The sequence below is a fragment of the Euzebya sp. genome, from assembly GCF_964222135.1.
Taxonomy (GTDB): Bacteria; Actinomycetota; Nitriliruptoria; order Euzebyales; family Euzebyaceae; genus Euzebya.
Map to the genome: position 1 here is coordinate 1 of NZ_CAXQBR010000045.1, position 56295 is coordinate 56295.

Here is a 56295-nt window from a genome sequence, read left to right on the forward strand (position 1 = left end):
CCGCGCCCGGGGCCCCGCCGCCCGCTGCCGCGCCGCCCGCCGCGCCCCCGCCGCCGCCGCAGGCTGCCGCGCCCCCCGCCGCGCCCCCCGCGCCGCCGCCGCAGACCGCGCCCCCCCCCGCGTCGCCTCCCGCCCGATGACCCCCCAGCTGCGCGCCTGCGCGCGCCAGGCGGCCGTGTCAGCGCGGAGCGCGGCGTTCTCGGCCTCGGCGCGGATCCGTCGGAACCCTTCGAAGCGGTCGGCGTCGAGGCCTCCGTCGTCGAGGGCCGCGAGGACCGCGCAGCCGGGCTCGGACTCGTGCCGGCAGTCGCCGAACCGGCAGGCCGCGGCCAGCGCCTCCACCTCGGGGAAGGCCCGGTCGATCCCGTCGGCGACCTGACCGAGGCTGAGGGTCCGCAGGCCGGGGGTGTCGAGGACGGCCCCGCCGATCGGCAGGGTGACGAGCTCGCGGTGGGCGGTGGTGTGACGGCCCTTCCGGTCGCCGTGGCGCACGTGGCCGACGGCCAGGGCGTCGTGGCCCACGAGGGCGTTGGTGAGCGTCGACTTGCCGGCACCGGAGGCGCCCAGCACCGCCAGGGTGCGGTCGGGGGCCAGGCGGTCCGCCAGCTCGGCGATCCCGTCTCCCGTCGTGCCGGACACGACCAGCACGTCGACGCCGGTGGTGGCCGCCTCGAGCTGGCGGACGGTCAGGTCGAGGTCCTCGCACAGGTCGGCCTTGGTCGCGATGACCAGGGGGATGGCGCCGGACTCGTACGCCATGACGATGCCGCGCTCGACGCGGCGCACCGGGAGGTCGTCGCCGTCGATCGCCACGACCACGCCGACCAGGTCGGGGTTGGCGGCGAGCACCTGGTCGGGGGTGCCGTCGGTGCGGTACCCGACGTGCTTGGCGGGCCGGGTGATCGCGGTCCGCCGCTCGGCGATGCCGACCAGGGCGCCGTCGTCGTCGACGGCGACCCAGTCGCCGGTGACGGGTGGATCGGTGGTGGGGGTCCAGGTGGCGCGGACGGAGCCGTCCGCGGTGGCGACGGTCGCCGCGCCGCGGTCGGCGCGGGTCACCCGTCCGTGCCGGGCGGTGGGGTCGATGGCGGCCAGCAGCGCCGGCCAGGGGCCGGAGTCGTAGCCGAGGGCGGTCAGGGTCGAGGGTGCATCAGGGGATGCGGGCAGGGTCAACGCAGGTGCTCCTGTGGGCGCGTGGGGCCGCACGCGATGAGCGGGCGGGGCAGCGCCTGCGGAGCGGACCTCCGGTCCGGCGCTGCAGATGTCGTCGGGGGCGGGGGGGACGGGCCGCGCGCCGTCGATGGCAGCCAGCAGGTCCTCACCTCCTCAGACGTCGCGCCCGGGCAGGAGACCCGGGTCGGTGGGTGCAGGGTACGCCGGCCGGGCGGGCGTGACCAGCCCCGTCGGGTGCTACGCGAGCCCCTCCTGGGCGGCGAGCCGCGCGAGGCCGTCGGCGTCGAAGCCGCGTGCCAGCACCAGCCCCACGCCGGCGGGCAGGCTGCGCGCGATCGTGAACACCGTCTCGGCGGTCGTGCGATCGCCGGCGTGGAGGATGCGGGTGCCCGACGCCCCGAGCGGCTCGGCCAGCAGCGTCGCCTGGGTCCGCCCGCCGATGGCCCACGCCCCGTCGTCCTGCGGGTCGTCGACGAACTCGTCGGGCTGGGCGAGGACGTCGGTCACGGTCAGGGCGTCGTCGATCTCGTCGGACGCCGGCCGGCCGCCCATGCCGATGCCGATGAGCAGGTCCGCCTCCAGGTCCGGGTCGTCCAGCTCGTGTCCGACGACTGCATCCCCGCCGGGCTGCAGGCGGACCGCGGCGCCGGTCGCCCAGGTGCCGAGCGCGACGACCGGCACCAGCCAGTGGAGGGGGACGTCCAGGCGCACCTCGCTGCCGAGCTGCACGTCGATGCTGTCGAGCAGGAGGTTCGCGGTCTTCGACACCCAGTTGTGCAGGGTCGCGAAGCTGAGCTCGGTCCGCTCGCCGGTGCCGGCGTCGACGAAGGTCACGGCGGGGCGGTCGCCGAGCTGGCGGGTCTGGTCGGTCAGCGCCGCGAAGATCGTGGTCATCGCCTCCCGACCCTATCCGGCGGCCTCGGGTGGCCCGTGCGGACACCGTCCGGTGCCCGTGGGGCGACGATACGCTGGCTCCGCCGGTGTGCCCGTGCGCGTGCGTCGCGGGGTGTGCCGACGGCTCCTCGTCCCCCTCCGGAGGCACATCCCCCACATGGCTGCGTCCGCATCCGACCCCTCCGTGCGCGGAGGGCTGGAGCCTGGCGTCTTCGGGCCGAGCGTCACCCACGGGAAGCCCCGGAGCGGCGGCCCGGACTGGCGGCGCGTCGGGCTGCTCGCGGTGTCGATCGTCGTGGCCTTCGCGGTCGTGACCAGTGCGACCTACGCGGGGCTGGTGTGGTGGGAGTTCCGCCAGATCGGCAGGAACGCCGTCGACATCGGTGCGCCCGAGGTCACGTTCGCGCCCGAGACCGAGGGCGGTGAGGCGCTGGTGGTGCCGGAGGTCGAGCCGGTCGAGGAGCGCACCACGATCCTGCTGGTCGGCTCGGACTCCCGCGAGGGTCTGACCGAGGAGCAGCTCCAGCGCATCGGGACCGACCCGACCGACACCGACCTGACCGACACGATCATCCTGCTGCAGATCGATCCGCAGACCGACACCGCGGCGATGCTGTCGTTCCCCCGCGACCTGGTCGTCGAGCGGTGCGACGGGTCGCGCGGCCGGATCAACCAGGCCTACGCGATCGGCGAGGAGCAGCGGGAGGGCTACGGCCCGGAGTGCCTCGTCCGCACCATCCAGGCGCTCACCCTGATCGAGGTCGACCACTACGTGCGGGTCAACTTCGCCGGCTTCGTGTCCGCGGTCGACGCGCTCGGCGGGGTCGAGTTCTACGTCGAGGAGCCGATCCAGGACCGGTACTCGGGCATCGACATCGACCAGGCCGGGTGCGTCGCCTTCGACGGCGTGCGGGCCCTGCAGTTCGTGCGGGCCCGCCGGGTCGACAACGACTTCGGCCGCATCGCCCGCCAGCAGCGCTTCGCCCGCGAGATGCTGAACAAGGCGACGAGCCTGGGCACCCTCGCCCGCCCGGACCGCGTGGCGTCGCTGATCGGGTCGATCTCCGACGTGCTCGAGACCGACCGGGCGTTCGGTGCCAGCGAGATGGTCGACCTGATCTCGAGCATCCAGGACATCTCGTCGGGCCGGATCGACGCGCGGACCGTGCCGGCGACGCCGGGCAACCTCGGGGAGGCGTCGGTCGTCTACGCGATCGAGGAGGACGCCGAGGCCCTGTACCGGGCGTTCCGCAACGGCGACCTGCTGCCCGAGGGCGTCGGCACCGACGCCGGCCCGGTCGAGCTCGGCCCCTCCAACACCATCCCGGTCAGCATCCAGAACGGGTCGGACGTCGAGGGGCTGGCCGAGGAGACCGCCGCGGTGCTCGAGGCCCTCGAGTTCCGCGTCGGGGAGGTCGGCACCGCGGAGAACTACCGGTTCGAGGCCTCGGTCATCCTGTACCCCGAGGGCCGTCGGCCGCACGCCGAGGTGCTGAGCGAGGCGCTCGGCGGGATCTCGATCAACGAGGGCAACACCAGCGAGCTGACCCTCATCCTCGGGTCGGGCTTCGATCCCGACGCCCACGCGCCGGAGGGGTTCGACGCCTCCGAGACCCCCTCGCCGAGCGCCAGCCCCGAGCCGACGGCCTCGGAGACGGAGTTCGTCGGCGCCCAGGAGAGCGACGTCGCCTGCTAGGCCCGGCGGTGCTCGGGCTACCGTCGTCTGTGACCACCCTCTGAACGCAACCCCCAAGGGAGACCCGTGAAGGCCCTCGTCCTGGCCGGCGGATCCGGAACCCGCCTGCGCCCGATCACCCACACCTCCGCCAAGCAGCTCGTGCCCGTCGGCAACAAGCCGGTGATCGACTTCGGGCTCGAGGCCATCGCCGCGGCGGGCATCACCGACGTCGGGATCATCGTCGGCCACACCGGGCCGGAGATCGAGGCGTACGTCGGCGACGGCTCCCGCTACGGGATCTCGGTGACCTACGTCCACCAGCCGGACCCGCTCGGGCTGGCCCACGCGGTGCTGACCGCCGAGGACTTCCTCGGCCGCGACGACTTCGTGATGTACCTGGGCGACAACCTGATCGCCGGCGGGATCACCGAGTTCGTCGAGCAGTTCGAGGCCAACCGCCCCGACGCCCAGATCCTGCTCGCGAAGGTCCGCGACCCCGAGCGCTTCGGCGTCGCCGAGCTCGGCCCCGACGGGCACGTCTCGCAGCTGGTGGAGAAGCCGAGCGAGCCGAAGAGCGACCTCGCCCTCGTCGGCGTGTACCTGTTCAGCGGCTCGATCATGGACGCCTGTCACGCCATCGAGCCGTCCGACCGCGGTGAGCTCGAGATCACCGACGCGATCCAGTGGATGATCGACGACGGGCAGAAGGTCGCCGAGCGCACGATCACGGGGTGGTGGAAGGACACCGGGAAGCTCTACGACATGCTCGAGGCCAACCGGATCGTGCTGGACACCTACGAGCCCCGGATGGAGGGGTCGATGGACGAGGCGTCGGAGATCCAGGGGCGGGTCGTGATCGAGGAGGGGGCGGAGCTGGTCAACTCGACGGTCCGCGGCCCGGCGATCATCGGCAAGCGCACGCGGCTCGAGAACACCTTCGTCGGCCCCTACACCGCGATCTACCACGACTGCGTGGTGACCGATTCGGAGATCGAGCACTCCATCGTGCTCGAGGAGACCACGATCACCGACGTGGGGCGGATGGAGGACTCCCTGATCGGCAAGCAGGTCGAGGTCGGCCGGTCCAGGCGTCGTCCGGCGGCCATGCGCCTGATGCTGGGCGACCACTCGAGGGTCGGGCTGGTCTAGGGACGTCGTTCGGTCGAGGCCGCGTGGTGGTCGCGGGTCCCATCGCCGTGGTCCCGTCGCCGTGGTCCCATCGCCGTGGGTGCGCCGCCCGCCGGGGGGAGCGGCGGGCGCACCCGGTGGTCGTGGGTCCGTTCGCGGTGGGTGTGGGGCCCGTCCGTGGGGGCGGCGGACGCACCCGGTGATCATGGGTCCGCTCGCCGTGGGTGCGGGGCCCGCCGGTGGGAGCGGCGGGCGCACCCGGTGGCCGTGGGTCCGCTACGCGTGCGGCTGCTTGCGGAGGGTGATGCCCTGCGCCGCCGCCGCCTGCAGGATGTCCTGCTCCACGCAGCGCTGGAACCCGACCGGATCCTCACTCACGAACTCCGCGTCATAGCGTCGGACGATCCAGTCGATCTGTCGGAACCGCGCATCGCGTCGACGGTCCTTCGCGCGTTGGCCGGGCTCCCGGTGGTGCGGGCCGTCGATCTCGATGTCCAGGCGGAGCAACGGGATCGCGATGTCGGCCTCGCCGGCCGCCACGCCGTCGGCCGCGATGTCGGTCGGCCGCGGTTCGACGTGCAGGCCGTAGCGCGCCGCCACCTCGTCCACCAGCTCCCGTGCGTCGTGCTCCGTCCCGGAGTGCGAGTGGCCGTCCTTCAAGCTGAGCGCGGCGATGCGGAAGGGGACCGGGACCTGGCCGGGCAACCCGTGCTCGCGGGGGTGCAGCGCGGCGAGGTGGAGCGTCTCCGCCTCCACCAGTCGGACGCCGTCGGCGAGGGACATCAGCCGCCGGAGCCGTGCCGGCGCGTCCCGCTCGTGCCGCAGCACCCACCCGCAGTCCCACAGCATGCGCACGGCTGGGACGGTCGGCACGTCGTCGACCAGCTCGAGGTGCTCGGGGTAGACGCGCGTCCGGATCGTCCGCACGTCCGCCAGGCGCTTGACCAGGTGGTGGGGGATGAGGACCTGCGATCGCGTGGGGGCGTTCGGGACGAGACCCCGCAGGGTCGCGCCGGTGAAGCCCGTGGCTCCGATCGTCCTTCGCGCGACGTCCCGGATGACCTCCGGGTCGAGCGGACCAGCCGGTCGCGTCAGGTCGACCATCAGCAGGCTCATCGTCGCCAACAGCGCCGCCCAGGTAGATCCCGCCGTCGAGGTCCTGTGACCCGGCAGCAGGCTCACCCCACGACTGAGCGCGGTCCACCCCAGGCGGGCGGGCAGCTTGTCGGCCGCGTCCTCGCTCAGGCCCAGTGCGAGGAGCTGCCACCGGGCGACGTGCCCGTGCTGGCTCGCCGCCAGCAGATCGATCGCGGTGCGCAGGTCGTCCGACATCGCCATGTCGGGATCGTGGCCGGCGGAGCGGTCGCCGCGGGCCGGAGATTCCCGTGCCCTGTGGACAGAGGGTCGCCACGGCCCGTGGCAGTTGGTGCGGGTGCGGAGGCCGCTCGAGGGGGCGGGCCGTGCACCCGCCGTGATCGGTCCGCGACCGCCTGGGTGCGGAGGCCGCTCGAGGAGGCGGGCCGTGCACCCACTGTGATCGGTCCGCGACCGCCTGGGTGCGGATGCCGCTCGAGGGGGCGGGCCGTGCACCCACTGTGATAGGCCCCCTGAGCGCACACGCGCCGGTCACCCGACCGGTAGCTGCTCCCCGGCCTCCACCCGGACCCCCACGACGTTGGACGGCGGTGCCAGCGGGCAGGACCACGACGGGTCCCAGGCGCAGGAGGGGTGGTAGGCGTAGTTGAAGTCCATGACGACCCGCCCCTCGGCGTCCACCCCGAGGTCAGCCCCCTTCACCGTGTCGAGCAGGTACCGGCCGCCGCCGTACGTCTCGGCTCCGCAGGTCCCGTCCCGGAACGGCACGAAGATCCCGCCGCCGTAGGCGTCCAGCCAGAAGGCGGTCAACTCGATCGCCACGCCGCCCCGCACCGCGCGCAGGACCCCGGCCTCGACGAACCGGGTGGCGCCGGACCCCGAGTGCGGGATGTCGAAGCCGACCGGGTCCGCCACCGGCTCGAGGACCCCGGCGAGCCGCCAGGTCGGGTCGTGCTCGAAGAACGGGGTCCGCCACGAGGGCGACCGGCGGTCCGCGGGCAGCGGCGACTCCGCCGAGGTCCCGATCAGACGGTCACGGCGGGTCCGCCACGCCCGCCACCCCTCCACCTCCGCCCCAGCGGCGCGCGCCGCGGCGTACGCCTCGGCCACCTCCCGGCGGTACGCCGCCAGCTCCAGCACGTCCATCCCGAGCACCTCCACCCCGCAACCGTACGCAGGAACCGTCGGGCTGGACACGCGCAGAACCCGGCGAGGGCGGTTACCGTTCAGCGGTCCCCCTGCTCTCGACACAGAACGCGACCAATGCGCATCTTCGTGACCGGCGGTGCCGGCTTCATCGGCTCGAACTTCATCCGCTACGTGCTCAGCCACACCGATGACGTCCGCATCACCAACTTCGACAAGCTCACCTACGCCGGGAACCCGGCCAACCTCGCCGACCTGGCAGACGACGCGCGCTACGACTTCGTCAAGGGCGACATCTGCGACGGCGACCACGTCGCGGAGGCGATCGCCGGCCATGACGCGGTGGTGAACTTCGCGGCGGAGTCCCACGTCGACCGCTCGATCACCGGCGGCGCGGAGTTCATGGTCGCCAACGTCGTCGGGGCGCAGACGATCTTCGACGTGGCGCGCAAGGCCGAGATCCCCAAGTTCCTCCACATCTCCACCGATGAGGTGTACGGGTCGGTCGACGAGCCGGACAGCTTCGTCGAGGGCGACGCGCTCGAGCCGAACAGCCCCTACAGCGTCTCGAAGGCGGCCGCGGACCTGCTCGCGCGCGCCTACCGGGTGACCTACGACTACCCCGTCACCGTGACGCGGACGGCGAACAACTTCGGGCCGTACCACTTCCCCGAGAAGGTCATCCCCCTGTTCGTCACCAACCTCATCGACGGCCAGCAGGTGCCCCTCTACGGGGAGGGGAAGAACGTCCGCGACTGGACCTACGTGATCGACAACGCCGCCGCCCAGTGGCTGGTACTCACCGAGGGGACCCCAGGCGAGGTCTACAACGTCGGCGCCGGCAACGAGATCACCAACGCCGAGCTGACCTACGCCATCCTCGAGCGGTTCGGCCTGACCGGTGACGAGGCAGAGGAGAGGATCCGGCGCGTGCAGGACCGGCCCGGGCACGACCTGCGGTACTCCGTCGACACGACGAAGATCCGCGCGCTCGGGTGGGAGCCGGCGCACAGCTTCGACGAGGCGCTCGACGCCACCATCGAGTGGTACCGCGCCAACGAGGGGTGGTGGCGTCCGCTGAAGGAGGGCGGCGCGAGCGACCGCCGCGGGCTGGTCAGCGCCGACTCCACCCGCGCCTGAGACCGTGAAGGTCCTCATCACCGGCGCGAGCGGCCAGCTCGGCCACGACCTCCAGCGCGCCTTCACCGCCGTCGGGGACGACGTCGTAGCCACCGACCGGGACGCCCTCGACGTGACCGACGCGAAGGCCGTCGACGCCGCGGTCGGGCACCACCGCCCCGACGTGGTCGTCCACTCCGCCGCGTTCACCGCCGTCGACGCGTGCGAGGTCGAGACCGAGCTCGCCTGGGCCGCCAACGCCGTCGCCCCCTGGCACGTCGCCCGCGCCTGCGACGCCCACGGCGCGGCGATGGTCCACATCTCGACCGACTACGTGTTCGACGGGACGCTCGGCCGTCCCTACACCGAGTTCGACGAGGTCCGACCCACCTCGATGTACGGCCGCACCAAGGAGGCCGGCGAGCAGAAGGTCCGCGACACCCTCGAGCGCCACTACATCGTGCGCACGTCCTGGGTGCACGGCGCCCACGGCGGGAACTTCGCGAAGACCATGCTCCGGCTGGGTCGCGAGCGGGGCGCGGTCAGCGTGGTCGACGACCAGACGGGCAGCCCCACCTTCACCGCGGACCTCGCCCCGCAGATCCGCCGCCTGGCCGACTCCGGCCTGCACGGCACCTACCACCTGACGAACACCGGCAGCTGCACCTGGTTCGAGTTCGCCCGCGCGATCTTCTCCCACGCCGGCGTCGACGTGGACCTCACCCCGACGGACACCGCGACCTTCGGGGCACCGGCGCCCCGACCGGCGTACTCGGTGCTCGACAACCTCCTGGCGCGCCACACCGGGCTCCCGGACATGCCGGCGTGGCAGGACTCCCTCGCCCGCCTGCTCGCCGAGATCGCCTGAGCGGTGCCCGAGCCAACCGCCGGCCCCGTCGGCCTGGTCGTGGTGAACCACAACACCAGGGAGGACCTGCTGGCCTGCCTGGACAGCGCTGCCGACGCCGGCGCGGACCGGGTCGTGGTGGTGGACTCCGGCTCGAGCGACGGGTCCCTCGCCGCCGTCCGGCGCGCCCACCCCGAGGTGATCGCCGTCGGGCTGCCGAACCTGGGCTTCGGGCGAGGGGTCAACGCCGGCATCCGCCGCCTGGGCCAGCTGCCCGAGGCGCCGTTCTCCGCCGTCGTCGTCGCCAACGCCGACACCCGCTTCACCCCCGGTGCCGTCGCCGCGCTGGGCCGCTACCTGGCCGAGCACCCCGACGTCGGCGCGGTCGGCCCGCGCGTGGTGTTCCCCGACGGACGGCTGCAGCTGTCGGCGCGGTCGTTCCCGGACATCCCGACGGCCCTCGGCCACGCACTCTTCGGGCTGGTCAGGCCGGACAACCGCTGGACCCGCCGGTACCGGCTGACCGACTGGGACCACGAGACCGAGCGCGACGTCGACTGGCTGAGCGGCTGCTGCGTCGCGCTCGACGTGGAGGCCTTCGAGGCCGTCGGCGGCTTCGACCCCGGCTACTTCATGTTCGTCGAGGACGTCGACCTGTGCTGGCGGCTCGGCCAGGCCGGCTGGCGCGTCACGTTCGCCCCCGTCGCCCAGGTCACCCACGCGATCGGGGCCTCGGTCGGTCGTCGGCGCACCCGCATGGTGTGGGAGCACGCCCGCAGCCTGGACCGCTTCTTCGGCCGTCGCTACCGGACCTCCACCCCGACGCGGTGGCTGATCCGCCTGGGCCTGCTCGCCTGGGCGCTCAGCGTCATCGCCTGGTCGGAGATCCAGGGCCGCACCCACGCGCAGGCCGCCTGACCGTCCTCCGGTGCCGCCGCGCCCCACATGCCCGTCACCGCATGGGACGGACGGCCGACGGCGTCAGAGCCGGGACGGCGTCACGCTTGTCGACGACTCCCGTGCCACCATGGGTGTCAGTAGTTGACAGACGCAACAGTAGGGCTCATGCGCACCTCCCCCTCCTCTGCCCGTGCGCCGCGGTCGGTCGTGGCCGCCGTGGCCGCGCTCGCGACCCTGATCGCACTCGTGCTGCTCGCGGTCCCCGCCGACGCGGGCCAGGGCGCCCCGCCCACGACCGACCTGACCGGCTACGTCGAGGCGGAGCCGCCTGCGCTGCCCCCGACCTTCAGCCAGGGCTGCCTGCCCGCCGGCGGGTCCCCGATCGCCAACCCGGACCCCCCCGACGCGGACTTCGCCTTCGTCGGCGGCGGGTGGGGCCACGGCGCCGGCATGAGCCAGTACGGCGCGCAGGGGGCCGGCATGCTCGGCTGCACCGCCGAGCAGATCCTGACGACGTACTTCCCCGGCACGAACGTCGCGACGGTCGCCATCCCCCCGCAGATCGTCATCGGGCTCGCCACCGGCATCACCTCGACGCGGGTGACCGCCGACGCCGGCCCGGTCCCGTGGGAGCTCTGCCACTACCAGACCGGCGCGTGCCAGCCCCTGCCCGTCGAGCAGCCGACCGGCGCGGTGTGGACCATCACGATCCTGCCCGACGCCCGCTACCGGATCACCGACGCGGGCGGCGCCGCGGTCTTCGAGGGGGGCGACTACGAGCTCAACCTCCGCGCCCGCCTCAGCCAGACCGACGCCGACACCCGGCGGGTCAGCCTGTCCGAGACCGGCCACGTCTACCGCTGGGGCACCTTGCAGATGGACTCGGTGCAGACCGCCAGCTCGAACGCCTACATGACGCTCGAGATCCCGGACATGGACCTGTACCTCCGCGGCCTCAGCGAGGTCCCGGCGTCCTGGCCGGCCCCTACCCTGCAGGCGCAGGCCATCGCCGGGCGCTCCTACGCGGTCCGGCGCATCCAGGCCCTCGGGATCCGCGACTCGTGCCGCTGCAACCTCCTCGCCACCCCGGCGGACCAGAACTACGAGGGGTACGACTACGAGCGCGCCGACGCCCAGATCGGGGGGAGGTGGCGGGCCGCCGTCGAGGCGACCAGCCGCCAGGTCCTCCTGCACCAGGGCGCGGTCGCCGAGACCTTCTACTCATCGAGCCACGGCGGGCACAGCGAGTCCTCCCGCTTCGTCTTCGGCGGCGACCTCCCCTACGTCCAGCCGGTCGACGACTCCCGCTGGGACCTCGCCTCCAACAACCCGCTGCGCCGCTGGACCGCGACCTTCACCGCCGCGGAGCTGGGTGCGGCCGCCGGGGTGGGCCAGGCCACGCAGGTCGAGTTCCTCGAGCCCCGCGGCGCGGCCGGACGGGTCGGCAACCCCGCCCGCGGCTACGGCGGGGTCCGGGTCACCGGCACTGGGGGGCAGGCCGTGCTGTCCGGCGACCAGCTCCGCCAGCGGCTGGGCATGCGCTCGACGCTGTTCGGCCTGACCGCCGACAGCCAGCAGGGTCCCCCGCCCACCGACCCGTCCCCACCGCCACCACCGCCCAGCGAGCCGCCCGACGAGACCCCGGACCTGCTCGCGCGCGCCGCCGCCTCCAACCGGATCGCGACCGCGGTCGCGGTGTCGGGGGAGGGGTGGGACACCGCCGCCGACGTGGTCGTGGCGGCCGCCGACCGGTTCCCGGACGCCCTGGCCGGCGTGAAGCTCGCCGCCTCCCTGTCCGCGCCGCTGCTGCTGACCTACGGTGACGGCCTGGACCCCTCGGTCGCGGCCGAGATCGACCGCCTCGGCGCCGAGACGGCCTGGCTGCTCGGCGGCGCCAGCGCCCTGTCGAGCGGGGTGCGCGGCGACCTGGCCGACCTCGGCCTCGTCACGCGCCGGCTCTCAGGCGACACCCGGTACCACACGGCCGCGGACATCGCGACGGCCTCCGCGGTCGCGGCCGACGAGGTGACCGTCGCCCTCGGCGACGACTGGCCGGACGCGGTGTCGGCGTCCTCGCTCGCGGCTCTCGTCGACGGTCCCCCGACGCTGCTGGTGCAGCGCGACCGCGTGCCCGGGCCGACGGTCGCGGCGATCAACCAGCTGGGTGCCCGCCGCGTGACCGTCGTCGGCGGCACCGCAGTAATCGGCCAGGCCGTCGTCGCCCAGCTCGAGGACCTCGGGCTCGAGGTGACCCGCCTGGCCGGCGGTGACCGCTTCGCCACCTCCACCGCGGTGGCCTCGTCCGCCCTCGAGCGCCGCACCGGCGCCGTCCCGCTCGTGGTCGCCTCCGGCTCGGGCTTCCCCGACGCGCTGTCGGCCGGTGCGCTCGCCGCCCGGCTGGGCGGGGTGCTCGTGCTCGCCCCCAGCACGTCGCTGCCGTCGGGCTCCCCGGTCAGCGCGTTCGTGGCCGCCCACGCCAGCCGCCTCGACGGCGGGGTCGTGGTCGGCGGGACGGGCGTGATCTCCACCGCCGTCGAGCGGCAGCTCGAATCGCTGCTCGACGGTGGGTGAGCCGCCGCCGACGTCCGCGGGCGAGGCCCTCGACCGGCGTGGCGTCGTGGCCCGGCTCAGCGCCGCCGGCGTGCCGAGCCCCGAGGCCGACGCCCGCTGGCTGCTCGAGGCCTTCGCGGACGACCCGGCTGCCCTGGTCGTCGCCGTCCGTCGCCGCGAGTCCCGCGAACCCCTCCAGCTGATCCTCGGCACCGCCGCGTTCCGCTACCTCGAGCTCCGGGTCGAGCCCGGCGTGTTCATCCCCCGCCCGGAGACCGAGGTGCTGGTCGACCTCGCCCTGGACCGACTGCCCGCCCACGGGGTCGTGCTGGAGCCGTGCACCGGCACCGGTGCGATCGCCTGCGCGATCGCCTCCGAGGGCGCCCCGTCGCGGGTCGTCGCCACCGACGCCGACGCCGCCGCGGTCGACCTCGCCAGGCGCAACGCGGCCCCCTGGCCGGTGGTGGAGGTGCACCACGCGAACCTCCTCGCCGGCGTCGACCCCGCCCTGCTCGGCGCGGTCGACGTGCTGGTGTGCAACCCGCCGTACCTCGATCCCGCCCAGCTGGCGGCCGCCGAGCCGGAGGTCCGCGACCACGATCCCGTCGCCGCCCTGGTCGGCGGCGAGACCGGCTGGGAGGTCATCGCCGACCTCGTCGCCGCCGCCCCGCACTGGCTGCGACCCGGCGGGTGGGTGCTGATCGAGGACGACCCGTCGCGCGTGGACCAGACCGTCCAGGCGCTCGACCACCACGTCGGACCTGCCCACGTCGAGGCCGACCTGACCGGCCGCCCCCGGTTCGCGGTGGCCCGGCACGTCGAGCGCGGCCCCGACGCCGGACGGATGGCACGCTGAACGCCAGTGAGCACCATCATCGACCTCGCCGACCGCGACGACGCGCTGGCGCGGACCGTGGAGGCCCTCGAGGGGGGGTCGGTCGCCGTCCTCCCTGTGGGCGGGGTCTACGCCGTGGTCGCCGACGCGTTCCGGGCCGCCGCGACCCAGCGGATCTTCGCCGCGCGCCGGCGCAGCCGCGTCACCCCGCTGCCGGTGCTGATCCGCTCCGAGCGGCAGGTCTCCGGCCTGGCGGGCGAGGTGCCCGAGTACGCCGACCGGCTCATCGCCGCCTACTGGCCGGGTGACCTGACCCTCGTCGTCCGCGCGAGCGAGGGCATGACCTGGGACCTCGGCAACAGCCTCGGCACCGTCCAGCTGCGCCAGCCGGCCGACGACTTCGTGCTGCAGGTGATCGCCAAGGTGGGGCCGCTCGCCTGCACCGCCGCGAACCGGCTCGACCAACCCCGACCGGTCACGGTGGAGGAGGCGAAGCAGCAGCTCGGGGTGCTCGTCCCGGTGTACGTGGACGGCGGCGAGGTGGACGGCGGCGTCTCGACGATCGTGGACGCGACCGGGCCGTCGGTGGTCGTCCACCGCGAGGGCCGCATCCCGCTCGAGCACATCCACCTGGTCGCATCCGGCGAGCTCGGGTGGGGGGAGCGGCCTCCCGCTCAGCCGGCGTCGCCGGTGCCCGACCCCGCTCCCGACCCCGACCCCGAGACCGACGATGCGTAGGCGCTGTCGTCCTGGTCGGTCGGCACCATCGCGATCTCGACGGTGGTGACCGAATCGGGGGCGCTGAGCGCGTGCACGATCGCGGCGGCGACGTCCTCGGGGGAGATCCCGACCGTCGCAGCCATCCGCCGGTAGCGCGCGACCACGTCGCTCTGGTCGAGCTCGTCGAACAGCTCCGTGGCGACGAACCCCGGTGAGATCGTCGTGACCCGCACGCCGGCGGGCTGCAGCTCCTGGCGCAGGGCCTCGCCGATCGCGTGGACGGCGAACTTCGTCGCCGAGTAGACCGCGCCGGTGGGGGAGGGGACGCGTCGCCCCGACATCGACGACACGTTGACGATGGTCGCGCCGCCGTCGGAGGCCTCGAGGTGGGGGATCGCCGCCTGGGTGACGGCGAGCAGCCCGAGGACGTTCACGTCGACCATCGCCCGCCACTCCGCAGGGTCCTGGTCGGTGATCAGCCCCGGGTGCATCACGCCGGCGGCGTTGACGAGGACGTCGAGACCCCCGAGGGCCGTCGTGGCCCGCGCCACCCCCTCCGCCGCCTGCCCCGGGTCGGTGACATCGGCGGTGACGGGGACGAGGTCGTGGGCGTCGGCCAGCGCCTCGAGCCGGTCGGCGCGCCGCGCGAGCACCGCCACCCGCGCCCCCGCGGCCGCGCACGCCCGCGCCGTCGCCGCGCCGATCCCGGAGGACCCCCCCGTCACCAGCACCCGTCGTCCCGTGAGCCCTGCGCCCATGTCGTCCGCATCCCTCCGCGTGTCGGTGTCCGGCGCCCACCCCGGGGCGCGCAGGCGAGGATAGGGTGACCGGCCATGCGCATCGCCATCGGAGCCGACCACGCCGGGTACGAGCTGAAGGTCCACCTCGTCGACGTCATCGCCAGCCTCGGCCACGAGGTCATCGACCTCGGGACCGACTCCCCCGAGCGCGTGGACTACCCCCCGATCATGGCCGCCGTCGGCCGTGCGGTCGTGGCCGGCGAGGCGGACCGCGGGGTGGTGCTGGGCGGATCGGGCCAGGGCGAGCAGATGTCGGCGAACAAGGTCCACGGCGTCCGCGCGGCGCTCTGCAACGACCTGTACACCGCCCGGATGAGCCGGTCCCACAACGACGCGAACGTCCTGGCCATGGGGGCGAGGATCGTCGCGCCGGCCCTCGCCGACGAGATCCTCGCCCTGTGGCTGGCCGAACCGTTCGAGGGCGGCCGCCACCAGACCCGGGTCGACGGCATCCACGCCATCGAGGTCGAGGAGTGCCAGGGCTGAGGGGTGGGTTCCCATCCTCCGGCACCACGGATCGACTCCGCAGGTGCACGGATCGACTTCGCTCACACCGGCCGTGAGGCTCTGACCTGCGGTTCCTCCCACGGATGTGCGCGAGGTGCCGGCGTGGTGGGGGTCTCCGGAGTCGATTCGTGGGATGGACGGCACGGCCCTGCCCGCCCGGGTGCGATCCCGGCGGGCGGCTGATCCTCAGCCGAGGGGGACCAGGGTCCGCAGTGGCGTCAACCTGGTGGGCTGCGGGGGGAGGGGTGGACGGCGCAGCTGCCCGCGGAGCATCAGGTCCTCGCGCCGGCGTCGGACCTCGTGGACGTGGAGGGCTACGGCACGGGGGTCCCGTCGCACCGACTTGGTGATCACCAGGTGGTCGTAGCCGAGCGAGCGCGCGGCGAACTGCTTGGTCGCGTCGCGGTCGACCGTGCCGGCGTGGGTCTCCTCCCCGTGGTACTCCATCACCAGGGCCGCGAAGAGGTAGGCGAAGTCGGCGCGGATGTTCTCTGCGATCCACACCTGGCAGTCGGGGACCGGCGGGTGGGGGCTGAAGATGTCGAGGAAGCAGTCTCGCTCCGCGGGGCTCTCGTGCTCGAACGACCCGTCCGCGGCCAGCTCGAGCAACCGCCGGGCACCGGGGTGATCCATCGTGGACCAGCCCGCGACGAGCTCGGCGGGGGACAGGCGCAGCCGGTTGATCGCGAGGTAGACCAGCTCGCGGACCGCACCGTCGCTCCTGGCCGGACCCGCCGCGTGGTCGGCGAGGGACCGGGTGCTCCGCGCGATCGTGAGCCCGTGGGCCGTCGTGGTCGGGACCGACGAGAGGTCGTGGCACTGGACGGTCTGCCACGGCTCCTGCCGGGTGCGCACCCGCCGGCCGTGCTCGACGAGCGCCATCGGCGATCCCGTCGGCTGGTGATCCGGGATCTGCAGGCCGAGGGCGTGGTCCCCGCTGATGATCACGAGCTCGTCCGGCCGGTGCCGTCGCAGGTACGCCGTCGCCAGGTGCGCGGCCTGGTGCGGTGCCTCGTCGCCCGGTTCACGGCACCAGGCGGGGGCGAGCCGTTCCAGCCGACCGTCGCGGACCCAGTCCGCGACCTGGAACCGATCGTGCCCCAGCCGCTCCATCGTCGTGTTGTCGATGATCCGCCCCGGTGTGGACCGGATGCGCTGGATCACGGGCCAGGGGAGCGGAGGCGTGGCGTGCATCCCCCGACCCTGCACCGTCCCCCGCAGCCGGGCGGGGCCGATCGCCGTCACCTGGGGATAACCGTGTCGGAGCCACGCCCCCGCCCCCACGTCGGCCCGCACCCTCCCCCACACCCCCACCCCTCCCACGGATCGACTCCGAGGCGCGGCGGTCTCCCCACCCTCCACCGCACGGATCGACTCCGGAACCGGCAGGTCCGGAAGGTGACGGTGCAGATCCGTGGGCATCACCCCAGGTCAGCCGGGTTCTGGACCGGAGATCGGAGTCGATCCGTGGGGTTCCGGAGTCGATTCGTGGGCAGGGGGCGCGTCGTGACCGGGACCACGGAGTCGATCCGTGGGATTCCGGAGTCGATTCGTGGGATTCGAGTCAACCCGTCGGCAGGAGGCCCGCGCCGCGCACCCCGACCTCAGATCGCGTCCGTCACCCGGGGGTCGAGGAGTGTCGTGGTGACGTCGGCGAGCAGGTTGACCACGGCGACGGCGATCAGGAACACCCCGACGACGGCGAGGGTCGTCGGGCCCTGGCGGGTCTGGAGCGAGGTGGTCAGCAGGCGGCCGATGCCGGGGATGCCGACCGCGGGCTCGACGACCACGGCGGTCGCCAGCATGAACCCCGTCTGGGAGGCCGCCAGCGACACCATCGGGGCCATGGCCGGGCGCAGGCCGTGGAGCCACTTGACCCGCCGCTCGGCCACGCCGGCGGACCGGGCCCGCTGCACGTAGGACGACCGGCGTGAGGTCCGGACGTCCGCGAAGCCCGTGATCGCCATCATCCCCGCCGGCGCGGCGGCCAGGCACGCCGCACCCACCAGCACCCGGGACGCGTCGACCAGCCAGGGGACCGTGGCCGCCAGCATGTTCGCGGCCACGAAGGCGGGGATCGCCACCCCCAACGACACCAGCGCCATGATCGTCTGGCGCCGCCGCACCGACGCGTCGACCATCCACACCGCGACGAGCGTCCCGACCACCACCTGCAGGACCACCGCCACCCCCACCAGGCGGAGGGTGTGGGGCATGCCCTGGCCGATCAGCTCGCCGACGCTGCCGGGGCTCGGGGCGAGGCCCCCCGGCGCCAGCCGGTAGACGGGCCCGAGGTCACCGGTGACCAGCCCGCTCAGGTACTGCCACAGCTGCACCGGGTACGGCTCGTCCAACCCGAAGGAGGCCCGCAGCTCCGCGAGGAGGGTCGGATCCGGCCGCTCGAGCCCGAACAGCGCGCGGATCGGGTCGCCGGGCAGGCCGTAGGTGACCGCGTGCAGGGCGCTCAGGGCGACGAGCAGGGTCAGGAGGGTCCACGCCCCCCGCTTGAGCAGCGCGCTCGTCGACACCGACCGGTCCTCCTCGTCGTCCACCTGCGCCGGACCCCGCCGCCGCGCCGACATGCTACGTCGCGGCGGTACCGTGAACGCGATGGACCCCCAGCTGCTCGACCACCTGGTCGTGGCCGCGGTCAGCTTCGTCGTCGTGGTCGCGGTGACGCCGCTGGCCAAGCGCGTCGCGCCGTGGCTCGGCGCGGTGAAGGTCCCCGGGGAGCGCCACATCCACGAGACGCCGACCCCCGAGCTCGGCGGCCTGGCGATGCTGGCCGGCATCCTCGCCGCCCTGGGCGCGGCGACCCGGCTGGGGGCGTTCGACGAGCTGTTCCGCACCACCTCCGAGCCCGAGACGATCGTGCTGGCGGCCGTGGTCATCACCCTGGTCGGCCTCATCGACGACACCCGGAACCTGAGCCCGGGCGTGAAGCTCGCCGGGCAGGTCCTGGCCGCCGCCACCCTGGTGCTGTTCGGGCTGACGATCAACTACGTCTACATCCCCTTCGGCGCCGGCGAGATCTTCAGCCTCTCGCCCGACGCGTCGGCCCTGATCACCATCGTGGCCGTCGTCGCGATGATCAACGCGGTGAACCTGGTCGACGGCCTCGACGGCCTCGCCGCCGGGATCGTCGCGATCGCAGCCGCCGCGTTGTTCTGCTACATCGAGCTCGCGCCGCAGACCGACGTGCTGATCACCCCGACGATCTCCTCGGCCGGCATGATCCTCTCCGCCGTGGTGGGCGCCTGCCTGGGGTTCCTCGTCTACAACTTCAACCCGGCGTCGATCTTCATGGGGGACACCGGGTCGATGCTGCTGGGCCTGCTGATGGGAGCGGCCGGCGTGTCGGCGATCGGCAACACCGACTTCCCCACGCGGACCGACTTCTTCGTCGCCTCGGTGCCCGTCCTGATCCCCGTCTTCGTCCTGGCCGTGCCGTTCCTCGACACGACGATGGCGGTCATCCGCCGGATGGGCAGCGGCCGCTCGATCTCGAGCCCGGACAAGAAGCACCTGCACCACCGGCTCGTCGAGATCGGCCACAGCCAGCGCCGCGCGGTCCTGGTGCTGTACGCGTGGTCGGCGCTGCTCGCCGTCGCGACCGTGGGACCGACCCTCGTCGACGGCCAGCTGGTGCTGCGGACCGCCGGTCCCGTCGCCCTCCTGCTGCTCGCCTACCAGTGGCTCGACGCGGTCCGCCACCGTCGACGGCTGCGCGCGATCGACCGGGCTGACAACGTGGTGGCCCACCCCTCCTCGGATCCGCGGCGGTGGCCGCGAGCCGGCGGAGGCGAGGGAACCCCCACCTGACCTGGGCGTTTGGCAGTCCTGAGGACTTTGTGTATGTTTTCACAAGCGAGGGAGAGGCGTAGTGGCACGTGGTCACGACTGCCCACCCCACGCTGGTCAACGTCGACCGGCCGGGAGGTGAACGCATGAGACCGTCACAGCTCGGGGCAGGCTCGACCGCGACCGACAAGTCCTCTGAGTTCACCGCCGAGTTCCTCGCCGCGATCTTCACCTGGGGTGGGATCGGGTGGCTCCTCGACCGGTTGCTCGACACCAGCCCCGTCCTGATGTGCATCGGGTTCGTCGTGGGCAACGCCTGCGGCATCTACCTGCTATACATCCGGTCCCGGGCCGGTGAGGTGCGCGGGGGCACGACCCCCGCCTCCGAGGGCGCTCCACGACCGCAGACGACCAGCACGAGCCCCACCGACAGCGCCAGCCGCTAGACGCCGCTGCCACATGCCGCCGGTCCGCACCCGCGGACCGGAGACACACCACGAGGTTCCATCCCACCCATGCGATCGACGGCTACCCCATCAGGGCGTGCGGCCATCAGCGCACCCGAGGCGAAGCTGGCCACGGCCGGTGCCCTCGGCGCGCTCGCCGCGGCGCTGCCCGCCGGCGCGGTCGCCCTCGCCGTGGTGCCCGCCGCCGACGCGCTGGCGGTCGCCCTGGGATCGGCCCTCGTCGCGGTGCTGGCGCTCTCCGCGCTGCCGCTGTACCGGATGGGCGCCCGGGCGGGTGCCGCCCGGACCGACGTCGTGGTCACCATGGCGCTCGTCGCGCTCGCCCAGCGCCTGATGCTCGGCGTGGCCGTCCTGGCCGCCCTGTGGCGACTGACCGACCTGCCGATGCGCGCACTCGGCGCCGGCGTGGCGGTCGGCCTGGTCGCCTCCGTGGCCGCCGAGATGGTCGCCGCCGCCCGTGATCCCCGCTTCTTCTGGGTCGACGCCGCGGCCGGTGGCCGACGCGGACCCCTCAACCCCACCGGCACCGAAAGGCAGCACGCGTGAACCTCGTCCTCGCAGCGGAAGGCCCGTACGGCGGTGACTTCTCCCTCCCGCCGGCCGGTGAGATCTTCAACCCGCCGGCGCTCTTCGAGATCGCCGGGACCGACATCAGCCGGGTCTACATCATCGTCCTGGTCGGCGTGATCATCTCGGCCGGGTTCATGCTGGCGGCCTTCGCCAACCCGAAGGTCGTGCCCGGCAAGCTGCAGTCCGCCGGCGAGTCGATCATCGAGTTCATCCGCGACGGGATCGCCACGGACATCATCGGGGAGGAGGGGCGCAAGTTCGCGCCGTTCCTGACCGGGATCTTCCTGTTCGTGTTCATGAACAACATCTTCGAGGTCATCCCGTTCGTGAACTTCCCGCCGAGCTCGCGGATCGGCTACCCCGCGATGCTCGCGATCGTGACCCTCATCACGTTCGTGGCGACCGGCATCAAGTACCAGGGGCTCGCGTACTTCAAGGAGGTCGCGTTCCCGCCGGGCGTCCCGAAGCCCGTCTACCTGCTGCTGACCCCCATCGAGATCGTCTCGACGTTCATCCTGCGGCCCCTCACGCTGACCGTCCGTCTGTTCGCCAACATGGTCGCCGGCCACATCCTCCTGACGATCGTGTTCCTCGCGACCCACGCGTTCTTCCGCATCCCGGGCCTCGTCGAGGAGGGCTCGAACCTCCTCGGCCTCCCCATCGGCATCCTGACCCTGCTGGTCAGCCCCCTCGCCGTCGGCTTCGAGATGTTCGTCAGCTTCCTGCAGGCCTACATCTTCGCGATCCTCGCCGCGGTCTACCTGGCCGGCGCCGTGGAGCCCGCCCACTAGCCACCGATCTGTCCGTACGTGCAAGCGACGGTGACGGCCCAGGAGCGGTCGACCGTCACAACCTGAGCAAAGGAAAGAGACATGGAAGGTGACATCGGCGTCATCGGCGTCGGCCTGGTCTTCGGCCTCGGGACCCTCGGTCCCGGCATCGGCCTGGGCATGCTGATCCGGGGTGCGATCGAGTCCATGGCACGCCAGCCCGAGGCGGCTGGTCAGGTCCGCACCACGATGTTCATCGGCATCGCCGTGGTCGAGGCCCTCGCCCTGCTGGGGTTCGTGCTCGCGTTCATCATCAACGCGTAGGGAGGCACCCATGCCGACCGTGCACGCGTTGATGCTCCTCGCCGCCGAGGGTGGCGAGGGGGAGTCCATCGCGCTCCTCCCCCCGTTCGCGGAGCTGATCTGGGGCCTCATCGCCTTCGGGCTGCTGATGGCCGTCCTGTGGGGCCGTGTGTTCCCGCAGGTCAACAAGACGCTCGACGAGCGCCGCGCCGCCATCCAGGGCCGCATCGAGGAGGCCGAGACCCAGCTGGCCGAGGCGGAGAAGACCCGCCGCGAGTACGAGGCGAGCCTGTCCGAGGCCCGCAACGAGGCCGCGCAGATCGTGGAGGACGCGAAGGCCCAGGCCGAGCGGATGCGAAGCGAGATCGTGGCCAGCGCCGAGCAGGAGGCCGAGGCGATCAAGCAGCGCGCGGCCGCCGAGGCCGAGGCCGAGCGCACCCGCGCGCTCGCCGAGCTCCGCGGTCAGGTCGCCACGCTGTCGACCGACATCGCCGCGAAGATCGTCGGCGCCGAGGTCGACCAGTCCCGCCACGACCAGCTCGTCGACAGCTTCATCTCGCAGCTGTCGACCAACAACTGAGACCGCTGAGGACCTGACATGGCAGACGACCTCGTCCACTCCTACGGCTCTGCGGTCATCGCGATCGGCCGGGCCGAGGGCGTGGCCGACCGCGTGGCCGACGAGCTGTACCAGTTCGCCGCCGCGGTGGACGGCCGCCCGGAGCTGCGCGCGACGCTGACCGACCCGTCGGTCGCGCTCGAGGCGCGCAGCGCCGCGGTCGCCGAGCTGCTCGGCCGCGCGCACCCCGCGACGGGTGCCGCGGTGCAGATGCTGCTCGCGGCCGACCGCATCCGGCACATCTCGGAGATCGCGGACGCCGCGGTCACCGAGTCCGCCGAGGCCCGCGGCGCGTCCGTGGCGCAGGTCCGCTCCGCCAAGCCGCTCGGCGACGCCCAGCGGCGCGCGCTCGAGTCGGCCCTGACCCAGCGCGTCGGACGCCCGGTCGAGCTGAAGGTGACCGTCGACCCCGACCTGCTGGGCGGCGTCGTCGTCCAGCTCGGCGACACCGTCATCGACGGCTCGATGGTCAAGCGGCTGACCGACCTGCGGTCCTCCCTGGCCACGGCCTGACCCGACCGGCTGACCCGACCCCACCCCACACCCCGAGCGGAAAGCGAACCGGAGATGACAGACCTCTTCAGCGCGGACGACATCACCGCCATCCTCAAGTCGAAGATCGACGCCTACCAGCCGTCGGTCAGGAGCGAGCAGGTCGGCCGGGTCATCGAGTCCGGTGACGGCATCGCCCGCGTCAGCGGCCTGCCCGACGCGATGGCGAACGAGCTGCTCGACTTCGGCGTCGGCGACGACGGCCGCCAGCTGCTCGGCCTCGCCCTCAACCTGGACGAGACCTCGATCGGCGCGGTCATCCTCGGCGACGCCTCCGGTGTGGAGGAGGGCGACGCCGTCAAGCCGACCGGCCGGGTCCTCTCCATCCCGGTCGGCGACGCCTACCTCGGCCGGGTCGTGGACCCGCTGGGCCGGCCGATCGACGGCAAGGGCCCGCTGGACGAGTCCAAGCTCGACGGGGTGCGCGGCCTCGAGGTCCAGGCCGCCTCGGTGGTGCAGCGCCAGCCGGTGGGCGAGCCGATGCAGACGGGCATCAAGGCCATCGACGCGATGACGCCGATCGGCCGCGGCCAGCGCCAGCTCGTCATCGGCGACCGCCAGACCGGCAAGACCGCGGTCTGCGTCGACACGATCATCAACCAGCGCGCCAACTGGGAGTCCGGCGACCCGGACAAGCAGGTCAAGTGCATCTACGTCGCCATCGGCCAGAAGGGGTCGACGGTCTCCGAGGTCGTCGCGCGCCTCGAGGAGAACGGGGCGATGGCGTACACGACGGTCGTCTCGGCGCCCGCGTCGTCGCCGGCGCCGTTCCAGTACCTCGCGCCGTACTCCGGCGCCGCCCTCGGCAACTACTGGATGTACAAGGGCCAGCACGCGCTGGCGATCTACGACGACCTCTCCAAGCAGGCCGACGCCTACCGCCAGCTGTCGCTGCTCCTTCGCCGTCCCCCGGGCCGCGAGGCCTACCCCGGCGACGTCTTCTACCTGCACTCCCGCCTGCTCGAGCGCGCGGCCAAGCTGTCCGACGACCTGGGCGGCGGGTCGATGACCGCCCTGCCGATCATCGAGACCAAGGGCGGTGACGTGTCGGCGTTCATCCCGACCAACGTCATCTCGATCACCGACGGCCAGATCTACCTCGAGACCGACCTCTTCTACCAGGGCCAGCGGCCGGCCATCAACGTGGGCATCTCGGTGTCCCGCGTGGGCGGGTCAGCGCAGCTGAAGCCGATGAAGAAGGTCGCCGGCACCATGCGCCTCGACCTCGCGCAGTTCCGCGAGCTGGAGGCCTTCGCCCAGTTCGGCTCCGAGCTCGACAAGGCCTCCCAGGCCCAGATCGACCGCGGCCGGCGCACCCAGGAGATCCTCAAGCAGGGCCAGTACCAGCCGGTGCCCGTCGGCGAGCAGGTGCTCGCCATCTGGGCCACCGCGAACGGCTACCTCGACGAGGTCCCGGTCGAGGACGCCAAGCGGTACGAGCTCGAGCTGCGCGAGTGGTTCCGGACCCGCCACGCCGAGCTGCTGGACCGCATCTCCGGCGGCGACTTCTCCGACGAGACCGTCGAGGAGATGAAGGGCGGCGTCGAGTCCTTCGCCCAGGGCTTCCAGGCCTCGGCGGTCACCGATGAGGAGGACGAGCACGTGACGATGGAGGACCTCGACACGCTCAGCCAGTGATCCGGCAACTGGCCGCCCACCCGGTCCCGCCCACCCCGACCCGCTAGGAACCCCACCCGATGCCAGGCGCAGCAGAACTCCGCACCCTCCGCCGCCGGATCTCGAGCGTCAAGTCGACGCAGAAGATCACGCGGGCCATGGAGCTGATCGCGGCCAGCCGGATCACCAAGGCCCGGCAGGCCGTCGAGCAGGCGCGCCCGTACGCCGAGGGCATCTCGCGCGTCATCAAGGACCTGGCGGCGGAGAGCTCGATCGGGTCCCACCCGATCCTCGCCGACCGCGAGGAGATCACCGACGTCGCGATCATCGTGATCACCCACGACCGCGGGCTCAACGGGGCGTACAACTCGAACGCGCTCCGGCTGGCCGAGAAGATCATCCGCCAGGAGGAGGGTGAGGGGCACACCGTCCACCTCCACACCATCGGCAAGAAGGGCGCCGGCTACTTCCGCTACCGGGGCCGGACCTCGGAGAGCGTCCACGAGGGCATCACCGACAAGCCGAGCTACGCCGACGCGCGGGCGGTCGCCGAACCGATCGTGCAGCAGTTCGTCCGCGAGGAGATCGACCGCGTCTGGATGGTCTACACCGACTTCAAGTCGGCGCTGACCCAGGTCCCGAACGCGGTCAAGATCCTGCCGGTCGACGCGCGCGCCTTCGAGGGCGGTGAGGGCATCAGCCCCGAGTTCATGATCGAGCCGGAGCCCGAGGAGCTGCTCGACGCGCTGATCCCCCGCTACGTCGAGCACCAGGTCTTCGCCGGCCTGCTCGAGTCCGCCGCATCGGTCCACGCGGCCACGCAGCGCGCGATGAAGGCCGCGACCGACAACGCCGGCGAGGTCATCGACAGCCTCACCATCGAGTTCAACCAGGCCCGCCAGGCCGCCATCACCACCGAGATCTCCGAGATCGTCGGCGGCGCGGAAGCGCTGTCGCAGCAGTAGAGGAGCCCCAATGAGCACCACTGAGACGAATCGCGCCGAGGGCCGCGTCCTCACCGTCGTCGGGCCGGTCATCGACGTCGAGTTCCCGCCCGACGCGCTGCCGGAGATCAACACCGCGCTGAAGCTGACCCGCGAGCTCGACGGGGAGTCCCGCGAGCTGACCGCCGAGGTCGCCCAGCACGTCGGGGACCGCGTCGTCCGCGCGATCATGATGCAGCCGACGGACGGCCTGAGCCGGGGGACGACCGTCCGGAACACCGGCAAGCCGATCTCGGTGCCGGTCGGCGAGGGCGTCCTGGGCCACGTCTACAACGTGCTCGGCGAGCCCCTCGACGTCGACCCGAGCGCCATCTCGCCGTCGGACTGGTGGCCCATCCACCGCGACAGCCCGCCCTTCGACGAGCTCGAGCCGCAGGCCAAGATGTTCGAGACCGGCATCAAGGTCATCGACCTGATCCAGCCCTTCGTGGAGGGTGGGAAGATCGGCCTGTTCGGCGGTGCCGGCGTCGGCAAGACCGTGGTCATCCAGGAGATGATCCAGCGCGTCGCCGAGCAGCACGGCGGGTTCAGCGTCTTCGCGGGCGTGGGGGAGCGGACCCGTGAGGGCACCGACCTCCGCATCGAGATGGAGGAGGCCGGCGTCCTCGAGAAGACCGCGCTGGTCTTCGGGCAGATGGACGAGCCACCGGGCGTGCGCCTGCGCGTGGCCCTGTCCGCGCTGACGATGGCGGAGTACTTCCGGGACGTCGACCAGAAGGACGTCCTGCTCTTCATCGACAACATCTTCCGGTTCACCCAGGCCGGGTCCGAGGTCTCCACCCTGCTCGGTCGCATGCCGTCGGCCGTGGGCTACCAGCCCACCCTGGCCAACGAGATGGGCCAGCTGCAGGAGCGGATCACGTCGACCAAGGGCCACTCGGTGACGTCGATCCAGGCCGTGTACGTGCCCGCGGACGACATCACCGACCCCGCCCCGCACGCGACCTTCGCCCACCTGGACGCCCAGACCTCGCTGTCGCGGTCGATCTCCGAGCTGGGCATCTACCCGGCCGTGGACCCGCTCGACTCGACCAGCCGGATCCTCGACCCCCAGGTCGTCGGCCAGCGCCACTACGACGTGGCGACCCGCACCCAGGAGGTCCTGCAGCGCTACAAGGACCTGCAGGACATCATCGCCATCCTCGGCCTCGACGAGCTGACCGAGGAGGACAAGATCACCGTCCAGCGGGCCCGCAAGGTCCAGCGGTTCTTCTCCCAGCCGTTCTACGTCGCCGAGCAGTTCACGGGCCTCCCGGGCGTGACCGTGCCGATCGAGGAGACCGTCGAGTCCTTCGAGAAGCTGATCGACGGCGAGCTCGACCACATCCCCGAGCAGGCGTTCTTCAACTGCGGCGGGATCGAGGACGTGCTGGCGAACGCCAAGCGGATCGAGGAGTCCTAGCCGATGGTGGTCACACCGGAGGTGTGCAGATGGTGATGGACGCGAAGGTCGTCTCGCCGGACCGGGCCCTGTTCGAGGGCGAGGTCGTGGCGTGCTACGCCCGGTCGACCGAGGGCGAGATCGGCATCCTCAGCGGGCACCAGCCGGCCCTCCTGCTCCTTGCGCCCGCGCCCATGGAGCTCGAGCGCGCCGACGGGGGACGGGAGATCTTCGCCGTCCGCTCCGGCTTCCTCGAGTTCGCGAACGACCAGCTGACCGTGCTGGCCGACGACGCGGTGCAGGTCGACTCGAAGGAGGAGGCCTTCCGGATCGTCGGCGAGAAGCTCGAGGTGCCCCCGTCCCAGATCGACCCGGCGGCCCCGCCAGTCGCCTGACCCGACGCCGGCGGGCTCAGGCCGCCTGCCAGCGCAGGGGCGTCCCCTCCCCTGCCAGCACGGCCGCGGGCTGCACGCGCAGGCGCCAGGGGTCGAGGCGCAGCACCGCGAAGGCCGCGTCCGTCGGGTCGTCCCACGCGGGGATGATCGACGGGTCGTAGCCGAGCGGCTCAGGTGCGCGGAGGAAGAGGTCCCACACGCGTCGGCAGGTGTCGTCGTCGTGGTGCCAGGTGGCCCGGCACTCCGCGGTCGCGACGTCGTGGCTGGGGTCCCAGTAGCTCAGCGACACGTGGGGGACGTGGGCGAGGTGCGCGCGCTTGAGCGGCGTCGGGCCCGTCCCGATCCAGCCGACCAGCGACTCGCCGTCCCACTCCCAGATCGGGTGCAGCACGCGGGTGCGGGGCCGGCCCTCGGGGTCGACGGTGGCCACGCTGGCCCACACGATCCGGTGGGCGATGTCGATGAACGGTGTGGCGATGTCGCGCAGGTCGGTCATGGCCGCAGACGGTGCCAGCCCGGCGGACTCGGGGGCAGGTCCGGAGGGGCAGCCCGATCGCCTGCACCTGGGGTCGGTCGTGGCCTACGCTCGGTGTGGCGGGCCGGCGCGGCCCCCGTACCATCCGTCCGGTGGACGTCCCGCACATGACCGCCGACGAGTTCCGCCGCCACGGGAAGGCCCTGGTCGACTGGATCGCCGACCACTGGGAGACCCTCGACGAGCGCCCGATCCGACCGGCCGTGACCCCCGGCCAGGTGCGCGATGCGCTGCCCGACGCCGCGCCGGAGCGGCCCGAGCCGTTCAGCGACGTCCTGGCCGACCTCGACCGCGTCGTCGTGCCCGGCCTGACCGGCTGGCAGGCCCCCGGCTGGTTCGCCTACTTCCCGGCGATGGCGTCGTTCCCCGCGATCCTGGGTGAGCTGGCTGCCGCCGGCCTGGCCCAGCAGGGGATGCTGTGGTCGACCAGCCCGGCCACGACCGAGGTGGAGAGCCACGTCCTCGACTGGCTCGTCGACCTGATGGGGGTGCCCCAGACCTGGAAGACCACCGGCCCCGGCGGCGGGGTGCTCCAGATGAGCGCGTCGGACTCGACCCACACCGCCCTCGTGGTCGCACGGGAACGTGCGCGGACAGGTGGGGCACGGGAACGTGCGCGGGAGCGGACCGGGGCCCGGGCCGAGGACCAGGTCGTCTACGCCTCGGCCCAGGCGCACTCCTCGGTCGAGAAGGGCGCGATGGTCGCCGGGTTCGGCCACATCCGCCTGGTCGCGACCGAGGCCGGCACCCACGCGATGTCGATCGACGCGCTCCGCACGGCGATCGCGACCGACGTCGCCGACGGGTTGACCCCGGCGTTCGTCTGCGCGGCGATCGGCACGACCGGCACGACGGCGGTCGACGACGTCCGCGCGGTCGCCGAGGTCGGCCGGGCCCACGGCATGTGGGTGCACGTCGACGCGGCCTACGCCGGCAGCGCGTTCATCTGCCCCGAGCTGCGGGGGCACGCCGACGGGCTCGAGCTGGTCGACTCCTACACGTTCAACCCGCACAAGTGGCTGGCGACGAACTTCGACTGCTCGGTCTTCTGGGTCGCCGACCGCCAGCCGCTGATCGAGACCCTGTCGATCCTGCCGCCCTACCTGGTGGACTCGGCGTCCGAGAGCGGGGCCGTCATCGACTACCGCGACTGGCACGTCCCGCTCGGCCGGCGCTTCCGCGCCCTCAAGCTGTGGTTCGTGCTGCGCAGCTACGGCGCCGAGGGCCTGCGGGCGATGATCCGCGAGCACGTCCGCCTGGCCCGGGAGCTGGCCGGCCGGGTCGCCGCGCACGACCGGCTGGAGCTGGTCGCCCCCACCCCGTTCGCGCTGGTCTCCTTCGCCCACGTCGACGGGGACGAGGCGACCACGCGGATCGCCGACGCGGTGAACGCCTCCGGCCACAGCTACCTGACGACGTCGGTCCTGGACGGGCGGACCTACGTGCGGGTGTCGATCGGCGCGCCGACCACCCGCGCCGAGCACGTCGACCGGCTGTGGGACCTGATCGCCGCAGCGACCTGACGCTCAGAGCGACGTGCGGACGTCCCACAGCTCGGGGAACAGGACGACGTCCAGTTGGCGGCGCAGGTACGCCGTCCCCGACGTGCCGCCGGTCCCGGCCTTCGCGCCGATGATCCGCTCGACCGTGGTGACGTGGTTGAACCGCCAGCGGCGGAAGTAGTCCTCCAGGTCGACGAGCTTCTCGCCGAGCTCGTAGGCCGTCCAGTGGGCGGTCGGGTCGCGGTAGATGGTCCGCCAGGCCTCGAGGACCGAGGGGTTGGCGGCGTAGGGCGCAGCCAGGTCGCGGTCCAGGTGGGCCGGGTCGATCGCGAACCCGGCGCGGGTGAGGGCCCGCTGCACCTCGTCGTACAGCGACGGCGCCTCCAGGTGCGCGCGCAGCTGCGCGACCAGGTCCGGGTCGTGGTCGTGCGGCTTCAGCATCGCCGCGTTCTTGTTGCCGAGCAGGTACTCGATCGCCCGGTACTGCCACGACTGGAACCCCGACGAGCGGCCCAGGGAGTCCCGGAACTCGGTGTACTCGCTCGGGGTGAGGGTCCGCAGCACGTCCCAGGACGAGTTCAGCTGCTCGAAGGTCCGCGCCACCCGGGTGAGCATCTTGAAGCTCTCGCGCATCCGGTCCTCGGCGATCGCGGTCCGCGCGGCGGTGACCTCGTGGATGATCAGCGCCATCCACAGCTCCATCGTCTGGTGCTGGATGATGAACAGCGTCTCGTCGTGGTGGCCGGTGATCGGCTGCTGGGCACCGAGGACCAGGTCGAGGCGCAGGTAGTCGCCGTAGGACATGTCGGCCGCGAAGTCGACGTGCGCGCCCTCGGTGGAGGGGTCGTAGGCGGGGTCGCTCATGTGGTCTCCCTCCTCAGGTCACGGCGGCACGCCGTCGGAACGCCGGGGTGTCCCAGCGGCGCTCGTCGAGGACCGTCCCCAACGCCTCCACCGCCGCGTCCACGTCGGCGTGGCGCAGGTAGAGGGGCGCGAACCCGAAGCGCATCACGTCGGGCGCGCGGAAGTCCCCGATGACCCCGTCGGCGATCAGCGCCTGGACGACCGCGTACCCCTCGGGGTGGGCGAGGGACACCTGGCTGCCCCGGGCGGCCGGGTCGCGGGGCGACACCAGCCGCAGGTCGTGGCCGGCGCAGCGGGCCTCGACGCCGGCGATGAACCGCTCGGTCAGGGCGACGGACTTCGCGCGCACCGCCGCCATCCCGCCGACGGCGTCGACGTCGTCCCACACCGCCAGCGCGGCGTCGAGGGCGCTCATCGCGAGCACCGGCGGGGTGCCGACGCGGAAGCGCCCGACCCCGGAGGTGGGCCGGTAGGCCAGGTCGAAGTCGAAGGGCGCGGCGTGGCCGAACCAGCCCGCCAGCAGCGGCTCGGCGACGTCGGCGTGCCGGGCGTGGACGTGGATGAACGCCGGCGCCCCCGGGCCGCCGTTGAGGTACTTGTAGCTGCACCCGACCGCGAGGTCGACGTCGCAGCCGTCGAGGTCGAGCTCGACCGCCCCGGCGGAGTGCGCCAGGTCCCAGACCGCCAACGCGCCAGCCTGGTGGGCGGCGGCGGTCAGCCCGGCCATGTCGTGGACCCTGCCGGTGCGGTAGTCGACGTGGGTGAGCAACAGCGCCGCCACGTCGCCGGCGTCCGGTCCGGTCAGGACGTCCGCGACGTCGGTCGGGTCGACCACCCGCAGCTCGTGGCGGCCACCGAGGGCGGCGATCAGCCCCTGCGCCACGTACAGGTCCGTGGGGAAGTTGCCCCGGTCCGAGACGACGATGCGCCGGTCCGGGCGGAGGGCCAGGGCCGCGCTGAGCGCCTTCGCCACGTTGACCGACGTCGAGTCGGTGCAGACCACGCTCCCCGCCGGCGCCCCGATCAGCCGGGCGATCCGGTCCCCGACCCGTCCGGGCAGGTCGACCCAGCCGTGGTCGTTCCACCCGCGGATCAGCGACTCGCCCCATTGGCGGGTGACCACGTCGGCCACCCGCTCGGCAACCCCGTGGGGGAGGGGGCCGAGGGAGTTGCCGTCCAGGTACACCACCCCGTCGGGCAGGGCGAAGCGGTCGCGGAACGCCGCCAGCGGATCGGCCGCGTCAGCCTCGGCGGCCGACACCGGATCGTCGTGCATCCATCCCTCCACGGTCGTCGGTCTGCGCGGTGCGCGCGTGGTCCCCTCACCCTACGCACGGGCGGCGTCCGCGGGCACGTCGCCACCACGGCGCTCACCCCCCCTCCCCCCCACAGATCGACTCCGACGACCGGGGTAGTAGGTCGCGCGCGTGCACATCCGTGGGCGTCGCTCCAGGTCAGGGCGTTCCTGAGGTGGCGACCGGAGTCGATCCGTGGGCCTGTGGAGTCGATCCGTGCCGAGGGGGAGGGACGCGGACCGACACGTCGACCCGGGTCGCGCCATCCTGGAGGTCCATGACCGCCCTCCCGCAGCCGGCCGCCCCCGCCGCGGCCGGTGCCTCCCGGCCCGTCCGGGACCGGATCCGCGGGGTCGACGCGGCCCGCGCCCTGGCCATCCTCGGGATGGTGACGGTGCACTTCGGGCCCATCCAGCCGGACACCTCCGACCTGCTCGGCCGGGTGTACCGGTTCAGCTACGGGCGGGCGTCGGTGCTGTTCGTGCTGCTGGCCGGCGTGGGGATCAGCCTGCTGCTCGCCGCCCGGCCCGTGGGGGAGTCCTGGACCCGGATCGCGTGGCGGGCGATCGTGTTCTACCCCCTCGGGGTCGTGCTCCAGCCCCTCGACCACGGCGTCGCGGTCATCCTGCAGTTCTACGCCCTGTACTACCTGGTCGGGGGTCTGGCGGCGCTGCTCCCGACCCGCTGGCTGGCCCTGCTCACCGCGGCCTGGACCATCGCCGGCCCGCTGCTGTTCCTGGCCCTCCAGGACCCCGAGCTGGCCGGGCGGGGGACCGCGACGGCCATCAGCGACCCCCCGACCGTGGTCAGCGACCTCCTCCTGACCGGCTACTACCCGGTGATCACCTGGACGCCGCCGCTGCTGGTCGGGCTTCTCGTCGGCCGTACGGACCTGCGGGACACCGCCACCGACGTGGTCCTCGCCGTCGGCGGGTTCGTCGTCGCCCTCGCCACCTACGGCGGCAGCGCGCTCGCCCGCAGCGCCGCCGCGCCCGATGTGGCCGGCTCCTCCTACCTCCTCGCCGAGGGCCACACCGGCGCGCCGCTCAACGTGGTCGGCGCGACCGCCGTGGCGGTGGCCGTGCTCGGGACCTGCCTGCTCCTCGCCCGGGCGCTCCCGCGGGTGTCCTGGCCCCTCGTCGCCGTCGGCCAGCTGGCCCTGACCGTGTACGTCGGCCACCTCCTCGTGCTGGCCTGGCAGCCCGACTGGTTGATCGCCCGCGACGCCGTCGACGTCGCCGCGCTGCGGGTCCTCAGGTTCTTCGTCGTCGTCGCCGTGACCTGCGTCGCGTGGCGGGTGGTGTTCCCACGTGGGCCGCTCGAGGCCCTCCTGGCGTTACCCTTCAGACGCCGCCCGTCCGGTCCGCCGGCACCACCGCCGGCGGCGCAGGTGGAGGCGCGGCAGAGGAGCGATGGCGGGTGGCACGATCGACCACAGCACACCTGGAGGGCGCCATCGCCGTAGACGGATCCCGCGCCGGGCACGAGCGGAACCGGTACTCGCGGCGGCTGGCGACGGCGATGACCGCCGACGAGGTCCTCGACGCCCTCGCGGTCGCAATCACCGAGCTGCTGGGAGGTGACGAGGGCTTCCTGCTCCGCCACGCCGACGGCACCTGGCGGGGGGTGCTGGCCGCCGGCGCCCACCGCGAGGTCGCCGAGGCGCTCACCGTCCCCGACCGGGCCCCCCTGGACGTCGCCAGCGCGCAGACGGCGTGCACCTGGGCCCGCCTCGGGATCCGCGGGCGGGACGTCGACGCCGTCGTGGTCCCGGCCGGTTCCGCCGGCGACCCGGGCCTGCTCGCGCTGGTGCCCGACGTCGTGCACCCCCCGCCCCCCGGGACGCCCGACGGGAGCGGGATCGACGCCGCGATCGTCGACCACGACCTCGCGGTGGCCCTGGCGTCCGAGGCCTGGGCCGCACTCCGCCGGGTGCAGGCCTTCGACGACCTCCGCGACAAGCTCGAGATCCTCGAGGCGATCGCCGGCGTCGCCCGCGCGGCCCACCTCGACACCGATGCGGTCGCCGCCCACATCGCCCGCCACCTGGCCACGTCCCTGTCCTGCGAGCGCGGTGCCGTCTACCTCTGGGACTCCGCACGCGACGACCTGGGGTGCGCCGCCCTGCACGTGGCGGACGGCACCCGGCACGGCAACGACGACGGCGCCGCGGCCATCGCCCGCCTCGTGGCCGACGGCCGGCCGGCCGTCGGGCCGGCCCCCGCCGAGGCGGCGTGGCTGACCGGTCCCTGGAGCGCGGCGTCGGGTGCGGTGAGCGTCACGGCCCTGCCGCTCCGCCTGGGGGACAGCGACGTCGGCGTGCTCGTCGCCGCCCACACCACCGCCAACCCGCGGGGGTTCACCGCGCTGTGCGAGCAGGTCGGCGGCGCCATCGCCCAGCAGTCCGCGCTGGCCCTGAGCAACGCGCGCCTGTACGACGCGCAGCGGGCCGCAGCGGACCGCCTCCGCCGCATCGACCAGCACCGCGTCGACTGGGTCGCGGGCATCGTCCACGACCTCCGGACCCCCGTGACCGCCGTCCTGGGCTTCGCCCGCACCCTCCGCCGCGCCGAGGGCCTGATGACGGAGGAGGAGCGCGGCGACGCGCTCGAGACGATCGAGCGCCAGTCGCTGCGGGTCAGCCGGATGCTCGACGACCTGATGGACTCCGCCCGCGCCGACGCGGGCCAGCTGGCCCACGACCGCTTCGGCCGCGTCACCCTGCACCAGGTCGTGGCCGACGCCGTGCAGGTCACCTCCCCCGAGGACCGCCGGCGCATCACCGTCGACGTCGACGACGAGGTGGTCGTCGAGGGCGACGCCGAGCAGCTGACCAGGGTGGTCCAGAACCTCGTCGTCAACGCCCTGCGCCACGCCGGCGGCAGCGACCCGATCACGGTGGACGTCCGGGCCGACGGCGGCAGGGGCGTCGTCCGGGTCGCCGACGCCGGTCGCGGCATGCCGGCGGACATGGCGGTCTTCGACCGCTTCGCCCGCGGCGAGGGGGGAGGGACGGGCCTCGGCCTGTTCACCGTCAAGCGCATCGTGGAGATGCACGGCGGCACCGTCGAGCTCTCCACCACCCCCGGCGGTGGGACCACCGTCGAGGTCCGGCTGCCGCTGTTGTCCACGTGACCGGACCCGACCGCGACCGCGTCCCCGTCGACCCCGCCACGTACGAGCCGCCGCCGCTCGACCAGGTCGCCCGCCGCTTCGGCGTCCCGTGGGAGTGGTACGACGCCATCGGCATCTACGTGATCTGGATCCTCCTCGCCGGTCCGGTCGTGCTCGCGGTCACCGCGCTGGTCGGCGGTGAGACCTCCGACCTCGCCACCGCCAGCCAGATCCTCGTCACCCTCGTCGTCCTGGTCGTCGTCACCGTCGTCTGGGTCCGGCTGCGCGCCTCCGCCGCGGACGTCGCCGACGGGCTCCGCCGGGCGCTCGGGCCCAAGCGGCCCGTGGCCGCGGACATCCGCCGCGGCGTGATCCTCGGCGTGGGCGCCTTCCTGGCCGTCCAGCTCGGCCTCGGCCTCCTCATCAGCTCGCTCGTCGAGGCGCTGGGCCAGGAGCTGCCGGAGATCCAGGAGGAGGTGCAGACCGCGGTCCAGGGGGAGGGGTCGGTGCCGCTGCTCGTCGCCTTCGCCGTGGCGATCCTCGCGCCGGTCGGGGAGGAGCTGCTCTTCCGCGGCGTGCTGTACCAGGCGCTCGCCAAGCGGCTGCACGGGTGGCCGGCCCTCGGGCTCTCGGGACTCGCGTTCGGGCTGACCCACGTCGAGCCGTTCGTCATCGTGCTGACGTTCCCGCTCGGCATGGTCCTCGCGTGGGCGCTGCGCCGCCACGGGACGCTCGTCGTCCCGGTCGTGGCCCACGCGGTCTTCAACCTGATCGGGGTCGTCCTGATCCGCCTGGGGGGCTGAGGGGGCCGTGGGCGAGGTGGTCCTCGACCCCGACGCCGGCGCGTTCGCCACGCTGCTCGGCGGCCTGCTGCGCGCCAACCTCGAGGCCGATCCCGCGAAGGGGCGGCTGGTGGACGACGCGCGGGGCACGGTCGCGCTCACGGTCAGCGACCGCGACGAGGAGGTCGTCCTGACCTTCGCCGGCGGGACCCTCGAGATCGGCGGCACGACCGGCGTCGCGGCGCTCCCCACGCCGGACGCCGACCTGCGCCTCGCCGGGACCGCGGACGCGATCATGGGCCTGACGACGGTCCCGCTGCGCTTCGGCCTGCCCGACCTGCTGTCGAGCGGCGGGCGCGCCCTGACCGGCCGCTGGGTCGCCGGCGGGCTCGAGGTCCACGGCCTGCCACGCGGCGCCCCGCTGCTGCGCACCACCCTGTCGCTGCTGAGCGTCATCCGCTAGGACGCCCCCGGGTTGTCCCCCGGCCCCCGGCCCTCGATAGGCTCCACGTCCCGCCCGAGCCAGCAACGAACGAGGGAGCAGCAGTGGAGCGCATCGAGAACGTCGGCGTCGTGGGGTGCGGGACGATGGGGTCGGGCATCTGCGAGGTCGTCGCGAGGGGCGGCCACGCGGTGCACTTCGTCGAGGTCGACGACCTGATGGTCGAGAAGGGCCTGTCGCGGATCACCAGCTCCCTCCAGCGCGCCGTCGACCGCGGCAAGCTCGACGAGTCGGAGAAGGAGTCGATCCTCTCCCGGATCACCGGCGGCACGGACTTCTCCGCGCTCGCCGACGCCGACCTGGTCGTCGAGGCGGTCCCCGAGATCCTCGAGATGAAGCAGAGGACGTTCCGCCAGCTCGACGAGGTGCTGCGCGACGACGCGATCGTCGCAACGAACACCTCCTCCCTCGGCGTCATCGACGTGGCGGTCCAGACCAAGCGCCCCGACCGGGTCCTCGGCTTCCACTTCTTCAACCCGGCGCCGGTGATGGAGCTGGTCGAGATGATCACCACCGTGGTCACCCGGCCCGAGGTCGTCGAGGTCGCGAAGGCCTTCGCCGAGGAGCTCGGCAAGACCCCCGTCGTCGTCCGCGACCGCGCCGGGTTCATCGCGAACCTGCTGCTGTTCCCCTACCTCAACCAGGCGATGGGCATGGTGGCGGAGGGGTACGCGAGCCGCGAGGACATCGACGCGGCGATGCGCTTCGGGGCCGGCCACCCCATCGGCCCGATCGGCCTGGTCGACCTGATCGGCATCGACTCCACCAACTCGATCATGGAGCGGATGTACGAGCAGTTCGGCGACGTCCGGTACGCGCCGAAGCCGATCGTCCGGCAGCTGAAGGCCGCCGGGTACCTGGGGCGCAAGACCGGCCGCGGCTTCTACACCTACGAGCAGCCGAACTCCTCGCGGGTGGTCCCCGACGCCGACACCGAGGCCGACCCGGTCGACGCGGACTCGATCGCGTCGTGGCGGACCATCGGCGTCCTCGGCAGCGGCACGATGGCGTCCGGCATCGCCGAGGTGTGCGCGAAGGCCGGCTACGACGTCGTGCTGCGCGGCCGGACCGTCGAGAAGGCCCAGACGGCGAAGGACCGGGTCGCCAAGTCGGTGAACCGGATGGTCGAGAAGGGGCGCATGGAGTCCGACGCGGCCGCCGAGGCGCTGGCGCGGATCCGCCCGACCGACGGGATCTCCAACTTCGCCGAGTGCGACCTGGTGATCGAGGCGGTCGCTGAGGTCCTCGACGTCAAGCGGCCGCTGTTCGCCGAGCTCGACCGGGTCACCAAGCCCGACTGCGTGCTGGCGACCACGACGTCGTCGCTGCCGGTGATCGAGATGGCGATGGCGACCAGCCGGCCCGAGAAGGTCGTCGGCCTGCACTTCTTCAACCCGGCCGCGATCATGAAGCTGGTCGAGGTCGTCCCCACCGTCCGCACCGACGACCAGACGATCGACCAGGCGCGGGCGATCACCGAGGCCCTCGGCAAGCACGGCGTCGGCTGCGGCGACCGGGCCGGCTTCATCGTCAACGCGCTGCTGTTCCCCTACCTCAACGACGCGGCGCGGATGCTGCAGGACGGCTACGCGACCGCGCCGGAGATCGACACGGCCATGAAGCTCGGCTGCGGGCACCCGATGGGGCCCTTCGAGCTGATGGACATCGTCGGCCTGGACGTCACCCTCGAGATCTGCCGAGCGCTGTACGCGGAGTTCCGCGACCCCGGCTACGAGCCCGTCGGGTTGCTCGAGCACCTGGTCGGCGTCGGGTACCTCGGCCGCAAGGTCGGGCGGGGCTTCTACACCTACTGACCTTGCTAGATTGGGTGACCCAACCGCCGACCGGAGCCGGTCAGGCGGGCTGACCACATCCGCCACCGACGAGAGAGTCGAGTGACATGAGCAAGGGTGCGCGCCGCAAGCGCAAGTCACGGCCCTGGCAGAACCCCGACGCCCTGCAGGACATGGCTGACATCTTCAGCCGCTCGCGGGTCGACCCGGACCTCCAGCTGGACGGGTACGACGTGCAGGACGTCCCGGACTACAAGGCCACCAAGGAGTACATCTGCCCGGACTGCGGCAACGCCATCCCGGAGGGCGAGTCCCACGTGGTGGTCTTCCCGACCGGGGACGCGGATCTGCGGCGGCACTGGCACACCTACTGCTGGCGGATAGAGGTCGGCCGGTCGAACGGCGCAGCCTGACCCCCACCTGATGGGCGACGAGCAGACCCCGCGAGCGGTCGCTCTGGTCACCGGTGCCTCCCGTGGCATCGGCGCGGCCACGGCGGTCGCCTTGGCGCGCGCCGGCTTCGACGTGGCCGTCGCGGCGCGGACGGTCTCGGACCTCGACGCGGTCGCGGCCACCTGCGCCGAGCACGGCGCGCGGACCCTGGTCGTCCCCACCGACGTGCTCGCGGAGGACCAGGTCCGCGCCATGGTGGACCGCACCGTCGACGAGCTCGGCCGGCTCGACGTCCTGGTCAACAACGCGGGTTGGAACAGCTTCATGGCCCCCCTGGTCGACCTGCGGGCCGACGGGTGGGAGAAGGGGCTGCGCCTCAACCTCACCTCCGCGTTCTGGGCGATGCAGGCGGCGGGGCGGGTGATGCTCGACCAGGGCAGCGGCGCCGTCGTGAACGTCTCGTCGCTGGCAGGTGCGGACTCCTCCCCCGGGATGGTGCACTACGGCGCGGCCAAGGCCGCGCTGATCAACCTGACCCGCTCGGCGGCGCTCGAGTGGGGCTCGAGGGGCGTGCGGGTCAACGCGGTCGCCCCCGGCTGGGTGAGGACCGACCTGAACACCTTCGCCTGGTCCGACCCCGACACCGAGCGGGCGTTCGTGGCCGGCGCCCCGCTGGGCCGCTGGGGCGAGCCGGAGGAGGTCGCCGCGGCGATCACCTTCCTCGCCACCGACGCCGCCTCCTACATCACCGGGCAGACCCTCGTCATCGACGGCGGGCTCAGCCTCGGCCACGGGGGCCGTTGACCGGCACCCGACCTGAAGAGACCACGACCACGACAGCGAGGACGACGAGCACACCGTGAGCGGCAGCCAGAAGAAGAAGGCAGAGAAGGCCCGTCGTCGCGCCGAGCGCGAGAAGGCGCGAAAGGCCGAGCGCCGTCGCAACGTGATGACCGGCATCATCGTCGGCGTCATCGTGCTGCTGGGCGGCCTGATGGTCGCGCTGAGCCTCGAGGGCGACGACGACGTCGACCTCGAGCAGCTCGCGAGCGAGGCGGAGGCGTCGGCCTCCGAGGCCCTGGCCGCGGGCAGCGAGGGTCCGCTGGCCAGCGAGGACGCCGCCAGCGAGGCCGCGGGCGCCAGCGAAGGCGCGTCGGAGGCCGCGGGTGAGGTCGTCCCCGACGACCCCGAGGCAGAACCCGGCGCCCCGGTGGACGCCGCCGAGGCGCCGGTGGAGGACACCGAGCGCCCGGTCGCCTGCGGCGCCGAGGAGCCGGAGAACGCCTTCGACACCCGCCCCCAGTACCCGGGTGGGCCGGCCGAGGTGCTGGAGGAGGGCGTCGACTACCGCGCGGTGATCGAGACGTCGTGCGGGACCGTCGAGATGGACCTCTTGGAGGACGCCGCGCCGGAGACGGTCAACTCCTTCGTGTTCCTCGCCCAGGAGGGCTTCTTCGACGGCCTCGAGGTCTTCCGCAACGCCACCTCCATCGGGGCGCTGCAGACCGGTGGCGGGAACCAGTCCAACAGCTGGTCGATCGGCTACAACCTGCCCGACGAGCTGGGCCTGGCGGAGTCCGAGGGCTACCCGGTCGGCAGCGTCGCCATGGCGAACGCCGGCCCGAACACCGGGGGCAGCCAGTTCTTCTTCATCTACGACGGCAGCTTCCAGGCCGGCGTCGAGGGCGGGCAGCTCCAGCCGAGCTACGCGGTGTTCGCCGAGGTGACCGAGGGACTCGACGTGCTGGAGGACATCGGCGCGATCGAGACCACCGGCCCCCAGAACGAGACCCCCACCGAACGCGTGTACATGGAATCCGTCACCATCGAGGAGCGCTGATCGCAATGGCCGCCAAGCAGTACACCGAACCCCAGCAGGTGCTGGACGACTCGAGCACCCACGACGCCGTGGTCGAGACGTCGAAGGGCACGATCAACCTCAGGTTGTTCTCGAACGAGGCGCCCGTCGCGGCGAACTCCTTCGCGTTCCTCGCCGGCGAGGAGTTCTTCGACGGCACCATCATCCACCGGGTCGTGCCCGGGTTCGTCATCCAGATGGGCGACCCGACCGGCACCGGCACCGGTGGCCCCGGCTACCGCTTCGCCGACGAGCTCGCGAGCGCCCGCAACCGCGGGTACGAACGCGGCACCCTCGCGATGGCCAACGCCGGCCCGAACACCAACGGCAGCCAGTTCTTCATCTGCCTGGACGACGTCGGCCTGCCGCCGAACTACACCGTCTTCGGCCAGGTCACCGACGGCATGGACGTCGTCGACGAGATCGCCGGTGTCCATCTCCGCGGGGAGACCCCGGTCGAGGACGTCGTGGTCCAGTCGGTGCGCATGGCCTGACAGCTGCGCTGTCCGACGGCTGCGCCGTCCCGAAGGGCGCGGTGCGGCCTCCGGCCGCGCTCAACCCTGTTCCGCCAGATCGTCACGCTCGCTGATCTGACGGGCAATCGCTCGCTCCGCTCGGGATTGCCGGTGGTCGAGGGGCCGCGGTCCGGCTGCGGGTGGCGATCGTGGTGGGTGCGCGAGCCGCTCGTGGGGGCGGCTGGTGCACCCGCGGGGAGTGGTCGCCGGTCACGTGGGTGCGCGGGCCGCTCGTGGGGGCGGCGGGTGAACCCGCAGGGAGTGGTCGCCGGTCACGTGGGTGCGCGAGCTGCTCGTGGAGACGGCGGGTGCACCCACACGAGCGTGGCGTGGGCGACCGGACCCGAACCAGCGCCGGAGCGACGTCCGGCGAGGCGTGTCAGTGCCCGCCGACGCCCGTCAGCTGTCGTGGTCGTCGGTGACCTCGAGCGGCGGGAGGTCGTCGAGTGAGACGGCCTTCCGCTTGATCCCCCGCTCGTAGTCCTTCATGCGCTGCGGGTAGCCGACCTTGCGGGCGGCGTAGAGGGGCACGCCGTGCTCGTCGCAGAGCTTCTTGGCCTGCTTCTCGCCCTTCACCGGGCGGCGGAGGTACTCGCCGTCGCCCGCGACCAGCAGCAGCGTCATCGCGTACACCGCCGTGGGCGGCTCGATGAACGCCTCCACGCCCGACCGGCTGTCGAGGAACGCCTTCAGCTCGGTGACGGCCTGGCCGCTGGGCCCCCGGGCCGCGGACGGCCGCTCGTCGTCACCCCTGCGACGTCTGAACCGGTCGAACAATCCCACGGAGGCGGAGTGTACGAGCCACCCTCCCCCCTCGCAGTCGCCGCCGCGGCGCTCAGGCCGCGCGCAAGCGGGCCCTGTGGGGCTCCTCGACGGCGTCGGCGAGGTGCGCGAGGTGCGCCTCCAGCCCCTCCGCCGCCGCGGTGCGCCGCACGGCCTCGATGCGCCCCTCGTCGAGCAGCTCGACGACCTGCGCGATCCGGACCGGATCCTCGAGCAGGACCGTGACCTGCAGGATCGCCCGCTCCGTGAGGACGTCGACGGTCTCCGCCAGGGACTCCGGGCTGACCGCCGCGACGAAATCGGCCATGACCAGCCACTCCCCGCGCTGCTCGAGCACCCGGCTGACCGCGGCGATCGTGTCCGGCGGCATCGCGCTGATCGTCTCGGTCACCTTCCGGGGGTCCAGGTTGACCGCGATGTCGGCGAGGAACTCCGGCGACAGCCGCCGGCCGATGTCGACGGCGCGCTGCGGCGGCGTGGCACCGGTCACCCGCGCCGCCAGCACCGGCCCGAGGGCCCGCTCGGCCAGCTTGGCCGCCAGGCCGGTCGGCACCACGCCGGCGACCGCGACCGCGCGCTCCCAGCTCTCGGCGTGCGCATCGAACAGCCTCGCGGTGATCTGGTCGCGCAGGGTGCGGAGGTCCTCCACCCCGACCGCGACGAGGTCGGCCAGCAGGTGCGCTTCGATGCGCAGCAGCCGGGCGATCCGTCGCACCTCCAGCTCGGCCGGGGAGTTGCCGAGGCTCACCGCCTGTGCTCCTCGCTCACGGCCGCACCAGCCGCTTCACGATCCCGCGCAGCGGGCGGGGGACGAGGCGGAGCGCGTCGTCGACGGCACGCTCGATGGCCTGGACCTGGCGGTGCCCCTCGGTCCTGACCGCCTCGGCCAGCCGGGCGACGACGGCCGGCTCGACCTCGGCCAGCGACGGGGGAGGGGCGGCGGAGAGGACGCCGGCCAGCTGGGCCGTTGCGTCGGCGGGAGTTCGACTCATCTCCCTTGATCTTGCCATGATCCGATGGCGCGTTGAAGTGGCAGTCCGACCTCGACGTCGTGGCACCGTGGCCCGATGGCGACGCGACCACCCATCCCCAACCCCCGCCGGAGGGTCGTCGCGGTCGTCGCGGCGCTCCTGGCCGGCGGCTGCGGCGGTGGGCCGACGGCGGGGGTCGCCGACCTGGGGGAGTGCCCACCCCTCCCCGCCGGCATCACCGCGCCGGCCGACGTCGAGGTGCCCGCGGGGACGGTCGTCACCGACGTGGCCCACGTCGACCCGCTGGTCCAGGTCACCGGCCTGATCGACGCCACCCCGGTCGAGGTGCGGGACGCCTACGCCGACCGCGCCGACGTCGTCCACGTCGAGGACGAGGGGTTCGAGGCCGAGGTCCTGCTCTCGACCGCCACCCACCGGACCTACCTGCGCGCCCAGGCCCGCTGCGCCACCGGCAGCGTCATCACCGTCGTCCGCGCCCCGGAGGACGCCGCAGGACGGCTGCCGGTCCCCGGCCAGGTGGGCGGCTGAGCTGGCGGCGACGACCGCGGGCGCTCAGGGGCGGTGGCCGGTCCGGTGCAGCTCGACGGCGTCGGCGAAGTCCGGGTGCACCGCCCGGAGCGCGACGCCCCCGTCGGGCAGCGGGCGGCCGCGGACCGTCAGCGTCCGGCCCCACACGGCCATCGCCACGGCGGTCGCGTACATGGCCAGCACGACCACCAGCAGCACGAACCCGGCGAACCTGGCGCGGACGAGCCACAGCCCGACCGCCACCCAGGTCAGCAGCAGGGCGGCGATGACCACGGTGGACCGGCGCGTCCGCAGGTTCGCCAGCCGCGCGCGGGTCGTGTGGTCGAGTGGCAGCCGCCCGGTGACGCCCCGGGAGGTGAGCACCGGCACGAGCAGCGCTCCCACGCCCCACAGCGAGACCAGCGGCGCCCAGCGGCCGCTGAGGAGCCCCCAGGCGGCCAGGCCGGCCAGCGGCGCCCACGCCCACCAGGTCGTCTGCGCGAACCACACCGGGGTCAGGGCCTCGGCCGGGCGGCCCGTCACGGCGCACACCATGGGCAGGTCCCCGTCGAGCTCCTCGGGTGACAGGCGCAGCGCGACCGGTCCCGAGGGATGGCTCACGACTCCCCGGCCGGTTCGGAGACCGCCCGACCGTCGACGGCCGTCGGGCTCGCGTCACCCGCCCGTTCCGGCGCCGACGAGGGGAGGGGGTCGAGCACCGGCTCGGACGTCGGCCGGGTCGTGGCGGCCTCCGTCGCGGCGGCGAACGCCGGGTGCACGCCTGCGAGGCGCACCCACTGACCGGTCGTGTCAGCGCGCACGTCGACGGCGGTCAGCACCCCGGCGACGGCGACCGCGAGGTGGGTCAGCACCGCCCCGATCGCGAGCGCGGCGGCCACCCGGTCGAGGACGCCGCCGTCGATCACCAGCACCGCCAGCAGGCCGAGGGGGATCAGCGCCGCGGTGACGTCCCGCGCCCGCTCGAGCGACACGATCCCGCGGTGCCGCGAGGGCAGGAGGGGCAGGACGATGTCGCGGCGCGCGCGATCCCTCCCCCGCGGCCACAGGCCGGTCCAGGTGACCCACTCCGTCGCCGGCGGCAGGTCGCGGACCGGGTGTGCCCAGCGCGTGATGCACCGCTGCCCCGATCGCGCGCACCGCGGCGGCAGCGAGCCCCGCTGCGCCTCGTCCAGTCGCACCCACACCGCCGACATTGCGTACCGATCCTAGACCGGGGGAGAATGGGGCACGCCAGACCGCGACCACGGGTAACAGGAGTCGATCATGCAGGACGTCGTCATCGTCGGGTACGCCCGGACGCCGATCGGGAAGTTCATGGGGGGCCTGTCGTCGCTGACCGCGATGGACCTCGGCGGCACGGCCATCGCGTCGGCGGTCGAGCGGTCCGGGATCGACGCCGAGCTCGTCGACATCGTCTACATGGGCCACGTCCTCCAGGCGGGCCAGGGCCAGATCACCGCCCGCCAGGCCGCCCACAAGGCCGGGATCGCGATGGGTGTGCCGGCGGTCACGATCAACAAGGTCTGCCCCTCCGGCATGGCCGCGGTCGGCATGGCCCGCCAGACCCTCCTCGCGGGTGACGCCGAGGTGATCGTCGCCGGCGGCATGGAGTCGATGAGCAACGCGCCCTACCTGCTGCCCAAGGCGCGCACGGGCTACCGGATGGGCAACGGCGAGCTGGTGGACTCGATGATCCACGACGGCCTGTGGTGCGCCTTCGACGGCTGCCACATGGGCGAGGGGTCGGACGCGAAGAACACCGAGTACGAGATCTCCCGCGCCGAGCAGGACGAGTGGTCCGCGATGTCCCACGAGCGCGCGGTCGCCGCGTGGAAGGACGGCCGGTTCGACGGCGAGGTCGTCGGCGTCGAGGTGCCCCAGCGCAAGGGCGACCCGGTCCTGGTCGAGCAGGACGAGGGCATGCGGCCGGGCACCACGGCTGAGTCCCTCGGGAACCTGCGGCCCGCGTTCGTCAAGGACGGGACGATCACGGCGGGCAACGCCTCCCAGGTCTCCGACGGCGGGGCCGCGCTCGTGCTGACCACCGCGTCGAAGGCCGAGGAGCTGGGCCTCACCCCGCTCGGTCGCATCCTCAGCTACGGGACCGTCGCCGGGCCGGACCCCTCCCTCCACCACCAGCCGGCCGAGGCGATCCGCGCGGCCGCGGCGAAGATCGACCGCGACCCGGCGGGGTTCGACCTGTACGAGATGAACGAGGCGTTCGCATCGGTCGCCGTGCACTCCGCGAAGCTGCTCGACGTGGACGCGGAGAAGGTGAACGTCAACGGCGGCGCCGTGGCGCTCGGCCACCCGATCGGCTGCACCGGCGCCCGCATCACGATCACCCTCCTCCACGAGCTCCGCAACCGCGGTGGCGGCGTGGGCGCGGCGTCGCTCTGCGGTGGCGGCGGTCAGGGTGACGCGCTGATCGTCGAGGCGCTGTAGCCGCCGCGGGGCGCGACGCGCGGGGTGCCCCCGCGCGCACCCGCCTGTGTCGGGACGCCCGTCACCATGGCGTGCCACCCGACACACCGAGGGGTGAGCGGTGACCGTGCGCCTGCGTGATCCCCACGACGCGGAGATCCTCCGCCTCGCGGTCCCGGCCCTCGGGGCGCTCGTCGCCGAGCCGCTGTACATCCTGGCCGACACCGCGGTCGTCGGACGGCTGGGCACCGAGGCGCTGGCCGGCCTGGCGGTGGCGTCCTCCGCCCTGCTGACCGGCTTCGCGATCTTCATCTTCCTGGCCTACGGCACGACGTCGGCGGTCGCCAGACTGCTCGGGGCGGGGCGCGAGGCCGAGGCCGCCCGCGAGGCGGTCCAGGCGCTGTGGCTGGCGGTGCTGATCGGGGTGGTCGTGGCCGTCGGCGGGCTGGCGGCGAGCGGTCCGGTGGTCGCGGCGCTGGGGGCGGAGGGGCGGGTCGCCGAGCTCGCCCTGACCTACCTCCGGATCAGCCTGCTCGGCGTGCCGGCCCAGCTGCTGGTCTTCGCGGGCACCGGCTACCTCCGCGGCCTGCAGGACACGCGCACGCCGCTGGTCGTGGCGGTCGGCGGCGCCGTCGGGAACCTGGTGCTCGAGCTGGTGCTGATCGGCGGGTTCGGATTCGGCATCGGGGCGTCGGCGCTGTCCACCGTGGTCGCGCAGACGGCCAGCGCCACGGTCTTCGTCGCCATCGTCCTGCGGGCCACGAACCGGCTCGGGGCGCCTCGCCGCCCGGACCCGGCCGCGATCTGGCGCGCCGCCCGGGTCGGCGGCGACCTGCTGGTCCGCACGGTGGCGCTGCGGGGGGCGCTCACGCTCGGGACCGCGGTGGCCACGCGGATCGGGACCGTCGACGTCGCAGCCCACGAGATCGCCTTCGCGATCTGGAACCTGCTCGCGCTGGCCCTCGACGCGCTCGCCATCGCCGGTCAGGCCCTGATCGGCCGGTACCTCGGCGCGGAACGGCCCGACCTGGCGCGGGACGCCGGCCGGCGGATGCTCGAGCTCGGCGTCGGCGTGGGCGTCGTCGTCGCGATCCTCCTCGCCGTCGCCGGCCCGGTGCTGCCGCACGTGTTCTCCACCGACCCCGAGGTCCTCGCCCTGGGCACCTTCCTGCTGTGGTGGGTGGCCGGCATGCAACCGGTCAACGCCGTCGCCTTCGTCCTCGACGGGCTGCTCATCGGGGCCGGAGACATGGCCTTCCTGGCACGGGCGATGGTCGGCGCCGCCGTGGTCTTCGGCACGGCCGCCGCGGCGGTCCTCGCCCTCGACCTCGGCATCGGGTGGCTGTGGGCGGCGGTGGCGCTCTTGATGGTCGCCCGCGCCGTCCCCCTGTGGCTGCGGTGGCGCGGCGGGCGGTGGGCCGTCGAGGGCGTCGGCATCGGCGGGTAGGGTGCGCGCCCGACATGGACACCGCGACGGAGATCGAGGGGGTGCTCGCCGGGCGGCGCCGGTCCCTCGCCCGGCTGCTGTCGGCCGTCGAGGCGGGGGAGGAGCAGACCGTCCGCGAGGTCGTCGCCGCCCTGCACCCCCACACCGGGCGGGCCCACACGATCGGGGTGACCGGCTCGCCCGGCGTGGGCAAGTCCACGCTCACCGGCCAGCTGGTCGCCGAGCAGCGCCGGCGGGGGCGTCGCGTCGCCGTCCTCGCCGTCGACCCCTCCTCGCCGTTCTCCGGCGGGGCGCTGCTCGGGGACCGCGTCCGCATGGCGGACCAGGTGATGGACGACGGCGTCTACATCCGCTCGATGGCCAGTCGCGGGCACCTCGGCGGGCTGTCCTGGGCGACCCCGCAGGCCGTGACGGTGATGGACGCCGCCGGGTTCGACGTGGTCGTCGTCGAGACCGTCGGGGTCGGACAGGCGGAGGTGGAGATCGCCTCGCTGGCGGACTCGACCGTCGTGGCCCTGGCACCGGGCATGGGCGATGCGGTCCAGGCGGCGAAGGCGGGGATCCTCGAGGTCGCCGACGTGTTCGTCGTCAACAAGGCAGACCGGGAGGGGGCCGAGCGCACCGTCCGCGAGCTGCAGGGGATGCTCGACATGACCGCCGACCCGGACGGCTGGACCCCGCCGATCCTGCGGACGGTCGCCTCACGCGGCGAGGGCGTCGACGCGGTCGCCGATGCCCTCGACCGCCACCTGACCTGGGCCTCGGACGGGCCGCACCGCCAGGCGCGGCGTCGCACGGCCGCGCGGGTCCAGGTGCGCGAGATCGTGCTGGCCGCCGTGCGGCGTCGGATGCGCGGGCTCGGTGACGGGGAGGCGCTCGAGGCGGTCCTCGACGACGTCGTCGCCCGGCGGACCGACCCCTACAGCGCGGCGGACTCCCTGCTCGACCGGTTGGGCACCGAGACGTCGTAGCGCCCTGCTCGGCGGCTCTCCGCACCGCCGTCGACCCGCGGCCGCGGACTCCGGCGGTGCTGGACCGTGATCGTGGCGAGGAGCGCGACCCCGACCGCGGCGAGCAGCAGCGTGACGGTCTCGGTGGCCTCGCCGGCGAAGAGGGGCAGCACCAGGTCGATGTCGATCCGCGACCAGGTGCCGCTCTGGTGGATGTTGAGCGCCTGGACCAGCGACGCGTTGACGATGAAGAGGGGCAGCGCGACGGCGACCGCCAGGTGGCGACCGACCCACGGCAACCCGTCGATCGCGAGGACCATGACCGTCGCGGTGATCGCCATGCCGCCGATCATGTAGCGCCCGTGGAGGGATCCGCCGGCGGCGTGGAACTGCACCATCGAGACCAGGAGCGCGGCGTTCACCACGGCGCAGCCCGCCCACGCCACCCGCGCGGGGTGGGCCCGCAGGGCCGCGGCAAGTCGGCCGGAGCGCGCGCGGGTGTCGAGGACGATCGTCGACTCCGCGGTCCCGCGACCACCGGGAGGTGGCGTCCGGCGGAGGAAGAGGCGCTGGGCGGCCCACCAGGCGACGCCGGCGAGGACGAGGAGGAGCACCGCCTCGGTGATGTGGGCCCGGGTGCCGACCGCCCAGTGGCCGGTCGTCAGGTCGGCGAGCATCCGGTCCCACAGCTTGAGCCAGAAGAACCGGTCCGGGACCAGCTCCTCGACCGGGGTGTTGAGGTCCCGCTCGAACTTGGCGAGCAGGTACGCCGACCCGGTCAGGTCGCCGTACACCACGATGTTGCGCAGCCAGAACACCGCGGCCGGCACGAACGCCAGGCCGGCCAGCACCAGCGACCGGGTGCGCGCGGGCACCCGCATGGCAACCGGATCGCGCCACCAGCCGTACGCGCCCAGCAGCACCGCGATGCCGACGGCCGGCAGGGCGGTGACGCGCGTCAGGGCGGCCAGCCCGGCCACCACCCCGAGGAGCTGGAGGCGGCGGGGGGTCAGCCCGCCGACCGCGGCCCGGACGCCGTGGTACAGCACGAGCGTCGACAGCGCGAACGCGGGGACGTCGTTGAAGACCAAGCCGCCCAGGTGGGACAGCGTCGGGGTGACCGCCACCAGGGTCCCGGCGGCGTACGCGACCTCGACCGGCGTCATGCGACGCCGGTCACGCCGCGCCGGGGCGAGGAGGAACGCGAGCTGCATCGACGCCCAGACGCCGACCACCAGCCACGCCGTCGACGTGAGGCGTGCGAGGAACATCCCGAACCCCGGTCCCGCGATGGCCGTCCCGACGCGCAGGCCGACGGCCTGGCCCGCGTAGGCGAGCGGCGGGTGGTTCGCCGTCCAGATGTCCTGGCGGCCGTAGCGCAGCTGCACGCGCTCCCACCCGATCCGGTCGTCGAGGCCCGGGTAGTCGAGCGTGACGGGGATCGGGTCGTCGATGCGCGGGACCGCCAGCTCGTAGGCGAGGTGGTCGGCGTAGGCCACGTGCGACGTCTCGTCGACCGGCCAGAACGCCGGGGTCGCCAGCGCGTGGGCGACGCTCAGCACCGCGGCGAGCGCGAGGACAGGCCACATCCGTCGGAGGTTCAACGACCGCGATAGTAGATCGATCGTCTCGCCCCCAGCGTGCGAACCGTACAGGTGGACTAGCCCGGATGGACGGTGCACTTCCCCGTGTGCGCGTACGTGACACGCGGCGCCAGCGTAGTGCGGGCACGTCGGCGCGCCGCCCGGCCGGAGCTGTGCGGGCGGCCAGGCGGTCGGGCACGGAGCCCGGGATCAGCGGCGGTGGCGGCCGTGCAGCAGCTTCATGAACTGGTCGGCGGCCGTGAACAGCCAGTCGGGGCGTGAGAAGCTGGCGAACTCCGGAGCCAGCCCGAACCGCTTGCGGGTGATCGCGCGGGGGTGCACGAACTCCTTGAACCCGTCCTCGCCGTGGATCCGGCCGAAGCCCGACTCGCCGCGGCCGCCGAAGGGCAGCTCGGGGGCGGAGGCGAAGCGCAGCACGCTGTTGACGCTGACCATCCCGGAGCTGAGGGCACGCGCCAGCTCCATGCCGCGCGACCGGCTGAACACCGTGGCGCCCAGCCCGTACGGCGAGGCGTTCGCCTGTCGGACGGCCTCCTCCATGTCGGGGACGCGGACGAGGGGCACGATCGGGCCGAACGTCTCGGTGGTCAGCAGCGGGGCGTCGGCGGGGACGTCGGTGACCACGACCGGGTCGACGAAGGGCTCGCGGATGGCGTCGAGGCCGCCGACGATCGCCTGCGCGCCGCGGTCGAGCGCGTCGGACAGGTGGGTGCGGATGATGTCGAGCTGCCCCGGCATCGTGATCGGCCCGTAGTGGGCGCGCGCGTCGTCACCGGCGCGGACGTCCTTCGCCTTCGCCGCGATCTCGGTGACGAAGTCGTCGTACACGTCGGCGTGGACGTACACCCGCTCGACGCCGGCGCAGGTCTGCCCGGCGTTCGCGCACCCCGCCCACAGGGCCGCGTCGGCGGCCTTCGCCAGGTCGGCGTCGGCGTCGACGAGCATCGCGTCCTTGCCGCCGCACTCCATGACGACCTTCGTGAGGTTCTCCGCGCACGCCGCCATGACCTTCCGGCCGGTCGCGGCGGATCCGGTGAACGCCAGCACGTCGATGCCGGGGTTGGCGCAGAGCGCGTGGCCGGTGTCGCCGAACCCGGTCACGACCTGGAGGACCGGTTCGGTGTCGACCACCTCGGCGAACAGCTCGGCCATCCGGGTGCCGATGCCGGGCGTGTACTCCGACGGCTTGAACACGACGGCGTTGCCCGCCGCCAGGGCGTAGGAGATCGATCCCATCGGCGTGTGGATCGGGTAGTTCCACGGGCCGATGACGCCGACGACGCCCATCGGCTCGTAGTGCAGGTAGCCGGCGTGGTCCATCACCAGCGGCGGCATCTTGACCCTCCGCTGGCGCATGATGCGCTCGGCGTTGCGGGCCGCCCAGTCGAGGTGGTCGACGCACAGCAGCACCTCGATGAACGCGTCGTCGAGCGGCTTGCCGTTCTCGGAGTGCACCAGCTGGGTCAGCTCGTCGGAGCGGCGGGCGATCAGGCCCTTGAACGCGAGCAGGCGGTCCTTCCGGCCGTCGAAGCCGAGGTCGCGCCACCAGCTGGCCGCGGCGCGGGCCCGGATCACCGCGTTGTCGACGTCGGCGGCGGTGTGGACCGGGTACGTCGCGAGCGGCTCGCCGGTCGCCGGGTTGAGCGACTCGAAGGTCTTGCGCTGGCTGAGGTCGTGCTCGGTCGTGGACATGCGCTCGGCTCCCAGGGCGTAGGTGAACGGTGTCAACCTACTGTCCTACCCCTGGTGGCCGCGATGTCAACGCGGCCGGTCGGAGGGTCGGGCCGGCGGGCGGGTCAGTCGAACCGGCTGGCCACCCGCACGCGGGTGTGGAGCTCGACGAGGTTGGCGCCGCACACGCCGACGGGCCCCTCGTGGCGCTGGAGGTGGTAGCCGGCCGCGTCCCGGCGGACCGCGACCCGCCCGGGGACGCAGACGGTGTGCACGACGGCGGTGGCGGCGAGCCAGAGGGCGCCGGTCGGGTCCACGGCCGCGGCGCGGGAGCTGACGAACCCGGACTCGCCGACCGCCATGCCGCCGACCGTCGTGACGGCGGTGCCGGTCGGCCGGGGCAGCTCGTCGATCTGGTCGGCGGCCATGCTGGCCTCGAAGGCCGCCCAGACGTCGTCGGGCAGGTCGGTCGAGGCGGCATCGGTGGCCGCGCGGCGGAGGAGGAGCGCGAACGCGCCGCCGAGTGCGGTGATGACCAGGATCGCCATGTGAGGAACCTCTCTGTCGCGCGAGGTCGCGCGGGTGGCACTGCCCGCGTCGGCCGCTCGCGGATTGCATCGGCGGGTCCGCCCGCGGTCTTAGCCCTCGGTGGGCTCGGGCGGCTGTGCCGGGGCGGGGGTGGCCGGCGGCGGGTCCGTCGCCGTCGGCTCGGGGTCCGGGGTCGGTGCGGCGGTGGCCGTCGGCTCCGGGGCCGGCGGCGGGGTCGGCTGGAGCGGTGCCGGGGTCGGGGTCGGGGTGGGCTCGGGCGGTGGGGGAGGGGGTGCGGCCGTCGCCGGTCCGGTGTCGGTGGGCGAGGGGGTGGCGCTCGGTGACGGCGTCGACTCGGTGGTCACGCCCGGCGACGGGCTCGGCTCCGGCCCGGCGTCCCCGGCGCCGGACAGCCAGAAGGCGGCGGCCGCGAGCCCGAGGAGCACCACGACGGCCAGGACGACCCCGAGGGTGCCCGGTCCGCGCGACCCGCGGCCGGCGGGGCGGCCACCCCCCGGGGGCCGGCTCGGCGGTCCCGCGGGCTGGCTGGCCGCGACCGCCGGGCGTGGCATGGCCAGGGTCTGCTCGCGGACCGGCGGCGCGGTGGCCGGGGCCGCGGGCGGCGGCTGGGTCGGGATCACCTGGGTGGCGACCGCGGCGATGCCGGGGTCGTGGCCGGCCAGCCCGGCGGCGAGCAGGGCGGCGAAGGCCGCGGTGTCACCGGGACGGTCGCCCGGGTCCTTCGCCAACCCGGCCTCGACGGCGCGGACCAGGGCGGGCGGCAGGTCGGGACGGCGCTCGGCGAGGGACGGCAGCGGATCGGTCCGGTGCATCATCGCGAGCGCGAGGGGGTTCTCGTGGGTGAACGGCGGCTCGCCGGCGAGCATCTCCCACAGCACGACGGCGGCGGAGTACAGGTCCGATCGCGCGTCCGCGGCCAGGCCCATGGCGACCTCGGGGGCGGTGTACTTGGGCGTCCCCATGAACTGGTTGGTCTGGGTCAGGTCGCTGACGGCCTGCAGGCTCTTCGCGATCCCGAAGTCGCTGAGCTTGGCGCCGTCCGGGCTCAACAGGACGTTGGCCGGCTTCACGTCGCGGTGGACGACCCCGGCGCGGTGGGCGGCGGTCAGCGCGTCGAGGACCTGGGTGGTGATCTCGACGGCCTCCTCCGCCGGGAGGGGGCCGCTGGTCGACATCCGGTCGAGCAGCGAGGTGCCGTCGACCAGCTCCATCGCCATCCACGGCGTGTCGCCGTCGACGCCCGCGTCGTACACCCGGACGATGTGGGCGTGGTTCAGGCGGGCCGCGAGCCGCGATTCGCGCAGGAACCGCTCGCGGAGGACGTCGTCGCGGCCGATGTCTGCGCGCAGCAGCTTGACCGCGATGCGGCGGTCGAGCACGCGGTCGCGGGCCGTGTACACGTGCGCCATGCCGCCCTGGCCCAGGGCGGACAGCAGCTCGTAGCGATCGGCGATGAGGTCCACGTCGGCGCCCAGTCTGACGTGGCGCACCCCGCCAGGCGTGGACCGTCGGGCACCCCTCCACCCGTCCACGCGGTGGCGGGCTCAGATCGCGGCGGCGAGCTCGCGGATCTGGGACTCCTCCAGCAGGGCCGGCACCAGGGTCTGGCTGGCCAGCACGACCGGCACGCCCCCCACGCCGTCGCGGCGGTGGGCGGCCATCTCACGTCGGCGCTGGGCCAGGGCCACGCGGTCGGCGAGCAGCGCGGCCACCGGCTCGCGGTCCAACCCGGCGGCGGCGGCGACCTCGACCAGGACCGCCGGGTCGGCGATGTCGCGCCCCTCCCGCCAGTGCGCGGCGTAGACCGCGGCGCGGACGTCGTGGGCCTGCGGCGTCGTCTCGGCGTGGGCGATGAGGACGTGGGCCAGCCCGGTGGGCGGCATGGCCGGCGGACGGCGCAGGACCACGCCCTCCGCCGCCGCGACGTCGGCCAGGTCCTCGAGGGCCGCGAGCACCCCGACATCGACGGGCATGACGACGTCGAGGCCGACGGCCTCGAACCCCTCGAAGGTGACGTCGACCCCGTCGCGGGCCAGGCGGGTGTAGCGCGCGACCGCGATCGCCGACGCCGGGTCGGTCACGTCGTGGAACAGCGTGAGCATCGTGGCGGCCCACCGTATCGGCGAGGCCTCCCCAGGCGTCACAGGGGGCGGTGAGCGCGTCAGCGATCAGCGGACAGGCCGGGGGGCAACCCCGGCGCGTCAGCGCGGGGGTTGGGCTGACGAGAGCGGTCGTGATCCTGGTGTGCGCACTCGCTCTGGCGGTCCCCGCCGGGGCGGCCGAGTACGCCGTGGTCGGGGGGCAGCCAGCCGAACCCGGCGCGTGGCCGTCCGTCGTCGCGCTGGTCCGCGCCGAGGAGCCCGACCGCGTCGTCGCCCAGTTCTGCGGCGGCACCGCGATCGCGTCCGACCTGGTCCTGACCGCCGCCCACTGCTTCCACGACGACACCGCCGAGCGGTGGCGCCACCCCGAGGACATCCGGGTGATCGCCGGACGGACCGAGCTCGGTGCCGCCGGCGGGATCGAGCTGGCCGGCAGCGCGGTCCACCTCCACCCCGACTACGACCCCGTCCAGCGGCGCAACGACGTCGCGGTGCTGCGCGTCTCGGGCGACCTGGGCGTGCCGCCGCAGCCGCTGGTCGCCGAGGGAGCCGACTGGCCGTCAGGTGGTGCGATCGCGACGGTCCTCGGGTGGGGGCGGACCGGCGCCGGGGCCGACGAGGCCTCGGCGACGACCACCCAGCTGCACGCGGCGACGGTCCCCGTGACCGACCCGGGGAGCTGCGGCCAGGCGTTCGGCGGCACCCTGGACCTGCTCCTCCACCTGTGCGCCGGCGGCCCGGGCGCGGTCGACGCGCCGGCGGCCGATTCCTGCCGCGGTGACTCCGGCGGCCCGCTGCTCGCCACGGACCCCGCCGACGGCGTGGTGCGCCAGGTCGGCGTCGTCTCGTTCGGCCCGTCGGTGTGCGGCGTCGGCGATCCGGGCGTGTACGCCCGCCTCAGCACGGCCAGGTCGTTCGTCGACGGCGTCGTCGCCGGCCAGGTCCCCCCGTCGGTGCTGCCGGACACCGGCCCGGCCCCGACCAACCCGGCGCCGCACGGCGAGCCGGTGCGCATCGCCGCGACCGTCGACGGGCCCACCACGGCGATCCCCCAGGCGGTCGCGGCCTCACGAGCGGTCTTCGCGGACGGCGCCGCCCGCCTGGCCGTCGTCGCCCGCGACGACGGGTTCCCGGACGCCCTGGCCGGCAGCACCCTCGCGTACGGGCGCGGCCCGCTGCTCTACACCCCGTCGACCGGCGGGCTGGACCCGCTGACCAGGGCCGAGCTGGTCCGCGCGGTCCGGCCCGGCGCGACGGGGTACCTGCTGGGCGGCGAGGCCGCCGTGCCCGCCGCCGTCGCCGACGAGCTCGCCGCGCTGGGCTTCACGCCCCGCCGGCTGGCCGGCGACACCCGCGAGGCCACCGCCGCCGCGGTCGCCGCCGAGGTCGTCGCCCGGCACGGCAGCGGCCCCCGGCCGCCGTTCGGCACCGCCATCCTGGTCACCTCCGGGTCCTGGCCCGACGCGGTCGTCGCCGGTCAGCTCGCCGTCTGGTGGGGCTTCCCCGTCCTGCTCACACCGCCAGACGTGCTGCACCCGGCCACCGGCCGCGCGCTGGCGGACATGGCGGTCCAGCGGGTCATCGTCGTCGGCGGTGCCGGCGCGGTGTCGGTGCCGGTCGTCGACGGCGTGCGCGACCTCGTGGCCGGGGCGACCGTCACCCGCCTCGCCGGGACCGACCGGACCCGGACGGCCATCGCCGTGGCCCAGTGGCACCGGGCGGAGCTGGCGGGCAGGGACGAGCCAGCCCCCGACACCGTGGCGGCGGTGAACCTCCGCCGCGAGGACGCCTACGCCCACGTCCTCAGTGCGGCGCCGGTCGTCGGCGCCGGCGCCGGGGTCTTCATGCCCGTCGAGGGGGAGGCGGGCGACCAGCTCACCGGCCCGGTCCGCGAGGCGTTCTGCGGCGCCGGGGGACTCCCGCTGGTCATCGGCGGGACCGACCTCGTGTCCGCGGACACCGCCCGCGCCGTCGGCGACGTCCTCGCCGGCCGGTCCTGCGCGCCCTAGCTCCCTCCCCCTCGCCCTCGGGTCAGCCGCCCTCGGTTCAGCGGTCGAGGATCGCGGCGGCGATGCGCTCGCGGTGCCAGGCGGCCGTGCCGTACGCGCCCTCGAGGGCCTTGCCCCGCTTGAGCCACAGGTGCAGGTCGTGCTCCCAGGTGAAGCCGATCCCGCCGTGGGCCTGCAGCGCGTTGGTGTTGGCCAGCCGTGCCGCGTCGCTCGCGTAGGACTTCGCCACGCTGACCGCCTCGACCCGGTCCGGCAGGTCGTGCTGCACCGCGTAGGCGGCGTACCACGTCGCGGCCCGGGAGGTCTCGACCTCGAGGACGGTCTCGGCGAGCAGGTGCTTGACGGCCTGGAAGGAGCCGACCGGCCGGCCGAACTGCTCGCGCTCGGACACGTAGGCGACGCTCATCTCGAGCAGGCGCTGGCCGAGCCCGTTCAGCCAGGACGCGGTCGCGGTCGCGGCGCGGTCGAAGGCGCGGGCGACGTGCGCGGCGTCGTCGGTCAGCAGGGTCGCGTCCGACGTGGTGGCCTCGACCCGGAACACCCGCCGGGCGCCGTCGATGGACGCCGCGGGCGTCGCGGTGAAGGAGTCCGAGCCGACCAGGTGCAGCGCCCCGTCGACCTCGATGAGCAGCGCGTCGGCCACGTCGGCATCGAGCGCGACGGGCTCGTCGCCGAGGCGGACGGTCACGATCGCCTCGCCCGCGGCGATGCGAGGCAGCCACTCCTTGGCGACGGCGTCGCCACCCGCCTCGGCGATGGTCGGCGCGGCGACCGCCGCGGTCTCGAGCAGCGGCTCGGGCAGGTTGGCCCGGCCGGCCTCCTCGAGCAGCAGCGCCATCTCGACGTCGCCCAGCCCGAGGCCGCCGTGGGCCTCGGCGATGGCGACGCCGACGAAGCCGGTCTCGGCCAGCTGGGTCCAGGACGACCGGTCCCGTGGGCCGCGGTCGTCCCACAGCGCGCGGACGGCGGAGGGGGGGTACACGCCGGTGAGGAACTCCCTGGCGCCAGCGGCCAGGTCCTTCGCGTCGTCGGTGAAGTCGAAGTGCACGGTCGTCTCCCTACGTCCCCGCGGCGATGCGGGGCTCCTTGGGCAGCCCCAGCACGCGCTCGGCGATGATGTTCTTCTGGATCTGGGTGGTCCCGGCGTAGATGCACGCGCCGCGGCTGTACCAGTACTTCTTGTGCCAGTCCGTCGCGTCGACGCCGTCGAGC

The 56295-nt window shown here is 73.6% G+C and carries 57 protein-coding genes (1 of these 57 only partly in view); 35 read left to right on the forward strand and 22 right to left on the reverse strand.

Annotation, left to right across the window (positions count from 1 at the left end):
* Together rsgA and ACEQ2X_RS10120 are read right to left on the reverse strand one after the other, a co-directional pair.
* Positions 1 to 1173 (reverse strand): ribosome small subunit-dependent GTPase A (rsgA, locus tag ACEQ2X_RS10115; RefSeq protein WP_370325686.1); only part of this gene is annotated, 1173 nt, incomplete at its 3' end.
* 237 nt (positions 1174 to 1410) lie between these two features.
* Positions 1411 to 2067: a TIGR03089 family protein gene (locus ACEQ2X_RS10120; protein WP_370325687.1), complete on the reverse strand. Its 657-nt coding sequence runs from the start codon at positions 2065 to 2067 to the stop codon at positions 1411 to 1413.
* 184 nt (positions 2068 to 2251) lie between these two features.
* Between ACEQ2X_RS10120 and ACEQ2X_RS10125 the strand changes: the two genes are divergently transcribed.
* Positions 2252 to 3763: an LCP family protein gene (locus ACEQ2X_RS10125; protein WP_370325688.1), complete on the forward strand. Its 1512-nt coding sequence runs from the start codon at positions 2252 to 2254 to the stop codon at positions 3761 to 3763.
* Between the two features lie 66 nt (positions 3764 to 3829).
* Entirely contained in the window at positions 3830 to 4894 is a 1065-nt protein-coding gene (locus ACEQ2X_RS10130) for a glucose-1-phosphate thymidylyltransferase (RefSeq protein ID WP_370325689.1), read from the forward strand.
* Positions 4895 to 5149: 255 nt separating this feature from the next.
* Here ACEQ2X_RS10130 and ACEQ2X_RS10135 read toward each other — a convergent pair whose 3' ends face one another.
* Both ACEQ2X_RS10135 and ACEQ2X_RS10140 read right to left on the reverse strand, forming a co-directional pair.
* Positions 5150 to 6211 (reverse strand): hypothetical protein, encoded by a 1062-nt coding sequence (locus ACEQ2X_RS10135; RefSeq protein ID WP_370325690.1) that lies wholly within the window; start codon positions 6209 to 6211, stop codon positions 5150 to 5152.
* 288 nt (positions 6212 to 6499) lie between these two features.
* The gene (locus ACEQ2X_RS10140) at positions 6500 to 7129 is read right to left on the reverse strand and encodes a DUF1684 domain-containing protein (protein ID WP_370325691.1); all 630 of its coding nucleotides are present in this window, start codon (positions 7127 to 7129) and stop codon (positions 6500 to 6502) included.
* 102 nt (positions 7130 to 7231) lie between these two features.
* On the opposite strand from ACEQ2X_RS10140, the gene rfbB reads away from it, so the two are divergent.
* From rfbB to ACEQ2X_RS10170, 6 genes are all read left to right on the forward strand, one after another.
* Positions 7232 to 8254: a dTDP-glucose 4,6-dehydratase gene (gene rfbB / locus ACEQ2X_RS10145; protein ID WP_370325692.1), complete on the forward strand. Its 1023-nt coding sequence runs from the start codon at positions 7232 to 7234 to the stop codon at positions 8252 to 8254.
* Between the two features lie 4 nt (positions 8255 to 8258).
* Complete coding sequence (rfbD, locus tag ACEQ2X_RS10150) at positions 8259 to 9101, forward strand: dTDP-4-dehydrorhamnose reductase (protein ID WP_370325693.1); 843 nt, start codon at positions 8259 to 8261, stop codon at positions 9099 to 9101.
* Between the two features lie 3 nt (positions 9102 to 9104).
* Positions 9105 to 9998, forward strand: a complete 894-nt coding sequence (locus ACEQ2X_RS10155) for a glycosyltransferase family 2 protein (protein WP_370325694.1) — start codon at positions 9105 to 9107, stop codon at positions 9996 to 9998.
* 147 nt (positions 9999 to 10145) lie between these two features.
* A complete protein-coding gene (locus ACEQ2X_RS10160) occupies positions 10146 to 12551 on the forward strand; it encodes a cell wall-binding repeat-containing protein (protein ID WP_370325695.1) in 2406 nt (801 codons plus the stop codon).
* A complete protein-coding gene (locus ACEQ2X_RS10165) occupies positions 12544 to 13386 on the forward strand; it encodes a class I SAM-dependent methyltransferase (protein WP_370325696.1) in 843 nt (280 codons plus the stop codon). The genes ACEQ2X_RS10160 and ACEQ2X_RS10165 overlap by 8 nt, the downstream gene beginning before the upstream one ends.
* Before the next feature lie 6 nt (positions 13387 to 13392).
* A complete protein-coding gene (locus ACEQ2X_RS10170) occupies positions 13393 to 14103 on the forward strand; it encodes an L-threonylcarbamoyladenylate synthase (protein WP_370325697.1) in 711 nt (236 codons plus the stop codon).
* Here ACEQ2X_RS10170 and ACEQ2X_RS10175 read toward each other — a convergent pair.
* On the reverse strand, positions 14040 to 14843 hold the full coding sequence (locus tag ACEQ2X_RS10175; protein WP_370325698.1) for an SDR family oxidoreductase: 804 nt from the start codon (positions 14841 to 14843) through the stop codon (positions 14040 to 14042). The two genes, ACEQ2X_RS10170 and ACEQ2X_RS10175, sit on opposite strands and share 64 nt — an antisense overlap.
* A 75-nt stretch (positions 14844 to 14918) precedes the next feature.
* Here ACEQ2X_RS10175 and rpiB point away from each other — a divergent pair, with 75 nt between their 5' ends.
* Positions 14919 to 15371: a ribose 5-phosphate isomerase B gene (gene rpiB, locus ACEQ2X_RS10180; RefSeq protein ID WP_370325699.1), complete on the forward strand. Its 453-nt coding sequence runs from the start codon at positions 14919 to 14921 to the stop codon at positions 15369 to 15371.
* A 207-nt stretch (positions 15372 to 15578) separates the two neighbouring features.
* Here rpiB and ACEQ2X_RS10185 read toward each other — a convergent pair whose 3' ends face one another.
* Complete coding sequence (locus ACEQ2X_RS10185; protein WP_372530558.1) at positions 15579 to 16586, reverse strand: hypothetical protein; 1008 nt, start codon at positions 16584 to 16586, stop codon at positions 15579 to 15581.
* Positions 16587 to 16996: 410 nt separating this feature from the next.
* Positions 16997 to 17920: an ABC transporter permease gene (locus ACEQ2X_RS10190; protein WP_370325701.1), complete on the reverse strand. Its 924-nt coding sequence runs from the start codon at positions 17918 to 17920 to the stop codon at positions 16997 to 16999.
* 82 nt (positions 17921 to 18002) lie between these two features.
* Between ACEQ2X_RS10190 and ACEQ2X_RS10195 the strand changes: the two genes are divergently transcribed.
* The 11 genes from ACEQ2X_RS10195 to atpC all read left to right on the forward strand — a co-directional run bounded on the left by ACEQ2X_RS10195 (position 18003) and on the right by atpC (position 26871).
* Positions 18003 to 19214 (forward strand): MraY family glycosyltransferase, encoded by a 1212-nt coding sequence (locus ACEQ2X_RS10195; RefSeq protein WP_370325702.1) that lies wholly within the window; start codon positions 18003 to 18005, stop codon positions 19212 to 19214.
* 125 nt (positions 19215 to 19339) lie between these two features.
* Positions 19340 to 19639, forward strand: a complete 300-nt coding sequence (locus tag ACEQ2X_RS10200) for an AtpZ/AtpI family protein (RefSeq protein ID WP_370325703.1) — start codon at positions 19340 to 19342, stop codon at positions 19637 to 19639.
* Between the two features lie 69 nt (positions 19640 to 19708).
* Entirely contained in the window at positions 19709 to 20206 is a 498-nt protein-coding gene (locus ACEQ2X_RS10205; protein ID WP_370325704.1) for a hypothetical protein, read from the forward strand.
* Entirely contained in the window at positions 20203 to 21021 is an 819-nt protein-coding gene (atpB, locus tag ACEQ2X_RS10210; RefSeq protein WP_370325705.1) for a F0F1 ATP synthase subunit A, read from the forward strand. Before ACEQ2X_RS10205 ends, atpB begins: the two co-directional genes overlap by 4 nt.
* Positions 21022 to 21102: 81 nt before the next feature.
* On the forward strand, positions 21103 to 21324 hold the full coding sequence (atpE, locus tag ACEQ2X_RS10215; protein WP_370325706.1) for an ATP synthase F0 subunit C: 222 nt from the start codon (positions 21103 to 21105) through the stop codon (positions 21322 to 21324).
* A gap of 10 nt (positions 21325 to 21334) precedes the next feature.
* The gene (gene atpF, locus ACEQ2X_RS10220) at positions 21335 to 21883 is read left to right on the forward strand and encodes a F0F1 ATP synthase subunit B (protein WP_370325707.1); all 549 of its coding nucleotides are present in this window, start codon (positions 21335 to 21337) and stop codon (positions 21881 to 21883) included.
* 18 nt (positions 21884 to 21901) lie between these two features.
* Positions 21902 to 22435, forward strand: a complete 534-nt coding sequence (atpH, locus tag ACEQ2X_RS10225; protein ID WP_370325708.1) for an ATP synthase F1 subunit delta — start codon at positions 21902 to 21904, stop codon at positions 22433 to 22435.
* 54 nt (positions 22436 to 22489) lie between these two features.
* Positions 22490 to 24112 (forward strand): F0F1 ATP synthase subunit alpha, encoded by a 1623-nt coding sequence (atpA, locus tag ACEQ2X_RS10230; protein ID WP_370325709.1) that lies wholly within the window; start codon positions 22490 to 22492, stop codon positions 24110 to 24112.
* Positions 24113 to 24171: 59 nt separating this feature from the next.
* Complete coding sequence (locus ACEQ2X_RS10235) at positions 24172 to 25056, forward strand: F0F1 ATP synthase subunit gamma (RefSeq protein WP_370325710.1); 885 nt, start codon at positions 24172 to 24174, stop codon at positions 25054 to 25056.
* Positions 25057 to 25066: 10 nt separating this feature from the next.
* Positions 25067 to 26497: a F0F1 ATP synthase subunit beta gene (gene atpD, locus ACEQ2X_RS10240; protein WP_370325712.1), complete on the forward strand. Its 1431-nt coding sequence runs from the start codon at positions 25067 to 25069 to the stop codon at positions 26495 to 26497.
* Between the two features lie 35 nt (positions 26498 to 26532).
* A complete protein-coding gene (gene atpC, locus ACEQ2X_RS10245) occupies positions 26533 to 26871 on the forward strand; it encodes an ATP synthase F1 subunit epsilon (protein ID WP_370325713.1) in 339 nt (112 codons plus the stop codon).
* A 16-nt stretch (positions 26872 to 26887) separates the two neighbouring features.
* Here the strand turns inward: atpC and ACEQ2X_RS10250 are convergent, their stop codons facing one another.
* Positions 26888 to 27367 carry a pyridoxamine 5'-phosphate oxidase family protein gene (locus tag ACEQ2X_RS10250; RefSeq protein WP_370325714.1) on the reverse strand — a complete coding sequence of 160 codons (480 nt, stop codon included), beginning with the start codon at positions 27365 to 27367 and terminating at the stop codon, positions 26888 to 26890.
* 131 nt (positions 27368 to 27498) lie between these two features.
* Between ACEQ2X_RS10250 and ACEQ2X_RS10255 the strand changes: the two genes are divergently transcribed.
* Positions 27499 to 28929, forward strand: coding sequence for a pyridoxal-dependent decarboxylase (locus ACEQ2X_RS10255; protein WP_370325715.1), 1431 nt, complete (start codon positions 27499 to 27501; stop codon positions 28927 to 28929).
* Positions 28930 to 28932: 3 nt separating this feature from the next.
* On the opposite strand, the gene kynA is transcribed toward ACEQ2X_RS10255, so the two are convergent.
* Both kynA and kynU read right to left on the reverse strand, forming a co-directional pair.
* Positions 28933 to 29772, reverse strand: a complete 840-nt coding sequence (kynA, locus tag ACEQ2X_RS10260) for a tryptophan 2,3-dioxygenase (protein ID WP_370325716.1) — start codon at positions 29770 to 29772, stop codon at positions 28933 to 28935.
* 13 nt (positions 29773 to 29785) lie between these two features.
* Entirely contained in the window at positions 29786 to 31048 is a 1263-nt protein-coding gene (gene kynU / locus ACEQ2X_RS10265) for a kynureninase (protein ID WP_370325717.1), read from the reverse strand.
* Positions 31049 to 31344: 296 nt separating this feature from the next.
* On the opposite strand from kynU, the gene ACEQ2X_RS10270 reads away from it, so the two are divergent.
* The 9 genes from ACEQ2X_RS10270 (at position 31345) to ACEQ2X_RS10310 (ending at position 40003) form a co-directional block, all read left to right on the forward strand.
* The gene (locus ACEQ2X_RS10270) at positions 31345 to 32532 is read left to right on the forward strand and encodes a DUF418 domain-containing protein (protein ID WP_370325718.1); all 1188 of its coding nucleotides are present in this window, start codon (positions 31345 to 31347) and stop codon (positions 32530 to 32532) included.
* Positions 32487 to 34202 carry an ATP-binding protein gene (locus tag ACEQ2X_RS10275; protein ID WP_370325719.1) on the forward strand — a complete coding sequence of 572 codons (1716 nt, stop codon included), beginning with the start codon at positions 32487 to 32489 and terminating at the stop codon, positions 34200 to 34202. Before ACEQ2X_RS10270 ends, ACEQ2X_RS10275 begins: the two co-directional genes overlap by 46 nt.
* Positions 34199 to 34984, forward strand: a complete 786-nt coding sequence (locus ACEQ2X_RS10280; RefSeq protein WP_370325720.1) for a lysostaphin resistance A-like protein — start codon at positions 34199 to 34201, stop codon at positions 34982 to 34984. The genes ACEQ2X_RS10275 and ACEQ2X_RS10280 overlap by 4 nt, the downstream gene beginning before the upstream one ends.
* A gap of 7 nt (positions 34985 to 34991) precedes the next feature.
* A complete protein-coding gene (locus ACEQ2X_RS10285; RefSeq protein WP_370325721.1) occupies positions 34992 to 35426 on the forward strand; it encodes a hypothetical protein in 435 nt (144 codons plus the stop codon).
* 83 nt (positions 35427 to 35509) lie between these two features.
* Positions 35510 to 37279, forward strand: coding sequence for a 3-hydroxyacyl-CoA dehydrogenase family protein (locus ACEQ2X_RS10290; protein ID WP_370325722.1), 1770 nt, complete (start codon positions 35510 to 35512; stop codon positions 37277 to 37279).
* Between the two features lie 86 nt (positions 37280 to 37365).
* Positions 37366 to 37671 (forward strand): ATP/GTP-binding protein, encoded by a 306-nt coding sequence (locus ACEQ2X_RS10295; RefSeq protein WP_370325723.1) that lies wholly within the window; start codon positions 37366 to 37368, stop codon positions 37669 to 37671.
* A 10-nt stretch (positions 37672 to 37681) separates the two neighbouring features.
* The gene (locus ACEQ2X_RS10300) at positions 37682 to 38455 is read left to right on the forward strand and encodes an SDR family NAD(P)-dependent oxidoreductase (protein WP_370325724.1); all 774 of its coding nucleotides are present in this window, start codon (positions 37682 to 37684) and stop codon (positions 38453 to 38455) included.
* 55 nt (positions 38456 to 38510) lie between these two features.
* Complete coding sequence (locus ACEQ2X_RS10305; protein ID WP_370325725.1) at positions 38511 to 39491, forward strand: peptidylprolyl isomerase; 981 nt, start codon at positions 38511 to 38513, stop codon at positions 39489 to 39491.
* Positions 39492 to 39496: 5 nt separating this feature from the next.
* On the forward strand, positions 39497 to 40003 hold the full coding sequence (locus tag ACEQ2X_RS10310; protein ID WP_370325726.1) for a peptidylprolyl isomerase: 507 nt from the start codon (positions 39497 to 39499) through the stop codon (positions 40001 to 40003).
* A gap of 420 nt (positions 40004 to 40423) precedes the next feature.
* On the opposite strand, the gene ACEQ2X_RS10315 is transcribed toward ACEQ2X_RS10310, so the two are convergent.
* Genes ACEQ2X_RS10315 through ACEQ2X_RS10325 form a run of 3 tightly spaced genes read right to left on the reverse strand, consistent with a single transcriptional unit; the run spans position 40424 to position 41799 of the window.
* The gene (locus ACEQ2X_RS10315) at positions 40424 to 40807 is read right to left on the reverse strand and encodes an oxidoreductase (protein ID WP_370325727.1); all 384 of its coding nucleotides are present in this window, start codon (positions 40805 to 40807) and stop codon (positions 40424 to 40426) included.
* A 52-nt stretch (positions 40808 to 40859) separates the two neighbouring features.
* Entirely contained in the window at positions 40860 to 41555 is a 696-nt protein-coding gene (locus ACEQ2X_RS10320; RefSeq protein ID WP_370325728.1) for a hypothetical protein, read from the reverse strand.
* Positions 41556 to 41571: 16 nt separating this feature from the next.
* The gene (locus tag ACEQ2X_RS10325) at positions 41572 to 41799 is read right to left on the reverse strand and encodes a hypothetical protein (protein WP_370325729.1); all 228 of its coding nucleotides are present in this window, start codon (positions 41797 to 41799) and stop codon (positions 41572 to 41574) included.
* Positions 41800 to 41874: 75 nt separating this feature from the next.
* On the opposite strand from ACEQ2X_RS10325, the gene ACEQ2X_RS10330 reads away from it, so the two are divergent.
* A complete protein-coding gene (locus ACEQ2X_RS10330; protein ID WP_370325730.1) occupies positions 41875 to 42327 on the forward strand; it encodes a hypothetical protein in 453 nt (150 codons plus the stop codon).
* A 24-nt stretch (positions 42328 to 42351) separates the two neighbouring features.
* Here ACEQ2X_RS10330 and ACEQ2X_RS10335 read toward each other — a convergent pair whose 3' ends face one another.
* Entirely contained in the window at positions 42352 to 42927 is a 576-nt protein-coding gene (locus tag ACEQ2X_RS10335) for a hypothetical protein (protein ID WP_370325731.1), read from the reverse strand.
* Positions 42924 to 43511 (reverse strand): hypothetical protein, encoded by a 588-nt coding sequence (locus ACEQ2X_RS10340; protein ID WP_370325732.1) that lies wholly within the window; start codon positions 43509 to 43511, stop codon positions 42924 to 42926. Before ACEQ2X_RS10340 ends, ACEQ2X_RS10335 begins: the two co-directional genes overlap by 4 nt.
* Before the next feature lie 79 nt (positions 43512 to 43590).
* On the opposite strand from ACEQ2X_RS10340, the gene ACEQ2X_RS10345 reads away from it, so the two are divergent.
* The 3 genes from ACEQ2X_RS10345 to meaB all read left to right on the forward strand — a co-directional run bounded on the left by ACEQ2X_RS10345 (position 43591) and on the right by meaB (position 47169).
* Complete coding sequence (locus tag ACEQ2X_RS10345) at positions 43591 to 44772, forward strand: acetyl-CoA C-acetyltransferase (protein WP_370325733.1); 1182 nt, start codon at positions 43591 to 43593, stop codon at positions 44770 to 44772.
* Positions 44773 to 44872: 100 nt separating this feature from the next.
* Positions 44873 to 46198, forward strand: coding sequence for an MATE family efflux transporter (locus ACEQ2X_RS10350; protein ID WP_370325734.1), 1326 nt, complete (start codon positions 44873 to 44875; stop codon positions 46196 to 46198).
* 14 nt (positions 46199 to 46212) lie between these two features.
* Entirely contained in the window at positions 46213 to 47169 is a 957-nt protein-coding gene (gene meaB / locus ACEQ2X_RS10355) for a methylmalonyl Co-A mutase-associated GTPase MeaB (protein ID WP_370325735.1), read from the forward strand.
* On the opposite strand, the gene ACEQ2X_RS10360 is transcribed toward meaB, so the two are convergent.
* The 5 genes from ACEQ2X_RS10360 to ACEQ2X_RS10380 form a co-directional block, all read right to left on the reverse strand.
* Entirely contained in the window at positions 47118 to 48737 is a 1620-nt protein-coding gene (locus tag ACEQ2X_RS10360) for a hypothetical protein (protein ID WP_370325736.1), read from the reverse strand. The two genes, meaB and ACEQ2X_RS10360, sit on opposite strands and share 52 nt — an antisense overlap.
* Positions 48738 to 48941: 204 nt before the next feature.
* Positions 48942 to 50444, reverse strand: a complete 1503-nt coding sequence (locus ACEQ2X_RS10365) for an aldehyde dehydrogenase family protein (protein ID WP_370325737.1) — start codon at positions 50442 to 50444, stop codon at positions 48942 to 48944.
* Positions 50445 to 50548: 104 nt separating this feature from the next.
* Complete coding sequence (locus ACEQ2X_RS10370; RefSeq protein WP_370325738.1) at positions 50549 to 50971, reverse strand: hypothetical protein; 423 nt, start codon at positions 50969 to 50971, stop codon at positions 50549 to 50551.
* Positions 50972 to 51061: 90 nt separating this feature from the next.
* Positions 51062 to 52462 (reverse strand): serine/threonine-protein kinase, encoded by a 1401-nt coding sequence (locus ACEQ2X_RS10375; protein ID WP_370325739.1) that lies wholly within the window; start codon positions 52460 to 52462, stop codon positions 51062 to 51064.
* Between the two features lie 54 nt (positions 52463 to 52516).
* Complete coding sequence (locus tag ACEQ2X_RS10380) at positions 52517 to 53074, reverse strand: DsbA family protein (RefSeq protein ID WP_370325740.1); 558 nt, start codon at positions 53072 to 53074, stop codon at positions 52517 to 52519.
* Between the two features lie 140 nt (positions 53075 to 53214).
* Here ACEQ2X_RS10380 and ACEQ2X_RS10385 point away from each other — a divergent pair, with 140 nt between their 5' ends.
* Positions 53215 to 55083 (forward strand): trypsin-like serine protease, encoded by a 1869-nt coding sequence (locus ACEQ2X_RS10385; protein ID WP_370325741.1) that lies wholly within the window; start codon positions 53215 to 53217, stop codon positions 55081 to 55083.
* A gap of 37 nt (positions 55084 to 55120) precedes the next feature.
* Here the strand turns inward: ACEQ2X_RS10385 and ACEQ2X_RS10390 are convergent, their stop codons facing one another.
* Both ACEQ2X_RS10390 and ACEQ2X_RS10395 read right to left on the reverse strand, forming a co-directional pair.
* A complete protein-coding gene (locus tag ACEQ2X_RS10390) occupies positions 55121 to 56131 on the reverse strand; it encodes an acyl-CoA dehydrogenase family protein (protein ID WP_370325742.1) in 1011 nt (336 codons plus the stop codon).
* 10 nt (positions 56132 to 56141) lie between these two features.
* On the reverse strand, positions 56142 to 56295 hold the final stretch of the coding sequence (locus ACEQ2X_RS10395; RefSeq protein ID WP_370325743.1) for an acyl-CoA dehydrogenase family protein. The gene runs 1025 nt beyond the window's last position; only the last 154 of its 1179 coding nucleotides appear in the window; its start codon lies off the right edge, out of view — the gene reads right to left on this strand; its stop codon occupies positions 56142 to 56144.

Coding starts and splice junctions, on each gene's coding strand:
- ACEQ2X_RS10120 (WP_370325687.1), bottom strand. CDS start 2,067: ATGACCACGATCTTCGCGGCGCTGACCGACCAGACCCGCCAGCTCGGC.
- ACEQ2X_RS10135 (WP_370325690.1), bottom strand. CDS start 6,211: ATGGCGATGTCGGACGACCTGCGCACCGCGATCGATCTGCTGGCGGCG.
- rfbB (WP_370325692.1), top strand. CDS start 7,232: ATGCGCATCTTCGTGACCGGCGGTGCCGGCTTCATCGGCTCGAACTTC.
- ACEQ2X_RS10160 (WP_370325695.1), top strand. CDS start 10,146: ATGCGCACCTCCCCCTCCTCTGCCCGTGCGCCGCGGTCGGTCGTGGCC.
- ACEQ2X_RS10175 (WP_370325698.1), bottom strand. CDS start 14,843: ATGGGCGCAGGGCTCACGGGACGACGGGTGCTGGTGACGGGGGGGTCC.
- rpiB (WP_370325699.1), top strand. CDS start 14,919: ATGCGCATCGCCATCGGAGCCGACCACGCCGGGTACGAGCTGAAGGTC.
- ACEQ2X_RS10185 (WP_372530558.1), bottom strand. CDS start 16,586: ATGCACGCCACGCCTCCGCTCCCCTGGCCCGTGATCCAGCGCATCCGG.
- ACEQ2X_RS10195 (WP_370325702.1), top strand. CDS start 18,003: ATGGACCCCCAGCTGCTCGACCACCTGGTCGTGGCCGCGGTCAGCTTC.
- ACEQ2X_RS10200 (WP_370325703.1), top strand. CDS start 19,340: ATGAGACCGTCACAGCTCGGGGCAGGCTCGACCGCGACCGACAAGTCC.
- ACEQ2X_RS10205 (WP_370325704.1), top strand. CDS start 19,709: ATGCGATCGACGGCTACCCCATCAGGGCGTGCGGCCATCAGCGCACCC.
- atpE (WP_370325706.1), top strand. CDS start 21,103: ATGGAAGGTGACATCGGCGTCATCGGCGTCGGCCTGGTCTTCGGCCTC.
- atpF (WP_370325707.1), top strand. CDS start 21,335: ATGCCGACCGTGCACGCGTTGATGCTCCTCGCCGCCGAGGGTGGCGAG.
- atpH (WP_370325708.1), top strand. CDS start 21,902: ATGGCAGACGACCTCGTCCACTCCTACGGCTCTGCGGTCATCGCGATC.
- atpA (WP_370325709.1), top strand. CDS start 22,490: ATGACAGACCTCTTCAGCGCGGACGACATCACCGCCATCCTCAAGTCG.
- ACEQ2X_RS10235 (WP_370325710.1), top strand. CDS start 24,172: ATGCCAGGCGCAGCAGAACTCCGCACCCTCCGCCGCCGGATCTCGAGC.
- atpD (WP_370325712.1), top strand. CDS start 25,067: ATGAGCACCACTGAGACGAATCGCGCCGAGGGCCGCGTCCTCACCGTC.
- atpC (WP_370325713.1), top strand. CDS start 26,533: ATGGACGCGAAGGTCGTCTCGCCGGACCGGGCCCTGTTCGAGGGCGAG.
- ACEQ2X_RS10250 (WP_370325714.1), bottom strand. CDS start 27,367: ATGACCGACCTGCGCGACATCGCCACACCGTTCATCGACATCGCCCAC.
- kynA (WP_370325716.1), bottom strand. CDS start 29,772: ATGAGCGACCCCGCCTACGACCCCTCCACCGAGGGCGCGCACGTCGAC.
- kynU (WP_370325717.1), bottom strand. CDS start 31,048: ATGCACGACGATCCGGTGTCGGCCGCCGAGGCTGACGCGGCCGATCCG.
- ACEQ2X_RS10270 (WP_370325718.1), top strand. CDS start 31,345: ATGACCGCCCTCCCGCAGCCGGCCGCCCCCGCCGCGGCCGGTGCCTCC.
- ACEQ2X_RS10295 (WP_370325723.1), top strand. CDS start 37,366: ATGAGCAAGGGTGCGCGCCGCAAGCGCAAGTCACGGCCCTGGCAGAAC.
- ACEQ2X_RS10300 (WP_370325724.1), top strand. CDS start 37,682: ATGGGCGACGAGCAGACCCCGCGAGCGGTCGCTCTGGTCACCGGTGCC.
- ACEQ2X_RS10310 (WP_370325726.1), top strand. CDS start 39,497: ATGGCCGCCAAGCAGTACACCGAACCCCAGCAGGTGCTGGACGACTCG.
- ACEQ2X_RS10325 (WP_370325729.1), bottom strand. CDS start 41,799: ATGAGTCGAACTCCCGCCGACGCAACGGCCCAGCTGGCCGGCGTCCTC.
- ACEQ2X_RS10330 (WP_370325730.1), top strand. CDS start 41,875: ATGGCGACGCGACCACCCATCCCCAACCCCCGCCGGAGGGTCGTCGCG.
- ACEQ2X_RS10345 (WP_370325733.1), top strand. CDS start 43,591: ATGCAGGACGTCGTCATCGTCGGGTACGCCCGGACGCCGATCGGGAAG.
- meaB (WP_370325735.1), top strand. CDS start 46,213: ATGGACACCGCGACGGAGATCGAGGGGGTGCTCGCCGGGCGGCGCCGG.
- ACEQ2X_RS10360 (WP_370325736.1), bottom strand. CDS start 48,737: ATGTGGCCTGTCCTCGCGCTCGCCGCGGTGCTGAGCGTCGCCCACGCG.
- ACEQ2X_RS10365 (WP_370325737.1), bottom strand. CDS start 50,444: ATGTCCACGACCGAGCACGACCTCAGCCAGCGCAAGACCTTCGAGTCG.
- ACEQ2X_RS10370 (WP_370325738.1), bottom strand. CDS start 50,971: ATGGCGATCCTGGTCATCACCGCACTCGGCGGCGCGTTCGCGCTCCTC.
- ACEQ2X_RS10380 (WP_370325740.1), bottom strand. CDS start 53,074: ATGCTCACGCTGTTCCACGACGTGACCGACCCGGCGTCGGCGATCGCG.